This is a genomic window from Kitasatospora sp. NPDC057198, from assembly GCF_042670125.1.
GTDB lineage: Bacteria > Actinomycetota > Actinomycetes > Streptomycetales > Streptomycetaceae > Kitasatospora.
This window is the reverse complement of record NZ_JBHUWH010000013.1, coordinates 1-44,553: the sequence shown is the minus strand read 5'-3', so window position 1 is coordinate 44,553 and position 44,553 is coordinate 1. Positions and strand designations below refer to the sequence as shown.

The 44,553-nt window shown below is 75.7% G+C and carries 38 protein-coding genes; 17 read left to right on the top strand and 21 right to left on the bottom strand.

What is annotated here, in order from left to right; translation table 11 throughout:
• The first annotated feature begins 110 nt into the window (after positions 1-110).
• From ACFUEL_RS03225 to ACFUEL_RS03215, 3 genes are all read left to right on the top strand, one after another.
• Complete coding sequence (locus ACFUEL_RS03225) at positions 111-1,154, top strand: S66 peptidase family protein (RefSeq protein ID WP_380234208.1); 1,044 nt, start codon at positions 111-113, stop codon at positions 1,152-1,154.
• Between the two features lie 100 nt (positions 1,155-1,254).
• Entirely contained in the window at positions 1,255-1,851 is a 597-nt protein-coding gene (locus ACFUEL_RS03220) for a hypothetical protein (protein ID WP_380234207.1), read from the top strand.
• An 82-nt stretch (positions 1,852-1,933) separates the two neighbouring features.
• Positions 1,934-3,223 (top strand): amidohydrolase family protein, encoded by a 1,290-nt coding sequence (locus tag ACFUEL_RS03215; RefSeq protein WP_380234206.1) that lies wholly within the window; start codon positions 1,934-1,936, stop codon positions 3,221-3,223.
• Between the two features lie 9 nt (positions 3,224-3,232).
• Here the strand turns inward: ACFUEL_RS03215 and ACFUEL_RS03210 are convergent, their stop codons facing one another.
• A complete protein-coding gene (locus ACFUEL_RS03210) occupies positions 3,233-4,186 on the bottom strand; it encodes a GlxA family transcriptional regulator (RefSeq protein ID WP_380234205.1) in 954 nt (317 codons plus the stop codon).
• Positions 4,187-4,258: 72 nt separating this feature from the next.
• Between ACFUEL_RS03210 and ACFUEL_RS03205 the strand changes: the two genes are divergently transcribed.
• Positions 4,259-4,906 (top strand): HD domain-containing protein, encoded by a 648-nt coding sequence (locus ACFUEL_RS03205; protein ID WP_380234204.1) that lies wholly within the window; start codon positions 4,259-4,261, stop codon positions 4,904-4,906.
• Between the two features lie 176 nt (positions 4,907-5,082).
• Here ACFUEL_RS03205 and ACFUEL_RS03200 read toward each other — a convergent pair whose 3' ends face one another.
• Complete coding sequence (locus ACFUEL_RS03200; RefSeq protein ID WP_380234202.1) at positions 5,083-6,327, bottom strand: MFS transporter; 1,245 nt, start codon at positions 6,325-6,327, stop codon at positions 5,083-5,085.
• Between the two features lie 56 nt (positions 6,328-6,383).
• On the opposite strand from ACFUEL_RS03200, the gene ACFUEL_RS03195 reads away from it, so the two are divergent.
• The 3 genes from ACFUEL_RS03195 (at position 6,384) to ACFUEL_RS03185 (ending at position 11,121) form a co-directional block, all read left to right on the top strand.
• Complete coding sequence (locus tag ACFUEL_RS03195) at positions 6,384-7,397, top strand: MarR family transcriptional regulator (protein WP_380234201.1); 1,014 nt, start codon at positions 6,384-6,386, stop codon at positions 7,395-7,397.
• A 177-nt stretch (positions 7,398-7,574) separates the two neighbouring features.
• On the top strand, positions 7,575-9,701 hold the full coding sequence (locus ACFUEL_RS03190) for an Ig-like domain repeat protein (RefSeq protein ID WP_380234200.1): 2,127 nt from the start codon (positions 7,575-7,577) through the stop codon (positions 9,699-9,701).
• Between the two features lie 178 nt (positions 9,702-9,879).
• Complete coding sequence (locus ACFUEL_RS03185) at positions 9,880-11,121, top strand: MFS transporter (protein WP_380234199.1); 1,242 nt, start codon at positions 9,880-9,882, stop codon at positions 11,119-11,121.
• A gap of 68 nt (positions 11,122-11,189) precedes the next feature.
• Here ACFUEL_RS03185 and ACFUEL_RS03180 read toward each other — a convergent pair whose 3' ends face one another.
• The 3 genes from ACFUEL_RS03180 to ACFUEL_RS03170 form a co-directional block, all read right to left on the bottom strand.
• Positions 11,190-11,672 carry a DUF3592 domain-containing protein gene (locus ACFUEL_RS03180; protein WP_380234197.1) on the bottom strand — a complete coding sequence of 161 codons (483 nt, stop codon included), beginning with the start codon at positions 11,670-11,672 and terminating at the stop codon, positions 11,190-11,192.
• Between the two features lie 172 nt (positions 11,673-11,844).
• Positions 11,845-12,492: a response regulator gene (locus ACFUEL_RS03175; RefSeq protein WP_380234196.1), complete on the bottom strand. Its 648-nt coding sequence runs from the start codon at positions 12,490-12,492 to the stop codon at positions 11,845-11,847.
• Positions 12,480-13,661, bottom strand: a complete 1,182-nt coding sequence (locus ACFUEL_RS03170) for a histidine kinase (protein WP_380234195.1) — start codon at positions 13,659-13,661, stop codon at positions 12,480-12,482. The genes ACFUEL_RS03175 and ACFUEL_RS03170 overlap by 13 nt, the downstream gene beginning before the upstream one ends.
• A 273-nt stretch (positions 13,662-13,934) precedes the next feature.
• Here ACFUEL_RS03170 and ACFUEL_RS03165 point away from each other — a divergent pair, with 273 nt between their 5' ends.
• Complete coding sequence (locus ACFUEL_RS03165) at positions 13,935-16,268, top strand: hypothetical protein (protein ID WP_380234194.1); 2,334 nt, start codon at positions 13,935-13,937, stop codon at positions 16,266-16,268.
• A 31-nt stretch (positions 16,269-16,299) separates the two neighbouring features.
• Here ACFUEL_RS03165 and ACFUEL_RS03160 read toward each other — a convergent pair whose 3' ends face one another.
• On the bottom strand, positions 16,300-16,680 hold the full coding sequence (locus ACFUEL_RS03160) for an Imm1 family immunity protein (RefSeq protein WP_380234193.1): 381 nt from the start codon (positions 16,678-16,680) through the stop codon (positions 16,300-16,302).
• Between the two features lie 57 nt (positions 16,681-16,737).
• Here ACFUEL_RS03160 and ACFUEL_RS03155 point away from each other — a divergent pair, with 57 nt between their 5' ends.
• Positions 16,738-17,055 carry a hypothetical protein gene (locus tag ACFUEL_RS03155; protein WP_380234192.1) on the top strand — a complete coding sequence of 106 codons (318 nt, stop codon included), beginning with the start codon at positions 16,738-16,740 and terminating at the stop codon, positions 17,053-17,055.
• A gap of 216 nt (positions 17,056-17,271) precedes the next feature.
• Here ACFUEL_RS03155 and ACFUEL_RS03150 read toward each other — a convergent pair whose 3' ends face one another.
• The gene (locus tag ACFUEL_RS03150; protein WP_380234191.1) at positions 17,272-18,123 is read right to left on the bottom strand and encodes a helix-turn-helix domain-containing protein; all 852 of its coding nucleotides are present in this window, start codon (positions 18,121-18,123) and stop codon (positions 17,272-17,274) included.
• A gap of 190 nt (positions 18,124-18,313) precedes the next feature.
• Here ACFUEL_RS03150 and ACFUEL_RS03145 point away from each other — a divergent pair, with 190 nt between their 5' ends.
• A complete protein-coding gene (locus ACFUEL_RS03145; RefSeq protein WP_380234190.1) occupies positions 18,314-19,075 on the top strand; it encodes an SDR family oxidoreductase in 762 nt (253 codons plus the stop codon).
• Between the two features lie 52 nt (positions 19,076-19,127).
• Here the strand turns inward: ACFUEL_RS03145 and ACFUEL_RS03140 are convergent, their stop codons facing one another.
• From ACFUEL_RS03140 to ACFUEL_RS03125, 4 genes are all read right to left on the bottom strand, one after another.
• Entirely contained in the window at positions 19,128-19,772 is a 645-nt protein-coding gene (locus ACFUEL_RS03140; protein WP_380234189.1) for a dihydrofolate reductase family protein, read from the bottom strand.
• Between the two features lie 116 nt (positions 19,773-19,888).
• Entirely contained in the window at positions 19,889-20,647 is a 759-nt protein-coding gene (fabG, locus tag ACFUEL_RS03135; protein WP_380234188.1) for a 3-oxoacyl-ACP reductase FabG, read from the bottom strand.
• Positions 20,648-20,699: 52 nt separating this feature from the next.
• Positions 20,700-21,887, bottom strand: coding sequence for a thiolase family protein (locus ACFUEL_RS03130; protein WP_380234187.1), 1,188 nt, complete (start codon positions 21,885-21,887; stop codon positions 20,700-20,702).
• Positions 21,888-21,940: 53 nt separating this feature from the next.
• Complete coding sequence (locus ACFUEL_RS03125) at positions 21,941-23,125, bottom strand: acyl-CoA dehydrogenase family protein (protein ID WP_380234186.1); 1,185 nt, start codon at positions 23,123-23,125, stop codon at positions 21,941-21,943.
• 182 nt (positions 23,126-23,307) lie between these two features.
• Between ACFUEL_RS03125 and ACFUEL_RS03120 the strand changes: the two genes are divergently transcribed.
• Positions 23,308-23,943 carry a TetR/AcrR family transcriptional regulator gene (locus ACFUEL_RS03120; RefSeq protein ID WP_380234211.1) on the top strand — a complete coding sequence of 212 codons (636 nt, stop codon included), beginning with the start codon at positions 23,308-23,310 and terminating at the stop codon, positions 23,941-23,943.
• A 7-nt stretch (positions 23,944-23,950) separates the two neighbouring features.
• Here ACFUEL_RS03120 and ACFUEL_RS03115 read toward each other — a convergent pair whose 3' ends face one another.
• Together ACFUEL_RS03115 and ACFUEL_RS03110 are read right to left on the bottom strand one after the other, a co-directional pair.
• Positions 23,951-26,053, bottom strand: coding sequence for a phosphotransferase (locus ACFUEL_RS03115; protein WP_380234185.1), 2,103 nt, complete (start codon positions 26,051-26,053; stop codon positions 23,951-23,953).
• A 70-nt stretch (positions 26,054-26,123) separates the two neighbouring features.
• A complete protein-coding gene (locus ACFUEL_RS03110; RefSeq protein ID WP_380234209.1) occupies positions 26,124-26,474 on the bottom strand; it encodes a VOC family protein in 351 nt (116 codons plus the stop codon).
• 86 nt (positions 26,475-26,560) lie between these two features.
• On the opposite strand from ACFUEL_RS03110, the gene ACFUEL_RS03105 reads away from it, so the two are divergent.
• Positions 26,561-26,938 (top strand): ArsR/SmtB family transcription factor, encoded by a 378-nt coding sequence (locus tag ACFUEL_RS03105; protein WP_380234183.1) that lies wholly within the window; start codon positions 26,561-26,563, stop codon positions 26,936-26,938.
• A 29-nt stretch (positions 26,939-26,967) separates the two neighbouring features.
• Here the strand turns inward: ACFUEL_RS03105 and egtD are convergent, their stop codons facing one another.
• Genes egtD through ACFUEL_RS03080 form a run of 5 tightly spaced genes read right to left on the bottom strand, consistent with a single transcriptional unit; the run spans position 26,968 to position 32,641 of the window.
• Entirely contained in the window at positions 26,968-27,954 is a 987-nt protein-coding gene (egtD, locus tag ACFUEL_RS03100) for an L-histidine N(alpha)-methyltransferase (protein WP_380234182.1), read from the bottom strand.
• Positions 27,951-28,727, bottom strand: coding sequence for an ergothioneine biosynthesis protein EgtC (egtC, locus tag ACFUEL_RS03095; protein ID WP_380234181.1), 777 nt, complete (start codon positions 28,725-28,727; stop codon positions 27,951-27,953). The genes egtD and egtC overlap by 4 nt, the downstream gene beginning before the upstream one ends.
• A gap of 5 nt (positions 28,728-28,732) precedes the next feature.
• Positions 28,733-30,064, bottom strand: a complete 1,332-nt coding sequence (egtB, locus tag ACFUEL_RS03090) for an ergothioneine biosynthesis protein EgtB (RefSeq protein ID WP_380234180.1) — start codon at positions 30,062-30,064, stop codon at positions 28,733-28,735.
• A gap of 37 nt (positions 30,065-30,101) precedes the next feature.
• Positions 30,102-31,376: an ergothioneine biosynthesis glutamate--cysteine ligase EgtA gene (gene egtA / locus ACFUEL_RS03085; RefSeq protein WP_380234179.1), complete on the bottom strand. Its 1,275-nt coding sequence runs from the start codon at positions 31,374-31,376 to the stop codon at positions 30,102-30,104.
• Positions 31,377-31,426: 50 nt separating this feature from the next.
• Entirely contained in the window at positions 31,427-32,641 is a 1,215-nt protein-coding gene (locus ACFUEL_RS03080; RefSeq protein ID WP_380234178.1) for an aminotransferase class I/II-fold pyridoxal phosphate-dependent enzyme, read from the bottom strand.
• Positions 32,642-32,901: 260 nt separating this feature from the next.
• On the opposite strand from ACFUEL_RS03080, the gene ACFUEL_RS03075 reads away from it, so the two are divergent.
• On the top strand, positions 32,902-33,879 hold the full coding sequence (locus tag ACFUEL_RS03075; protein ID WP_380234177.1) for an alpha/beta hydrolase: 978 nt from the start codon (positions 32,902-32,904) through the stop codon (positions 33,877-33,879).
• A 38-nt stretch (positions 33,880-33,917) separates the two neighbouring features.
• Positions 33,918-34,664 (top strand): helix-turn-helix transcriptional regulator, encoded by a 747-nt coding sequence (locus tag ACFUEL_RS03070; protein ID WP_380234176.1) that lies wholly within the window; start codon positions 33,918-33,920, stop codon positions 34,662-34,664.
• 4 nt (positions 34,665-34,668) lie between these two features.
• On the opposite strand, the gene ACFUEL_RS03065 is transcribed toward ACFUEL_RS03070, so the two are convergent.
• Together ACFUEL_RS03065 and ACFUEL_RS03060 are read right to left on the bottom strand one after the other, a co-directional pair.
• Complete coding sequence (locus tag ACFUEL_RS03065) at positions 34,669-36,387, bottom strand: methyltransferase (RefSeq protein WP_380234175.1); 1,719 nt, start codon at positions 36,385-36,387, stop codon at positions 34,669-34,671.
• Between the two features lie 431 nt (positions 36,388-36,818).
• On the bottom strand, positions 36,819-37,472 hold the full coding sequence (locus ACFUEL_RS03060; RefSeq protein WP_380234174.1) for a TetR/AcrR family transcriptional regulator: 654 nt from the start codon (positions 37,470-37,472) through the stop codon (positions 36,819-36,821).
• 131 nt (positions 37,473-37,603) lie between these two features.
• Here ACFUEL_RS03060 and ACFUEL_RS03055 point away from each other — a divergent pair, with 131 nt between their 5' ends.
• Both ACFUEL_RS03055 and ACFUEL_RS03050 read left to right on the top strand, forming a co-directional pair.
• Positions 37,604-38,566 carry an alpha/beta hydrolase gene (locus tag ACFUEL_RS03055; protein WP_380234173.1) on the top strand — a complete coding sequence of 321 codons (963 nt, stop codon included), beginning with the start codon at positions 37,604-37,606 and terminating at the stop codon, positions 38,564-38,566.
• Between the two features lie 11 nt (positions 38,567-38,577).
• Complete coding sequence (locus tag ACFUEL_RS03050) at positions 38,578-39,555, top strand: aldo/keto reductase (RefSeq protein ID WP_380234171.1); 978 nt, start codon at positions 38,578-38,580, stop codon at positions 39,553-39,555.
• 572 nt (positions 39,556-40,127) lie between these two features.
• Here the strand turns inward: ACFUEL_RS03050 and ACFUEL_RS03045 are convergent.
• Entirely contained in the window at positions 40,128-41,321 is a 1,194-nt protein-coding gene (locus ACFUEL_RS03045; RefSeq protein WP_380234170.1) for a winged helix DNA-binding domain-containing protein, read from the bottom strand.
• A 930-nt stretch (positions 41,322-42,251) separates the two neighbouring features.
• On the opposite strand from ACFUEL_RS03045, the gene ACFUEL_RS03040 reads away from it, so the two are divergent.
• Positions 42,252-44,444, top strand: a complete 2,193-nt coding sequence (locus ACFUEL_RS03040) for a glycoside hydrolase family 6 protein (RefSeq protein ID WP_380234169.1) — start codon at positions 42,252-42,254, stop codon at positions 44,442-44,444.
• Positions 44,445-44,553 lie beyond the last annotated feature (109 nt).

Sequence of the window (44,553 nt, the reverse complement as noted above, 5' to 3'; positions counted from 1 at the left end):
GCCGGAAGCCCTCGTACTGGGTGTACTTGGGTTTTCGGCCGGTGCGGCGAGAGGGCGTGCCGGGCGTCGCGACGGGCGAAGGTTGCCTGACGCGGCGCTAGCATCCCGGCATGACGGCCCACCCCACGTACCCGCCCAAGCCCCGCCCCGGCGACCGGATCGCGATCGTCTCACCCGGCTTCGCCGGACCGGGCGCCTTCCCGCTCCCGCACGAGCTCGGGCTGCGCCGCCTGCGCGAGGAGTACGGCCTCGAACCGGTCGAGTACCCGACCACCCGCAAGCTCGACGCCACCCCCGCCGAGCGCGCCGCCGACCTGCACGCCGCCTTTGCCGACCCGACCGTCACCGCCGTGATGGCCACCCTCGGCGGCGACGACCAGATCACCGTGATCCCGCACCTCGACGCCGAGCTGATCCGGGCCAACCCCAAGCCCTTCTTCGGCTACAGCGACAACACCAACCTGCTCGACTTCCTGCACCGCCAGGGCATCGTCGCCTACCACGGCGCCGCCCTGATGACCCAGCTCGGCCGCCCGCACGCCGTCCACCCGCTCACCGACGCCTCGCTGCGCGCCGCGCTCTTCGACGGCGGCCCGTACGAACTCACCGAGGCCGCCGACAGCAGCACCGTCCTGGGCCGCTGGGAGGACCCGGCCACCTTCGAACGCGAACCCGCCGCCGAACCCGCCACCGGCTGGCACTGGCACCGCCCCGACCGGGTCGTCGAGGGCACCTGCTGGGGCGGCAACCTGGAGATCCTGCACTGGATGGCCGCCGCCGACCGGCTGCGCCCCGTCGAGGAGCACGCCGGGGACGTGCTGTTCCTCGAGACCTCCGAGGAACTGCCCAGCGCCACCGAGGTGTTCCGGATGCTCCGCAACCTCGGCGAACGCGGCCTGCTCCGGCAGTTCCCCGCCGTCCTGGTCGGCCGCGCCATGGCCTGGACCTTCGAGCAGCCGAACGACGCCGAGGGCCGTGCCCGCTACCGCGCCGAGCAGCGCGCCGCCGTCCTGCGCGCCCTGGACGCCTACGCCCCCGACGCGATGGCCGTCTTCGACGTCGACCTCGGCCACACCGAACCGCAACTGGTCATCCCCTACGGCGGCCGCGTCCGCGTCGACGGCCCGGCCCGCCGGATCACCGTCACCTACTGACCGCCCCCGGACGCCGCCGCCGGACGCCGGAGGCCCGCTGTCGGACGCCGCCGGTACCTTGTCGGTCGAACCACCCACCCGCACCCCGGAGCCGAGACGCATGTACGAGGAACAGCTCGCCGAGTTCTCCCGCGAGCGGCTGGACGGCCGTCCGGTGCCCGACGACCTGCGGACGCTGCTGATCGAGCAGTGGGAGGGGCGGGACGACCTCGCCCGGCTCCTGCACCTGGAACTCTTCGAGGCCGGGGCACCCCACCCGCTGCTGGACACCGACTACCTGAGCGCGGCCGAACTCGCCGACCCGGAGATGCAGTGCGTCAACGCCGCGGCCGCGGCGATGGCCGAGCACGTCAAACTGGTCGCGGAGGGCGGCAACGGCTGGTTCGGCTACTGGCTGCACCCCGACGAGCCCGCCGACCGCGGCTGGCGCCCGATCGAGCTGGACACCGAGTTCAGCTACTGGCGCCCCAGCGGCCGCACCCTGGCCGAAGCCGCCGCGGCCGATCGCGCGGCCCTCGAGGACGAGCCGGACCAGCCGATCGCGTTCGCCCGGCTGGCCGCCCGGCTCGCCGAACTCGGCCTGCCGTTGGAGACCCGGGAGTACGACGCGCTCGACGACACCGAGTACCGGGTGGACCCGGAGAAGCTCATGGAGGAACTGCTCGCCGCCGAACGCGAGCGCCGCGGACTGCACTGAACGCCCCGAACCCCCGTGCGGCGCGCCCACGTCCGGCCGAACGGGCGGGCGCGGGCTCGGCGGGCGGACGAGCACGGGGTCCATGGCTCCTGACGCGTCCACCGCCGCTCCGGGCGGGCTGCTGATCACCAACGTGCGGGTCTTCGACGGGATCGGGGACGAGGCGGTGCCCGGGTACGTCCGCACCGAGGGCGACCGGATCGCCGAGGTCGTGCTCGGGCACCCGGCGCCCGCGGCCGGGACCGCCGGGACGGTGATCGACGGCGGCGGCCGCACCCTGATGCCCGGCCTCACCGACGCCCACGTCCACCTGATGCTGATCGGCGGGACGGCGGCCGGGCTCCAACTCGCCCCCACCGGAGCGGTGTACTACCAGGCGCCGGCCTCCGCCAGGGCGATGCTGCTGCGCGGCTTCACCACCGTCCGCGACCTGGCGGGCGACACCGACCCGCTGCGCCGCGTCCTGGACGCCGGGCTGTTCCCCGGCCCGCGGATCCACCCCAGCCAGGCCGCGCTCTCGCAGACCTCCGGGCACGGCGACTTCGGCCCGGTCTACGACCCGCCCACCGCGCTCGGCGGCCCGCCGTCCCGGGCCGAGCAGCTCGGCCTGATGCGGATCGCCGACGGGCCCGAACGCGTCCTCGCCGCGGTGCGCGAGCAGCTCAAGCGCGGCGCCACCCAGATCAAGCTGATGGCGGGCGGCGGCGCCGCCTCCGGCTACGACCCGCTGGACGTCCTGCAGTTCACGCCCGCCGAACTGGAGGCCGCCGTCCGGGCCGCCGCCGACTGGGGCACCTACGTCACCGTGCACGTCTACACCGCCGAGGGCGTGCGGCGTGCCGTCGACGCGGGCGTGCGCTGCATCGAGCACGGCCACCTCGCCGACGAGGCCACGATCCGGCTGCTCGGCGAACGCGGCGTCCGGCTCAGCACCCAGCCCTTCGCCGAGGACGACCACCACTTCGACAGCGCCGACAGCCGGGCCAAGAACCGCCAGGTCTGCGGCGGCGTCGCCGACACCTTCCGCTGGGCGCTCAAGCACGGCGTCCGGCTCGCCTTCGGCACCGACCTGCTGCTCGAACCCTCCCTCGCCCACCGGCAGAACGAGATGCTGGTCCGCCTCGGCAGCTACCTCGACCCCGTCGCCGCGCTCAGACTCGCCACCTCCGGCAACGCCGAACTCTTCCGCCTCGCCGGCCGCCGCGACCCCTACCGCGACGCCCCGCTCGGCGTCCTCGTCCCCGGCGCCTGGGCCGACCTGCTGGTCGTCGACGGCGCCCCCACCACCGACCTCGCCGTCCTCGGCGACCCCGGCCGCAACCTGCGGCTCATCGTCAAGGGCGGGACGGTGCACAAGAACACGCTGGGGTGAGGGGGAAGTTCAGGACGGCGGGCGGAACGTCGCCCGGTAGGTGCTCGGCGCGACGCCCACGTGCTCGCGGAACAGCGCCCGGACGTTCCCCGGCGTGCCCAGCCCGCAGCGGCGCGCCACCGCCTCCACCGTCAGGTCCGTCGACTCCAGCAGCTCCCGGGCCCTGGCCAGCCGCGCCTCCAGCAGCCAGCGCATCGGCGGCAGCCCCGTCCCCGCGTGGAACCGGCGGATCAGGGTGCGCCGCGACACCCCCGCCCGGCGGGCCAACTCATCGACGGAGAGCGGGAGATGGAGGTGCTCGAGGACCCACTCGTGCAGCCGGGCCAGGCCCGCGCCGGGCGCGGCGGACGGCGGCAGGTCGATGTACTGGGCCTGCCCGCCCTCCCGCTGCGGGGCCGCCACCAGCGTCCGGGCCCGCTGGTTGGCCACCCGCGCCCCGTGGTCGCGGCGCACCAGGTGCAGGCACAGGTCCAGCCCCGCCGCGACGCCCGCCGAGGTCAGCACCGCGCCCTCGTCCACGTACAGCACCTTCGGATCCACCGCCACCCGCGGGTACGCCGCCGCCAACTCCGCCGCGTGCTGCCAGTGCGTGGTCGCCCGCAGCCCGTCCAGCAGACCGGCCGCCGCCAGCACGAACGCCCCCGTGCAGATCGACACCATCCGCGCACCCCGGCCGGCCGCCGCCCGCAGCGCCGCCACCACCTCCGGCGACGGCGGCGACAGCTCGGCGCACCCCGGCACCACCACCGTGTCCGCCGACCCCAGCACCTCCAGGCCGTCCGGCACGTACAGCTCCGGCCCGCCGTGCACCGGCACCCGGCCCGGCCGGGCCGCGCACACCGCCAGCGCGTACGGCGCCTCCGGCCAACTCCCGAACACCTGAAGGGGAATGCCCACGTCCAGCGGCAGTACGCCCGGCAGGACCAGTACCACCACCCGGTGCGGCCGCGACACGGACTCCATGGCACGATCCTATCGGCCGACGGCACCCGTGCCACTGCCGGGCCTGCGCCCGGCCGCCGTACGGTCGGGGCCATGAACACACCGACGCCCCTGGTCCCCGCCCTGCCCGCCGGCCCCGTCGCCACCGCCGCCCTCGACCTCCTGCGGGCCGCCGTCAGCCCGCCCGTCGCCCACCACAGCGTCCGCAGCTACCTGTTCGCCCGGCTCCTCGCCGACCACGAGCAGCTGACGCCCGGCACCGACTACGACGACGACCTGCTCTTCCACGCCTGCCTCCTGCACGACCTCGGCACCTCCCCGCAGGCCCCCGGACAGGCCCGCTTCGAACTCGAGGGCGCCGACCTCGCCGCCGAGTTCCTCACCCGGCACGGCTACCCCGCCGACGCCGTCGACCAGGTGTGGGAGGCCATCGCCCTGCACTCCTCCGCCCAGATCCCCGACCGCCGCGGCCCCCTCGCCCGCCTCACCCGCCGCGGCGTCACCGCCGACTTCGGCATCGACACCGCCCACCTCACCGACGCCCACGGCGAAGCCGTCCACCGCGACCACCCCCGCCTCGACATGACCACCGCCCTCGTCGACGCCATCACCACCCACGCCGCCCGTTCCCCACAGGCCGCCCCCCGCTACACCCTGGCGGGCGAACTGGCGCGTGAGCGTGGGGAGTCGGGGGTGACGGGGCTGGAGCTGGGGACGGCGGCGGGGCGTTGGGGGAGTTGATCGGGGCCGGCATTGGGTTCGGGGGTGAAGGGCGGGCGAACTGGCGCGTGAGCGTGGGGAGTCGGGGGTGACGGGGCTGGAGTCGGGGACGGCGGCGGGGCGTTGGGGGAGTTGATCGGGGCCGGAGTCGGGGGCGTCGGCGGGATGTTGAAGGACTCCGGTGGCGGTGCTTTCGCTCAACTCGCCCGGCTGGAAGCCGCGTTGCGGTGCGCAGCGCGGCGGGCCACCGGGGGGAGGGTGAGGGCCGCGCAGGCGAAGACGGCGGCGAGGGCGGTCCAGCCGGTGGTGCCGTGCGGGAGGACGAGGGCGGTGAGGGCGGCGGGGGCGAGGGCCTGGCCGAGGGCGACGCCGGTGTGCAGGACGCCCTGGTAGGCGCCGTGGGCGTGTTCGGGGGCCAGGCCGTACCCGAGGGCCCAACTGCCCGCCTGGGACAGCACCTCGCCGGCGGTCAGCAGCACCACCGCCCCCAGCAGGACCGCCACCGCCACCCCCGGCGTCCGTCCGGCGGCGCCCGGCGCGGTCAGGCAGGCCGCGCCCACCAGCAGGCCGCTGAGTCGGAACGACCTTGCCGCGCCCGCGAGTTCGGAAACCCGGCGGACCGCGAGCACCTGGAGCAGTGCGACCAGCACGGTGTTGGTGAGCAGCAGCCAGCCGGTCACCGCCGGACGGGCCGCGGTGTGGCCGAGCGTCCACAGCGGCAGGCCGACCTCCAGCACCACGTACAGCGTGTTCACCACCGCGTTCAGCACCGCCACCCCCACGAAGGGCAGGTCCCGCAGCGGGCGCGCCGCCACCGCCGGGGCCGCGCCCGGCGCGGGTGCGGCGCCCGCCGGCACGGCCCGCAGCGGCAGCAGTGCCAGCAGGTACGCGGCCGCGCTCGCGCAGACGGCCGTCCGCAGCGCGCCCCGTCCGCCGTGCGCCAGCACCAGGGAGCCGAGCGCCGCGCCCGCCCCGATGCCGACGTTGTTGAGCGCCCGCAGCACGGCCAGCGCCCCGGTCCGGGCCCCGGCGGGCAGCGCGTGCGCGTACAGGGTGGAGCGGGCCACCCCGTTGGCCCGGGAGGCCGCGCCGGTCACGCACACCAGCAGGACGAACGGCCACAGCGAGGAGGTGAACGCGAACACCGCCGTTGCCCCCGCCTGCACCACGTGCACCACCGCCAGCACCGGCTTCGCGCCCAGCCGGTCGCACAGCCGCCCCACCGGCAGCGCCGCCGGCACCCCGCACAGGCCCGCCGCCGTCAGCGCCGCGCCCACCACCCCCGCCGAGAAGCCCAAGCCGCGGGTGAACCAGAGCGTCCCCACGGTCAGGAACAGGCCGTTGCCGACGGCGTTGACCAGCAGCAGCGCCGCCAGGCGGCGCACCACGGGGGAGGCGGACGGCGGGCGGACCAGGGGCGGGGAGGCGGTGCTCACGTTCATGCCGCCCAGCACACCCGGCGCCGCCCGGCGCCGGAATGGATTTACCCTGGCGGTCAATGATCCGCTTCCGGCTCCGCCTCGCCGACCTCGCCGCCACCTCCTTCGCGTACTCGCCGCTCCAGGAGGCCGTGCTCAGCCTGCGGATGTGGACCCACCACGCCCGCCGCTTCCCCGCGCTGCGCCCCGCGTTCGAGGCGGTGCGCCCCGGGTTCGAGCAACTGCCGGCCCGCCCGCTGCTGCTCTCGCTGGTCGCCCGCCGCCGCTACTGGGTGCCCGACTTCCTCACCCCGCGCCCCGCCGTCCCCGCCCCCGCCCTGCGCGAGGAACTCGCCGCACTGCGCGCCACCGACCCGGCCCGGCTGCGCCCCGGCATCGAGCAGACCTTCCACCCGCTCGGCGAGCCCGTCCCGCCCGTCCTCGCCGACGGCCTGCGCCACCCCGAGCGGCTGCTCGCCGAACTCGCCGGCGCCCTGGAGGCGTACTGGCACGCCTGCCTGCTCCCGCACTGGTGGCCCCGGGCCCGCACCGTGCTGGCCGCCGACCTCGCGCACCGCGCCCGCACCCTCGCCGAGGGCGGCGCGGACGCCCTGTTCCGCGGCATCAGCGAACGGCTCTCCTGGGCCGACGACACCCTCACCATCCGCCGCGGCGGCCCCTGGCCGTCCACCCCCGACGAGATCCCGGTCGACGGCCGCCGCCTGCTGCTCACCCCCAGCTGCTTCGCCGACGGCGTCTCCACCATGCTCGACCGGGACGCCCCGCCGCACATCGTCTACGCCACCCGCGGCCTGGCCACCCTCGCCGAACGCCCGCCGCCGCCCGCCCCGCACGCCCTGGCCGCCCTGCTCGGCGCCTCCCGGGCCCGGCTGCTGGTGATGCTCGCCGACGACGGCCCCGCCACCACCACCGAACTCGCCCAGCGCCTCGCCGTCACCCCCGCCGCCGTCAGCCGCCACCTAGCCGCCCTGCACGCCGCCGCCCTGCTGGAGCGCACCCGCCACGGCCGGCACGTCCACTACCGCCCCACCCCGCTCGGCGCCGCCCTCCGCACGGGGAACGGCCACCCCTGACGGGGCGGTCTGACGCCGAGGCGAACGGGCACAGGGTGGTCGGGCGCTGGGGCGGTCGGACGCTGGGGCGGACCGGCCGGCAGGAGGGCCGGTGCGCGACGTGCCGGGGGTCGGGGTGACACGCCGTCGGCTCCGGCCGTCCATAAGCGGAGGGTCATCATCCGCCTACGCTGGGGCATGCGCAACTCCACCAGTCCGAGCAGGACCGCCCTGGTGGTGGCCGCCGCCGTCGCCGCCACCTGGAGCGTGCTCCCGCAGCCCGCGTCCGCGGCGGGGGTCGGCAGTTGGGCGGCGCTCAGCGGCGCGTTCGCGAACCCGGCGGGCGTCGGCGGGCACGCCGAACTGGACGCCGACCTGGCCCAGGGCGCCGCCGCCGGCCTGCGGCTCGCCGACGGGGCAGCGCTCACCCTCGACCTGAACGGCCACGACCTCGACACCGCCGGCATCGTGCTCGGCGCCGGCAGCACCCTCACCCTCACCGACACCACCGCCGCCCCCGGCATGCTCACCGCCGCCGCCCCGGACACCGAGGGCGCGGGCATCGCCGTGGGCGGCGCCACGCTGCTCGTCCAAGGCCGGGCGAACGTCCACGCCTCCGCCGAGCGCAACGCCGCGGCCGGCATCGGCGGCGACGCGGGCCACCCCGAGGGCGGCACCGTCACCATCACCGGTGACGCCCACGTCACCGCCGTCGCGGGCCAGTTCGGGGCCGCCATCGGCGGTGGAGACCGGGGCAGCGGCGGCAGCACCACCATCTCCGGCAACGCCGTCGTCACCGCCGAGGCCACCGACGGCGCGGGCATCGGCGGCGGCGACTACAGCCCCGGCGGCACCATCCGGATCACCGACCGCGCCACCGTCACCGCCACCAGCGACGGCGGCGCGGGCATCGGCGGCGGCTACTACGGCGGCGACGGCGGCCAGGTCACCATCGACGGCGCGGCCACCGTCACCGCCACCAGCACCGGGCGCGGCGCGGGCATCGGCGGCGGCCAGGCCAAACGCACCACCCCGCCGGTCGGCGGCAACGGCGGCACCGTCCTGATCGCCGGCACCGCGCGCGTCTCCGCCACCGGCGCCACCAACGCCGCGGGCATCGGCGGCGGCTCCGGCGGCGCGGGCGGCTCGCTCACCGTCCGGGACGCCCCCGTGGTCACCGCGACCGCGGTCGGCACCGGCGCGGGCATCGGCGGCGGCAACCAGGGCACCGGCGGCACGGTCGTCCTGGACGGCGGCACCGTCACCGCCGTCAACCGGGCCGCGTACACCTCCTCCGCCGTCGGCCAGGGCAACTCCGCCACCGGGTTCGGCTCACTGGCCGTCCACGCCCCCGCCAAGCTGATCGTTCCGGGCGGCGCCGCGCTGCGCGTCCCCGCGGGCGTGACCGTCACCGGCGACGGCTCGCTGCTCAGCGGCGGCGCGAGCAACGGGCTGGTCGTCAACAACGGGGCGATCCAACTGCCCACCGCGGGCGTCCAGTGGCAGCAACTGGGCGTGAAGCCGAACAACTTCCTGATCACCTTCGACGCCAACGGCGGCACGCCCACCGAGGCCGTCCGGGTGTTCGCCACCTCCTTCGCCGCCGGGGCCCGCACCGTCCCGGCCCCGCCGACCCGGGCGGGCTTCGCGTTCCAGGGCTGGAACACCGCCGCCGACGGCAGCGGCCAGGCCGTCGAGATCGGCCCCGACACCCCGCTGAGCGCCGACCGCACCGTCTACGCCCAGTGGGTCGCCGAGACCGCCACCGCCCTCGCCCCGCGCGACACCCCCGAGGAGGGCGTCGACCTGCCCGTCGACATCCACGTCACCGCCGAGGACCCGGCCGCGGGCACCCCGCCCGGCACCGTCACCCTGTACGTGGACGGCACTGCCGTCGGCACCGCGACCCTGGACGCGGACGGGCGCGCCGTCCTGACGTACCCGCACCCGACGGCGGGCACCCACGTGCTGCGCGCCGAGTACGCCCCGGCCGGACGCGAGTGGCGGGCCTCGCGCAGCCCGGACGTCCCGATCGAGGTGGTCACCCCGTCGCCGAGCCCGAGCCCGAGCCCGTCGCCGTCGCCGTCGCCGTCGCCGAGCCCGTTGCCGGAGCCCACGCCGAGCCCCGCGCCCACGCCGACACCCAGCCCCACGCCGCACCCCGTGCCGACCGACCGGCCCCGGCCGCACCACCACGGCGGGCGGCTGCCGTCGACCGGGGCGGGCGGCGTCGGTACGGTCGCCGCGGGGACGGCGCTGAGCGTGCTGGCTGGTGTCGGGGTGCTGGTGTTCGCCCGCAACCGCCGTCGGCGGGAGGGGCGTTGACGGCCCGAGGGGTCGGCGGACTGACGGACTGACGGACTGACGGAGTGACGGACTGACGGGTTGACGGGTCTGCGGGCCGTGGGGTGGGACGTTGAGGTCCGATTCGCGCCAGCCCGCCCCCCGTCCGGCTGGTGGACTGGCCAGGAACACCCCACCGCCCACGGACAGGACCTCCGGCATGGCCGCCACCACCCACCGCCCACCCGCCGCCCCCTACGGCCGTCCCGGCCGACGGCTGGGGCAAGGAGGCTGGCCCGCCGTGCTGGCCGTCACCACGGGCGTGTTCTCCCTCGTCACCACCGAGATCCTGCCGATCGGCCTGCTCACCCCGATCGGCGCCACCTTCCGGATCTCCGACGGCACCGCGGGGCTGATGATGACCCTCCCGGGCCTGGTTGCCGCGGTCGCCGCACCGGCGGTGACGGTCGCGACCAGGAGCGCCGACCGGCGGACCGTGCTGTGCGCCCTGCTGCTGCTCCTGACCCTGGCGGACCTTCTCAACGCCCTCGCCCCCGCCTACTGGGCGGTGCTGGCCGCGCGGGTCGCCCTCGGCCTGGTCATCGGGGCGTTCTGGTCGGTCGGCTCGGGGCTCGCCGCCCGGCTCGTCCCGGCACACCGGCAGGGCCGGGCCACCACCGTGTTCTTCACCGCCGTTCCGCTCGGCTCGGTCCTCGGCGTACCGGCGGGCGTGTTCCTCGCTTCGCTCGCGGGCTGGCGGGCCGCCTTCCTGGTGGCGGCCGCGCTGACCGTGCTGACCCTGGCCGCCGTGCTGCTCTCGCTCCCGCCGCTGCCCCCGCTGGCCGTCACCGACCTCGGCGTGCTGCGCGGCCTGCTCGCCGGGCGGGGCACCCGCAGCGGCCTCGCCGCGACCTTCCTGGTCGTGCTGGCCCACTTCGGCAGCTACACCTACGTCACCCCGTTCCTGGAGACCAGCGCGCACGCCGGGCCCGGCCTGGTCACCGGCCTGCTGCTGGGGTACGGCGCCGCCGGGCTGCTCGGCAACGCGCTCGCCGGAGGCCGCGCGGCGGGCGCCCTGCGGCCGGTCTTCGGCACGGCCGTGCTGCTGCTCGCCGCCGCGACCCTGCTGATGCCGCTGCTCGGCACCGGTGGCCCGGGCGCCGCCGTCCTGCTGGTGCTGTGGGGCGCGGCGTACGGTGCCGTGCCGGTGTGCTCCCTGAACTGGTTCCTGGCCGCGGCCCCGCACGCCCCGGAGGCGGCGGGCGTGCTGTTCACCTCCTCCTTCCAGGCGACCCTGTCGATCGGCGCCCTGACCGGCGGCCTCGTGGTGGACCGCTCCTCGCCCGCCACCGTGCTGGTGCTCGGGGGCGCCGTCGCCCTCCTGGCCGCCGCCGTCGTGCGCGGGTACGGCCACCGGGTCGGGCCGCCCGATCCGGCGGCCGGAGAGCGGGGACGGCGCTGAGCGTGCCGGCTGGTGTCGGGGTGCTGCTGTTCGCGCGCAACCGCCGCCGGCGGGAAGGGCGTTGGGCGTCAGCCCGAGAAGTGGTAGCCGCCGGGCTGCCCCCACGGGTCCGCGTCCACCGGGTCGGGCCGCAGGCCGATGTTCAGGGTGATGGCGGCCGCCGTGAGCAGGGCGATCCCGAAGACCACGCAGACCACCACCAGGGCGGCCGTCCCCACGGACTCGTCCTCGCGCACCGTCTTCTTCGGGTTCCGGGGCCGGTGGCGGATCGTCAGTTCGTCGCCCACGACCAGGTCGCGGGCCATGACGTGGGAGCGGTGCGCGACGCCGTCGGGCGTGCGGTACTCGAGGATCGCCCAGCGGGACGAGGACGAGTGGTCCTCGTGCCGGTGGTTCTTCACGTACGTCTCCAGGCAGCGCGCCTTCGCGGTGCGCCCCTCGGAGGCCCAGCGCCGGCCGCGGAGCAGCGCGCCGGGGATCCCGGCGCCCAGGACGGCGAGCCCCGCCGGGCCGGTGATCAGTCCTGCCACCAGCATCGCCGTGTCGGCCATGGGGCGTCTTCCCTCGTTCCGTTCGGTTCCCGGGCGGTCGGATGAGCACCGGAGTCGCACAAGTGTGCCCGCGGCGCCCGTCGGGGCCAAGGGAGTTCCGGCAGCCGGGACGACCCCGTGACGCGGCGGCGACCCGGTCGGGACGAACGCCGCCGCCGGGACGCCCCGCCGGTCACTCCCCGATGCCCAGGAAGCGCAGCACCGCCAGCACGCGGCGGTGGTCGGCCTCGGCCTCGGGCAGGTCGAGCTTGGCGAGGATGTTGTTGATGTGCTTGGCGACCGTGCTCTCGGTCACCGCCAACCGCTCGGCGATGCCGGCGTTCGACCGGCCGCCGGCCATCAGCTCCAGCACCTCGCGCTCGCGGGCGGTCAGCCGGTCGAGCGGCACGCTCCGGCGGCGGACCAGCAGTTGGGACACCACCTGCGGGTCGAGCACGGTGCCGCCGGCCGCCACTCGGTGCAGCGCCTCGACGAACTCCTCGACGTCGGCGACCCGGTGCTTGAGCAGGTACCCGACCCCGGCCGTGTCGCCGGAGAGCAGGTCGGCCGCGTACCGCTCCTCGACGTACTGGGACAGCAGCAGGACGGCCGTCCCGGGCCACCGGTGCCGGATCAGCAGCGCGGCCTGGACCCCCTCGGCGGCGAAGTGCGGCGGCATCCGGACGTCCACCAGCGCGATGTCCGGACGGTGCCGCTCGACCGCCGCCAGCAGCCCGTCGGCGTCGCCCGCCTCGGCCACCACCTCGTACCCGGCCATCTCGAGCACCCTGACCAGCCCGACCCGGAGGAGGACCGAGTCCTCGGCGATCACCGCGCGCACGGCAACTCCGCGGTGACGCTGGTGGGCCCGCCCACCGGGCTGCTGAGGGAGAACCTCCCGTCCACCGACGCCACGCGTCTGACCAGCCCGGCCAGCCCGGTGCCGCCCGACTCGTCCGCCCCGCCCACGCCGTCGTCGGTGACGACCAGGAGCAGTGTGCCGCCGCTCTGCCCGACCGAGACGTCGACCCGGGTGGCCCGCGCGTGCTTGACCACATTGGCCAACGCCTCCGACACCACGAAGTACGCCACCGCCTCCACCGCCGGGGAGGGCCGGCGCGGCAGGTCCACCGAGAGCCGCACCGGCACCGGCACCCGGGCGGCGATGCCGGACAGCGCCGCGTCCAGGCCGCGGTCCTCCAGCACGGCCGGATGCAGGCCGCGCACCAGGTCGTTCAGCTCCGCGATGGCCTCCTTCGCGTCCCGGTGCGCCGCGTCGATCACCTCGCGCGCCTCGGCCGACAGGCCGTCACCGAGGGTGGCCCTGGCGAGGCCCAGGTTCACCGCCATGGACACCAGGCGCTGCTGGGCGCCGTCGTGCAGGTCCCGCTCGATCCGGCGGCGCTCCAGGTCGGCCGCGTCCACGACACCGGCCCGGCTCTCGGAGAGGTCCTCGATCCGCTGCGCCATCTCCTCGGCGCGGCTGGGGCCCAGCAGCCGGATGGCCGCGCCGGTGTCGGCCCGGGTGAGGGCGTCGGCGAGCCGGGCCGAGAGCCACAGCACGGCCAGGCCGGCGGCGGTGAGGTACCCGGCCTGCGTGCTGTACCCGGGATGGCCGACCCGCCACTGCCACGGCAGCAGCATCATCCACAGCAGCACCGTGGACGCTGCCAGGGCGAGCAGGAGCATTGCCAGCACGACCGCGGCGCCCACCGCCACCAGCGGGCCGACCAGGACGTGGTAGGCCGCCTGGCGCCACGTCGACCGGGCCGCGAGCCGCGCCCACCCCTGCTCCTTCTTCTTCTTCTCCTCCTCCTCCGCGCGGCGCGGGACCTCGACCCCGAGCAGGGCCCGGAAGCGGCGGCGCTGCACGGCGGTCAGCAGCGGAACCGGCAGGACGAGCAGCGCGGCGAACAGCCCGGCCGACTGCACCGGGATGCCCGCGGCCAGGAACGCGGTGTGCCGCCGGACTCTGCCGAGCCGCCGGCGCACCTTGACGGGGAGTCGCATGCCCTCACGATAACTACCCGTGCACCAACGGTCATTCACGCCAATGCCCGTACCGGTGGTGAAGCCAGCACCACCACCGGACGGGTGCCGGCGGTGCGGAACGCGCCCGGCCCCGGCCCCGACCGGGCGTCAACCCCTCGGGACCCGGCCTGGCCGGTCCGACCGCCGACCACGTATCGTGGCCGGGATCGGAGCGTGGTGGGGGACACCACGGTGTACAGGCACGGCGTCGCACGGGCGACGGACGGGGGCGGTGACCGAACGGTGGCTGACGTGGCATCGACGACCGGGAGCGGGCCGGAAACCGATCCGGAGGAGGCGTTCGGACTGCCCCCGAACCCGACGGCTCCGAACCCGACGGCTCCGAACCCGACAGACCTGGCCCCGACGAACCCGGCCCCGCCGGTCCCGAAGCTTCCGGCCCCGGAGCAGGCGTCCGAAAGCCCGGCCGCCGCCGACCCGTTCGCGACCTCCATCAACCTGGTCGTCCCGGACGCCGCGCTCGCCGCCCCGCCCACCCCCACCCCGGCCGGCGGCACCGTTCTCCCGCCGCCGCCGCCCGCCGCTCCGCCCGGCGGCACCGGCTGGACCGGCACCTTCCCGCTCCCCGCCGTCATCGACGCCCCGCCCCCCGCCGCCGCCGGGGCCGCCCCGCCCCCCGCCGCCCACGGCATCGGCGGCGGCCTGCGCGGACGGATCCTGGTCATCGAGGGCGGCTACGGCGGCGGCCGCCGCTGGGGCCGCGGCAGCGCCCACGCCTCCGTGCTCTCCGCCGCGCTGGCCGGAGTCGCCCCGCAGGTCCTGCTCTCCGCCGACCAGGTCGACGCCGTCCACCTGCCCGGCGCCAGCGACCCGCAGACCGTGCTGGCCCACCTGCGGGCCGCCGCCCGCCACCCCGGGCCGCTGCTCGTCCACCTCGGCGGCCACCTGATCACCGACCGGCGCGGCGAACAGCTCTACCTCACGCTGCGCGAGCACAAGAGCTCCGAAAGCCTGCCCTGGTCCGCCATCGCCAACGAACTGCGGCACCGCGGAAGCGAGTTGGACACCCTGGTGATCGGCGACCTGAGCGCCGACCAGGTCGTCTGGCCGACCCTCGCCGCCACCGCCGGGCAGCAACTCTCCGAGGGCGTCCCGCTCTGGGCCGTGGTCAACCACGACCCCGACCAGCTCGGCACCTTCACCCGCGGCCTGATCGAGACCCTGCACCGGGGCCGCCCCGGCGCCGACCAGTTCCTCACCCCCGAACTCGTCCACCAGCAGGTCAACTCGGTGCTGCGGGCCGACACCGTGGTGATCGCCTCGCACCCCGCCGACCGGCCCTACTTCCGCAACACCGCGCGGCAGATCGGCGGCGGCGAACCCGCCGCCACCGCCCCGGCCCGCCCCGCCGCCGGGGCCCTGCCCGGCGCGGCCGCCGTGCCCGGCACACCCCTGTCCGGTGCCGCTGCGCCCGGTGCCGCCCTGCCCGGGGTCGCCGCGCCGGGGGCCACCGTGCCCGGGGTGGAGCCCGTCCGGCCCAAGCTCGCGCTCAACTGGGCGCCGCGCGGTCTGGTTTCGCTGCGCAAGGCGGGCGTCCCGGCGACCCCGCCGCGTCGCAAGATGATCGTCTCGCTGGTCAAGGGCGAGCCGATGGTCCCCGCGGACGCCCCGTCCTCCGGCGCGGCGCCGTCCGTCGCGGCGCCGTCCACTGCCGCGACCACGCCGCTGGTGCCGCTCGAGAAGCCCGCGCCGACCCCGCCGCGGGTCGAACTTGGCAAGGGCGCCACCGCGTTGCCGGTGTCCGGGCCCGAGGCCGAGCCCGAGAGCGAGGCCGAGACCGAGGTCGTGCCCGCCGTGTCCGCCGTGTCCGCCGCACCCACGGTGACCTTCGCCAAGGCCGCCGGGGCCGCCGAGGCTGCCGAGCCGGCCGAGGACGCGCAACTCCCGGGCGCGGCCGACCCGTTGGCCGCGACCGTTCCGCTGGACAAGCCGGCCCCCGTACCGCTCGTCGAACGCGCCCCCGAGCCGGAACCGGTTCCCCGGCACGACCCGCTCGCCGCCACCGCCCTGATGCCCAGGCTGGCCGCCGCCCCGACCGTGGAACTCGCCAAGAACCCCGAAGCGGAGCAGGCGGAGAAGGCCGTGGCCGAGCGGGCCGAGCGGGCCGAGCCGGAAGCCGGGCAGGCGCCGCCCAGCGAGTACCTGGAGGCGATCGGCGACATCGTCCGCAGCGCCGAGGCCGGGGACCACGACACCGCCTCCGCGCTCGCCCTCGCCCTGGAGGAGAAGGCCGTCGGCGCGTACGGCTCCCGGGCCTCCGTGGTGCTCCAGGTCCGCCAGGTCCGGGCGCACGTCTGCCGGGTCGGCGGCCGGCCCTCGGTCGCCGCCGAGCTCTACCGGCAGGTCGCCGCGACCCTGTTGCAGACCGACGGCCCCGAGCACCCCGAGACCCAGCGCGCCGTCACCAACGCCGAGGCGTGCTGGCGGGCGGTCAAGGACCCGGCCGAGGCGATCCGGATCGCCCCCGACATCATCGAACTGCGCGCCCACCTCCCCGGCCCCGACAACCGCAAGCTCCGCGCCGCGGAACGCTACCTGCGCCAGCTCGCCGACAGCCGGGGCTGACCCTCCCGCCGACCGGGCCCGCCCCGGCCGCTCAGCGGTCGACGGACCAGGGGGCGTCCGGGGGAGGGGCGCCGTGGGCGAGGAGGTGGGCGGCGACGGCCACGGCCCGTTCCAGCGGGACGGTGTCCTGGTCCGGGTAGGAGTCGGCCTGGCCGTTGGCGAGGACGAACCCGTCGCTCCACTCCTCGGCGTCCGCGTCCGGATCGGTGGCGTGCTCGCCCGGGTCGCCGGGGCCGTCGAGCAGCACGACCATGGCCCGTTCGCCGTTCGAGACGACGGCCAGTCGCCGCCCCAGGGAGCTGTGCAGCCAGTGCTCGGCGGGGCCGCCGGCGAGCCGTCCGCGCAGGGCGGAGGCGGTCGCCGCCGTGCCGTCGTCCGCGAACTCCCAGTCCTCCGTGCCCCGTTCGCCCATCTGCCGCTGTTCCTCTCCGGGTCGGGCCGCGCCACCGGCGGCGCTACGCTTCGCCGCATGCCATTCTCGCGTTTCCACGCCGTGGTGTTCGACTTCTTCGGCACGCTCACCCCCGCCGTCCCGTCCCGGGTCCGGGACGAGCACGCCGCGCGCAGCGCCGCCCCGCTGGGGATCGAGCCGCAGCGGTGGCGCCGGGCCTGGGACGAGTCGTGGCCGGAGCGGTCGGTCGGCGGGCTCGGCGGGCTGCGGGAGACGGTCGCCGAACTCGCGGCGCGCTGCGGGGTGGAGTCGCCGGACCGGACCGCCCTGCTGCAGGCGTGCGAGGCCCGACTCGCCGCCCAGCGCGAGCTGTTCGCGCCGCGGCGGCCGGGATGACCGCCGTCCAACTGCGCGCCGAGGACTGGGCCGAGCACGAGACCTACGACCGCGAGACCGACTGGACGGGCCGGCGGGCCACCGCGCTGGTGCAGATCGCCACCGGGCTCGACTACCCCGTCGTCCTCCAGCCGGAGCAGGAACGCCCCGGGGCCGACCGGCCCGGCCCGGCCGCCGCCCCGTCCCCCGCCCCGTCCGCTGTGCTGTCCGCCGCGCTCAGGGCGCCTTCGGGAGGGGGCGGTCCACCACCGGTCCGTCGGTCGAGAGCGCGGCGAGGAGCTGCAGCTTCTCGTCGCTCGCGCTGTCCTTGTCGGGGTAGTAGACGACGAGGATCACGTCCTCGACGGGGAGCTTGTCCCGGTGCAGGCGCAGTTCGCCGACGACGGGGTGGTGCACCGTGACGGTGCCCCCGTCGAGGGCGCGGACGTCGTGGCGGGCCCACAGGGTGCGGAAGCGCCCGCTGGCGAGGGCGAGTTCGCCGACGAGTTCGACGAACCGGGGGTCATCCGTGTCGTCCCCGACGGTGGTGCGCAGGGCGGCGGCGAAATCGGCGGTGGCCCCGTCCCAGTCCTGGTGGAAGGCCCGCTCCTCGGGGTCGAGGAACAGCGAGCGGAGCCGGTTCAGCCCGGGGCGCAGCCGGGGGGAGAACGCGAGGGCGATCGGGTTGGCGGCCAGCACGTCGAACGCCCGCCCCTCGACGAACGCGGGGACGGTGAGGTGGGCGAGCAGCTGGTGCACCCGGGCCGGGACGTGTTCGGGCCGCTCGCGGCGCGGCGCCCGGGGGCGGGCCGCCGCCAGGCCGAGCAGGTACGTCCGCTCGACCTCGTCGAGGTGCAGGACGCGCGCGAGGGACTCCAGTACCTGCGCCGACGGGTTCCTGTCGCGGCCCCGCTCCAGGCGCAGGTAGTAGTCGGGGCTGATCCCGGCGAGCAGGGCGACCTCCTCGCGGCGCAGGCCGGGCACCCGGCGGGTGCCGCCGGGCGGGAGCCCCGCCCGCTCCGGGGTGACCAGCTCGCGCCGGGCCCGCAGGTAGTCGCCGAGCCGGTTGCCGGATCCGTCGTCCTTCATGCCGTCCACCGTAACGCGGTGCGCGGCACCGAACGGGGGCCCTGTCAGGACCAGGGAGGACGGGGGCCCTCCCGCCCCCGGCGGCCCCGGCCGAGACTGCTGGAGGGCCGTTCCGGAGGGGACGGCAGCCATCACCCGACCGCGCCGCCGCACCGCACCCCGGCGGCGCCCGAACGAGAGGGAGGACCCCGTGGACCTCTCCGACCGCACCGTCCTCGTCGTCGGCGGCACCTCCGGCATCGGGAGGGAGCTCGCCCGGCGGTTCGCCGCGGCGGGCAGCACCGTCGCCGTCGGCGGCCGCGACCCGCAGGCGCTCGCCGAACTGGAGCGGGAGGGCTTCGCCGCCGTCGCCGTCGACGTCACCGACAGCGCCTCCGTCGCCTCCGCCCGGGACGCCGTGCTCGCCCGCCACCCCGGGCTGGACACCGTGGTGACCGCGGCGGGCGTCATGCTCACGGAGGACCTGCGCGACCCCGCGCACTTCGCGGCGACGGCGACGGCGATCGACACCAACCTGCTCGGCACCGTCCGGGTCGTCGACGCCTTCACCCCGCACCTGATCGGGCGCGGCGCCGGCACTTTCGTCACCGTCACCTCCGGCATCGCCTTCCTGCCGTTCCCGCCGATGCCCGGCTACGCCGCGTCGAAGGCCGCCGTGCACGCGTACTCCGAGGCGCTGCGGGCACAGCTCGCCGGCACCGGCGTCGGGGTCGTCGAACTCGTCCCCCCGGCCGTCGCCACGGCGGGCCAGGAACGGGTGAACCCGCACGCACTGCCGCTCGACGCCTTCGCCACCGAGGTCATGGACCTGCTCGCCCAGGACCCCACCCCGCACGAGATCCTGGTGCGGGGCGTCCTCGGGCACCGCTGGGCCGAGCGCGACGGCACCTACGACGCGCTCGTCGCCCAGCGCTCCCGGGCCCTGGACACGCTTCCCGGCCGCCGGCGCTGACACCCCCCCGCCCCCACCGGAGCCGCCGTCCGACCACGGCCGGCTGCGCGTTCTAGCGCGCGCCGGTCCGGTTCCAGAACTGGTGGACGAGGCCGCTCGCCGAGGTCGCCGACTCGACGGTGAAGCGGTCCTGGACCTCGGCGAGCCCGTCCCACATCGACACCCCGGTGCCCAGGACGACGGGCACGGTGACCAGGTGCATGAAGTCGACGAGGTCGGCCGCCAGGAACTGCCGGACGGTGGAGGGGCCGCCGCCGATGCGGACGTCCCGGCCGCCGGCGAGCTCCCGGGCGTGTGCGAGTGCCTCCTCCGGCGTGGCGTCGAGGAAGTGGAAGCTCGTGCCGTTGGCGAAGGAGACCGGGTCGCGGCGGTGGTGGGTGAGCACCACCACGGGCGTGCGGAAGGGGGGCTCGTCGCCCCACCAGCCCCGCCAGTCGTCGTCGGTCCACTCGCCGGTCTGCGGACCGAACTTGCCCCGGCCCATGATCTCGGCCCCGACCCCCTGGCCCCAGGTGCTCGTGAGCGCGCGGTCGAGGGTGATCGGCGCGTCCACGGCGTCCACCCCGTGGATGAACCGCCCGTCGAAGTACCCGAACAGCCTTCCGGCGTCCCCGATGGGCTTGTCGAGAGTGATCGTCTCGCCGGCGCTGTAGCCGTCCAGGGAGATGTTGAAGTTGTGCACGCGGACTTTGGCCATGCGGTCCACCTTCGGCAAGTGCTCGCGGTCTTTGAGCGGGTCGCCGCGAGCCTACGGCCCGGTGCTGACAACCGCGGGCACGGCCGCTCCGACACGTGTCGGCGTTCCGCCCCGGCCTAGCGGGCGCCGCCGTTGACGTACAGGGTCTGGCCGCTGACGTACGAGGCGTCCTCGCTGGCCAGGAACGCCACCACGGCGGCGACCTCCTCCGGGCGGCCGACCCGCCGCAGCGGGGTGCGGCCGGCGACCTCGGCCTGGTGCTCCTCGGGGGTGGCGCCGACGCGCTCGGCGGTCGCGGCGGTCATCGAGGTGGCGATGTAGCCGGGGGCGACGGCGTTGACGTTGACGTTGAAGGGGCCCAGTTCGATGGCGAGGGTCGCGGTGAGGCCCTGGATCCCGGCCTTGGCCGCCGCGTAGTTGGCCTGGCCGCGGTTGCCCAGCGCGGAGCGCGAGCTGAGCGAGACGATCTTGCCGTACTTCTGCGCCACGAAGTACTTCTGCGCGACGTGCGCGCAGTTGTAGGCGCTGGTCAGGTTGACCGCCAGGACGGTGTCCCAGTCCTGCTTGGGCATCTTGAAGAACAGGTTGTCGCGGGTGATCCCGGCGTTGTTGACCAGGACGTGCACCCCGCCCAACTCCTCGACCACGGCGGCGAACACGGCCTCCACCGCGTCGTAGTCGGCGACGTCGCACCCGTAGGCCCGGGCGGTGCCGCCCGCCGCCAGGATCTCCTCGACGGTGCCCTTCGCCCGCTCCGCCGTGAGGTCGACCACGGCGACCGCCGCGCCCTCCGCGGCCAGCAGCCGCGCCGTCGCCGCACCGATGCCCTGCGCGGCGCCGGTCACCACCGCCACCTTGCCGTCGAACCTGCCCACCGTGGTACTCCGTTCCTGATGATCCGTCATGTTGCTTGGGAAGAAGGGGAGTTCAGTCGCGCTCGACCAGGACGGCCGAGCCCTGGCCGACGCCCACGCACATGGTGGCCAGGCCGCGCCGGGTGCCGGTGCGGCGCATCCGGTGCAGCAGGGTGGTGAGGATCCGGGCGCCCGAGCAGCCCAGCGGGTGGCCCAGCGCGATCGCCCCGCCGGAGGGGTTGACCAGCTCCGGGTCGATGCCCAACTCGCCGACGGAGGCCAGGGCCTGGGCGGCGAAAGCCTCGTTGAACTCGGCGGTGCCCAGGTCGCCGGTCTTCCAGCCGGAGCGCTCCAGCACCCGCCGGGTGGCCGGCACCGGCCCGATGCCCATCACGTCGGGGTGCACGCCCGCCGAGGCGCCCGCCACGTACCGGCCCAGCGGCTCCAACTCCAGCTCGGCGAGGGCTCGTTCGCTCACCAGCAGCAGCGCGGCCGCACCGTCGTTCATCGGCGAGGCGTTGCCCGCCGTCACCGTCCCGCCGGGGCGGAACACCGGCTTCAGGGCGGCCAGCTTCTCGGCGGTGGTGTCCGGCCGGATCGACTCGTCGCGCTCCACCAGCGCGCCGTCCGGGCGGGTGACGGGCAGCAGTTCGGCGTCGAAGTGCCCCGACTCCCGTGCGGCGGCGGCCAGTCGGTGGCTGCGCAGCGCGAACGCGTCCTGCGCCTCGCGGCCGATGCGGTAGCGGGCGGCGACCTCCTCGGCGGTCTCGCCCATCGACAGCACGCCGTGCAGTTCGCGCATCCGCGGGTTGGTCAGGCGCCAGCCGAGCCGGGTGTCGAAGGTCTCCATCCGGTGCGGCAGCGCCTCGTCCGGGCGGGGCAGCACGAACGGGGCGCGGCTCATCGACTCGCAGCCGCCCGCCACCACCACGTCCGCCTCGCCGGAGCCGATCGTCCGGGCGGCCGTGGTGACGGCCTCCATCCCGGACGCGCACAGCCGGTTGACGGTCGCGCCCGGCACGCTGTCCGGCAGCCCGGCCAGCAGGACGGCCATCCGGGCCAGGTTGCGGTTGTCCTCGCCCGCCTGGTTGGCGGCGCCCCAGTACACCTCGTCGATCCGCGCCGGGTCGAGGGCGGGCACGTCGGCGAGCAGCCCGCGCAGCACGGCCGCCGACAGGTCGTCGGGCCGGACGGCGGACAGCGCGCCGCGCAGCCGTCCGATCGGGGTGCGGCGGGCGGCGGCGATGAAGACCGGAAGCACTTCGTCGGGCTCCTTGTCGGTGGGTGGGGGTCGATGGGGGCGGGGAAACGGGGTCAGAACGCGTTGACGCCGGTCAGCGAGCGTCCGATGAGCAGCTTGTGGATCTGGCTGGTGCCCTCGTACAGGGTCATCACCCGGGCGTCGCGCAGGTACTTGCCGACCGGGTACTCGTCGATGAAGCCGTAGCCGCCGAACACCTGCAGCGCGTTGTTGGCGCAGCGCACTGCCGCCTCGGAGGCGTACAGCTTGGCGACGGAGGACTCGGTGGCGAACGGCAGCCCGCGGTCGATCAGGTCGGCGACCCGCCAGGTCAGCAGCCGGGCCGCGTCCACGTCGACGGCGGTGTCGGCGAGCAGTTCCTGCACCAACTGGTGGGCGGCGATGGGCTTTCCGAACTGCTCGCGCTCCCCGGCGTAGCGCACCGCCGCCTCCAGCGACGCCCGTGCGATGCCCACGCAGCCCGCCGCGACCGACATCCGGCCCTTGGCCAGCGCCGCCATCGCCACCTTGAAGCCCTCGCCGACCCCGCCCAGGCGCGCGCTGTCCGGGACGCGCACCCGGTCGAAGGACAGCTCGGCGGTCGCCTGCCCGCGCAGGCCCAACTTGCCGTGCACCAGCCGCCGTTCGAAGCCGGGCGCGTCGGTGGGCACCAGGAAGGCGGTGACGCCCCGGTGGCCTGCCCCGCCGGTGCGGGCGAAGACCAGGGCGACGTCCGCCCACGTCCCGTTGGTGATGAACATCTTTGCGCCGGAGATCAGCCAGTCGCCGCCGCCGCCGCCGCCGTCGTCGCCGCTGTCGCCGCCGCCGTCCCGTTCGGCCCGGGTGGTCAGGTTGGCGGCGTCCGAGCCGGTGCCGGGCTCGGTCAGCGCGAAGCAGCCCAGCGCCTCGCCCGAGCACAGCCGGGGCAGCCACTCGCGCTTCTGCTCCCCGGTGCCGAACGCGTTCACCGACTTGGCGACCAGCCCCAGCGAGACCGACACCACGCCGCGCACCGAGGAGTCGCCGCGCCCCAGCTCCTCCAGCACCAGGCAGTACGCCAGGTGGTCGCCGCCGCTGCCGCCGTACTCGACCGGCAGGGTCAGGCCGAGGAAGCCCAGCTCGCCCAGCTTCCGGACGATCCCCAGGTCGATCGACTCCGCCCGGTCCCAGTCGGCGGCGAACGGCACGATCTCCCGGTCGGTGAAGGTGGCCGCCAACTCCCGTACGGCGGCCTGCTCCTCGGTCAGTTCCAGGTCCACGCGGCGACACCCCGAACGCTCGGCACACAGGCGGTGATCTTGCGGCGCCGATAAACTAGCACTGCAAGTTTTACGGTGACTGTAGCCCGCCCCGGCCCGACACGGAAGAGCACCCGCCGGGCCGCCCCCGACCGCCTGCGACAATGACCCGGACCCAGCAGCCCGCGCCCCAGGAGGCGGAGATCGCCCGACCCCGCACCCCCCTGCTCAGCCGGGAGCGCATCATCGCCGCCGCCCTCGCCCTGGTCGACGCCGAGGGCCTGGCCGCGCTCTCCACCCGCCGCCTGGCCGCCGAACTCTCGGTCAGCGGCCCCTCGCTCTACAACCACTTCGCCACCAAGGACGAACTGCTCGACGCCGTCGTCGACAGTGTGATGGGCGAGGTCGACCTCACCGTCTTCGACGCGCCGGACGACTGGCGCACCGCCCTGCACGCCTGGGCCCGCTCCTACCGCGCCGCCCTCGCCGCCCACCCCCACCTCGTCCCCGTCCTCGCCCAGGGCCCCGGCCGCCGCCCCCACGCGCTGCGCCTCGCCGACGCCGTCTTCGGCTGCCTGGTCGAAGCCGGCTGGCCGCGCGGCCAGGCCACCCGGATCGGCGCCCTGATGCGCTACTTCGTCACCGGCTCCGCCCTCGGCTCCTTCGCCGCCGGCTTCCCCGACGACGCCGCCCTCTACGACACCGCCGACTACCCCCACCTCGGCGACGCCCACCGCCTCGCCGAACACCGCCGCACCATCGACGAGGGCGCCTTCGAGACCGGCCTCGACGCCCTCCTCGACGGCCTCGAACTGCGCTACCGCCGCCTGCCGGCCTGAGCCGTGCTCACGCCTCCTCGTGCTCGTAGCAGCCCGGCGCGCACTCCGCGGGCTCCGGCAGCGTCCAGTGGAACGGCCAGAAATCCGCCGCCTCCTGCGAGTCCACGGCCGGCTCCGGCAGCCCGACCGGGCGGCGCAGCAGGCAGCGGTGGCGCAGCAACTCCTCGGCCTCCGCCCGGGACAGCCCTTCTCGCCGACGGTGGTCCGACAGCCGCTCGGGGGTGCGCACCACGTTCAGCCGGTCGCCGTCCGCGGTCCGGAAGTCCATCCGGTGGCTGGTGCTCCACTGCGAGTTGGAACCCCAGCCGTGCGACAGGTCGACCGGCCGCCGCCCGCGCCGCCGGAACGCCCAGTACATCGGCGAGGCGTCCGCCCAGCCCGGCTCGGCCACCCGGGCGCCTGCCCGGACCCGCACACCGGCGCGGGTGAACAGCAGTTCGCCGAACACGAACCCCGGCCAGAGCACGTCCAGCAGCTCGATCGGCGCGTCCGGGTCCTCGGCGGGCACCAGTTCGGCGACCTCGTGCAGGAACGGGTCGAAGCCGCCCGCCGCACCGACCTCCGTCATGCCGAGCCGGGCGAAGAACGCCGTGAACTCCTCCCGGCCGACGCCCACCCGCACCCCGTCCCGGACCGGCCCGTCGCCGAACGGCGGCTGGAACTCCAGGGCGAGCACGTCCGCGGTCCGGCTCAGCGCGTAGAGCTCGCACTCCAGCCGGTCCTGCTCCTCCGCCGACTGTGCGGTGAAGGCGTCGTACGAGGCCGCCGCCGCCAGCCGCTCCGGGTACCCGGGCAGGGCTTCCGCCGCCCAGGCGTCCAGCAGCAGCTGCGTCGAACTCCCGGTCCTCGACATCAGTGCGTGGTACAGCTCGCGCCCCTCGCCCAGCGGCTGCGTCCCGGCCGTCGGGAACAGCGCCTTCCCCAGTGCGCGCAGCGCCTGCCGCACCTCGCCGACCGGGTCGCCCGCGTGGTACGGGTGCTCGCTCGGTTCGATGCCGTCCAGGAACTCCTGGTAGCGCAGCGCGAAGTGGACGTGCACCAGCGGTGCGGCCAGCTCCAGGGACCGTTCCGGGGCGCAGTCCGGCATCAGCTCGCGCCAGGCGTCGACCCAGCGCGAGCGGACGTCCGCCCAGCGCTCGGGAGAGAGGAACGGCTGCGGCCGCAGGCCGTCCAGGGCCGGGTGGCCCCAGGCCGCGTCCGAGAAGTCCAGGACGGTGGTCCGCTCGCCGTCGAAGCGCCAGTTGCCCGGGTGGAAGTCGCCGTGCACCAGCGTCAACGGCAGCCCGCAGGAATCGAGTTCGCGGGCGATCGCGGGCAACTGCCCGGCCAGCTCCCGGGCCTGCGCGTACTCCGCCTCCGACAGCTCCGGGCGCAGCCGCTCCAGCAGCGCCGGGAAGCGCTCGGCCAGCGCGGTCGGCGAGCAGTCCGCCAGCTCGCCCGGCCCGTCCGCCGCGACCGCCGCCTGCACGGCCGCCCATCGGTCGACGGCCGCCAGCATGCCGTCCTCCGGCGCGCCCCAGCAGTCCACGCCCGGCACGTCCGCCAGCAGCACCCGCCGCCCGTCCGCCGCCAGCACCCTCGGCGTCAGCCCCGGCAGGGCCGCCTCGACCCGGGCGATCACCGCCGCCTCCGGCACCGCGAACGGCGGCGTGCTCTTCAGCCAGACCGGGCCGTCCGCCGTCGGGAACCGCGACAGCGCCGACAGGTTCCAGCTGCGGACCTGCTCCACCGGCCCGGTTCTCGGGCGGCCGAGGTTCGTCAACTCGCCGTCCGCCCAGGCCCATTCGGTGGCCAGGCCGTCCGCCGAGGCCCAGCGCAGCCGCAGCGGGTGCCCGGCGTCCTCGGTGCCCGCCGGGGCCAGCGTGCCGGTCGGACGCTCGGCCGCCACCGCCAGGTACACCGTCTCGCCGCCCCGGCCGCCCTCGCCGCCCGCCACCGACAGCAGGCGCAGCACCGCGAGCGGCACCCCCGCCGCCCGCGAGGCGGCCTCCGCCACCTCGCCCACCTGCGCCCAGTACGGCGACTCCGTCACGAACGGGCCCACCGCCCCCACGCGTTCGCCCTGCCACTCGACCACGACGGTCGCCGTCCGCTGCTCGTTCGTCTGCACCCGGGCATTCTCCGGACGGCGGCGGCCCCGGACCACCGAATAACCCGGGCCGCCGGGCGGGCGGCCGGGCCTACGCGCTGTGCTCGACGTACTCGAGGACGACTCCGCCGGGGTGCCGCACGACGGCGTTGCGGCCGGTCGGCACCAGGTTCGGGCCGGAGAGGAGCTCGCCGCCGTGCGCGGCCAGCAGGGCGTGCAGCCCGTCCAGGTCGTCGACGAGCACGGTGCTCTGGACGTCCCGGAACGGGGCGAGGGCCTCCTCGGTGCCCGCGACCAGCAGGAAGCCACCGATGCTCGCGATCTCGACGTCGCCGTAGGGGAAGCGCTTCCCGTCCTCCCGGCCGGTCAGCTTCCGCAAGGCGGGCAGCGCGCGGTCCAGGTCGTCCACGTACACCCGGGCCAGCGTGGCCAGCACCTTCATGTCCACCCCTCAAAGATCAATTCGACTTTCCCGAACTGTTGAACCGGTGGCCATACTAGACACCCACCCCGAGGAGGAGGAAACGGATGCGCGCCCTGCTCCAGCCCCAGGCCGAGGACTTCGACCTGGCGGCCGTGCTGCACGCCCTCGGCGACCCGGTGCGCCTGGAGCTGCTGCGGCGCCTGGCGGCGGACGGCGAGACCACCTGTAGCCCCGAGGGGATGGCGGTCCCGCGCTCGACGCTGTCCAACCACTGGCGGATCCTGCGCGAGGCGGGCGTCACGGCCACCCGCGTCCACGGAAAGACCCGGCTGGTGACCCTGCGCCGGGACGAGCTCGACGCCCGCTTCCCCCACCTGCTCGGCGCCGTGCTCGGCGAGTTCGCCCACCCCGCCCCGGCCGCCCCGGCCCCGGGCCCGGCCGCGTCCGCCCCGGCCGCGTCCGCCCCGGCCGGGCCCGCCTGAGCACGGCGCCCGGACGACCTCGCGGAAGGTCAGTCGGAGCCGTCCTCGAAGGGGCGGGAGAGCGAGAGCCCGAAGCGGCCCTCGTCGTCCGTCCACCAGGCGGCCAGGCGCAGGTCGGCGGCGAAGAGTTCGCGTTCGACGCGTTCGCGGCGGAACTTCGCGGAGACCTCGGTGTACAGCTCCTCGCCGGCCTCGAAGTGTACGGGCAGGCCGAGTTCGGCGATCTTGGCGGTCTGGGCGCGCAGGGAGCGCAGCCGCATCTCGATCCACTCGTTCTCGGCGTCCCAGAGCGCGACGTGCTCGAACTGCTCCGGGTCGAAGTCCGCGTTCAGCTCCCGGTTCAGCACCGACAGCAGGTTGCGGTTGAAGGCCGCGGTGACGCCCGCGGCGTCGTCGTAGGCGGCGACCAGCACCGAGGGGTCCTTGACCAGGTCGGTTCCGAGCAGCAGCCAGTCCCCGGGCAGGAGTTGGGCGCGCAGGCCGGTCAGGAAGGCGGCGCGTTCGGCGGGCAGCAGGTTGCCGAGGGTGCCGCCGAGGAAGACCACCAGGCGGGGGCCGCCGCCGTCGGGCAGGCCGAGGCTCTTGGTGAAGTCGGAGAGCACGGCGGAGACTTCGAGGCCCGGGTACTCCTCGATCAGGGCCTTCGCGGCGGATTCGAGCGCGCTCTCGCTGACGTCCACCGGGACGTAGCGCTCCAGGGTGCCGGCGGCGCGCAGCGCGTCCAGCAGCAGGCGGGTCTTCTCCGAGGAGCCGGAGCCGAGTTCGACCAGGGTGCGGGCCCGGGTGGCGGCGGCGATCTCGGCGGCGCGCGCGGTGAGGATCTCGCGTTCGGCCCGGGTGGGGTAGTACTCGGGCAGCCGGGTGATCTCCTCGAACAGTTCGGAGCCGCGGGCGTCGTAGAACCACTTGGGCGGCAGGCGTTTGGGTTCGCCGCCGAGCCCTTCGAGGACGTCGGCGCGCAGCGCGTGGTGCAGGTGGTCGGGGGGCAGCAGGCGGGTGAGCTGGTATCCGGTCATCGCGGTGCGTCCTCTCGGGTGCGCGGGCCGACGGGGGCCAGCGGGGTGAGCGCGCTGCCGGCCGCGTCGGCCACCAGCAGGGTGCGGTCCGGGACTTCGGACCAGCCGGGCCCGTCGTCGAAGGGCTCGGAGGCGATCAGCAGCGAGCCGTCCGCGTCCCGGTGCTGGAAGAGGGTGTCGCCCCAGGCGGTGGCGGCGATCGAACTGCCGTCGGTGGCCAGCAGGTTGATCCGGGCGTCGGTGATCTCCGCGGCGAGCAGGCAGACTTCGGCGAGCGCCTCGCCGAGCTTGCCGCCCGCGCGCAGCCGGTTCAGCACCAGGGCCCACAGCAGCGCCGAGTCGGTGCGCGCCTCCAGCTCCAACAGCTCGGTGGCGGGCAGCAGTTCGGCCAGCGGGGCGAAGGCGTCCGGCCAGCCGGGCAGCGCGCCGTTGTGGCTGAACAGCCAGCGCCCGGCGGCGAACGGGGCGGCGGCCTGCGCCCCGGCCGCGCAGCCCTGGGTGGCGGAGCGGACGGCGCCGAGCACCGCGTGCGAGTCGACCACCCGGGCCAGGTCGACCAGGTCGCAGTCGGCCCAGATCGGCCCCTCCCGCCGGTAGCGGGCCGGGCGTTCGTCCCCGGCCGCGTACCAGCCGACGCCGTAGCCGTCCGCGTTGACGGTGCCGTAGCGCTGCAGCCGGGGCGCCCAGGACTGCCGCAGCAGCCCGTACGGCGGGTCGAGCAGGACGGCGCGGATCGGCACCGGCCGCCCCAGGTAGGCGAAGTGGCGGCACACCGGGCTCAGCCCTCCGTCCGGGGCTCGGCGTCGCGCGCGGTGCGGAAGCCGGAGAAGATCTGCCGCCGCACCGGGTAGTCCCAGTTGCGGAAGGTGCCCCGGCAGGCGACCGGCGCGACCGCGAACGAGCCGCCGCGCAGCACCTTGTACTCGGGGCCGAAGAACACCTCCGAGTACTCCCGGTACGGCCAGGCCGCGAAGCCCGGGTAGCCGGTGAAGTCGCTGGACGTCCACTCCCACACGTCACCGATCAACTGCCGTACGCCGTACGGGGATTCGCCCTCCGGGTAGGCGCCGACGGGAGCCGGGCGCAGGTGCCGCTGGCCCAGGTTGGCGTGCTCCGGGCCGGGGGCGGCGTCGCCCCAGGGGAAGCGCCGGGAGCGGCCGGAGACCGGGTCGTGCCGGGCGGCCTTCTCCCACTCGGCCTCGGTCGGCAGCCGCCGCCCCGCCCACCGGGCGTACGCGTCGGCCTCGTACCAGCTCACGTGCAGCACCGGCTCCTCGTCCGGCACCGGCTCCAGGTGGCCGAAGCGGCGGCGCAGCCACTGGCCGCCGTCGTGCTGCCAGAACAGCGGCGCCTCCAGGCCGGCCGACATCCGGTGCGCCCAGCCCTCGGGCGTCCACCAGCGCGGCTCGTCGTAGCCGCCGTCGGCGACGAAGCGCCGGTAGGCGCCGTTGGAGACCGGCGCGGTGTCCAGCCAGAAGGCGGGCAGGTCGACCCGGTGGGCGGGGCGCTCGTTGTCCAGCGCCCACGGCTCGGTGTCGGTGCCCATGGTGAACGGCCCGGCGGGGACCAGCACTTCGGGGGCGAGCGGGGCCCCGGTGGCGGCGGGCGGCGGCGGGGCGTCCAGCACGGCCGGGCCGCTGCGCAGCTGGTGGGTGATCAGCATGGTCTCGTCGTGCTGCTGCTCGTGCTGGGCGATCATCCCGAACGCGAACCCGGCGTCCAGCAGCGGCGCGCCCTCCAGCGGGGAGGCGGCCAGCAGGTCCAGCACCCGGCCGCGCACCTCGTGCGCGTAGGCGCGGGCCTCGGCGGGCGGCAGCAGCGGCAGCCGGGGGCGCTCGGCCCGCGGGTGCTCGAACGCGTCGTACAGCGGGTCGATCTCCGGGTGCATCGGGTCGCGGCCGCCGACGTTGCGCAGCAGCCACAGCTCCTCCTGGTTGCCGATGTGCGCCAGGTCCCACACCAGCGGCGACATCAACGGGGAGTGCTGGGCGACGAGTTCGGCGTCGTCCACGGCCCCGGTGAGCTGCGCGGTGCGCTCCCGGGCGGCCAGCAGTTCGCCGGCGATCAGCTCGCGCAGCAGGGCGGGGTCGGTGCGGTCGGCGTTCAGCACGCGGCCTCCTCCGGCCGGGGGAAGGGGAGTTCGGCGGTCAGCACGGGGCGTCCTCCAGCAGGGCGGCGGCGGTGCCGCCGCGCAGGGCGGCCAGTTGGTCGTCGGCCGGGCAGCGGCCGCGGGCCGGGTAGCGTTCGGCGAACCCGACCAGCGCGGTGCGCAGTTCGCTGCCCTGCCGGGACAGCGCCCGTTCGGCGGCGGCGAAGCACAGCAGCGCGGCGCGGCGCAGGTCCGGGTCGGCCATGCCGAGCGCGGCGGCGCGCCGCCACAGGCCCGAGCGCGGAGCGCGGCTGCCCGCGTGGCCGAGCCGCTCCAGGGCGGCGCGGGCCTCGTCGGCGGCCCGCGGGTCGTCCATCAGCGCGCCGACCAGGGCCAGCGGCACCCGCCAGCCCTCGCCGGGCTGGGCGTCGATCATCCGCAGCTCCAGGTGGCCGCGCGGGCGCACCGGCGGGAACAGCGTGGTGCGGTGGTAGTCCAGGTCGGCCAGCGCGGCGGGCCGCTCGCCCGCGCCGCGCAGCCACTCGCGGAAGGTCAGCCCGGCCGGGGCGTCCCAGGGCAGCCCGTCCGGGCGGCGCACGCACAGCAGCGCGGCGTCCAGCACGTACCGCGTCCAGGCGGTGCGCGGGTCCGCGGACGGCGGCGGGGCCAGCGTGCGGGAGGGGTCCATCCGGGACCAGACCAGCTGCCGGGTCGACTTCCAGCCGGTCGGACGGCCCTCCAGCAGCGGCGAGTTGGCGAACGCGCCGACCAGCACCGGCCCCAGGTCGTGGGCGAGGCGCCAGCGCGCGGCGTGCTCGGCCTCGGTGCCGGCGTCCACGCAGACCTGCACGGAGGCGGTGCCGGTCATCATGATCCGGCCCCACGGGCCGCCGCGGTCGAAGTAGCGCCCCATCGCCCGGTAGCGCGGGTGCGTCGCCTGCATCCGCCGCTCGCGGTCCATCGGATCGGTGCCGCTGCCGGTCAGCCGCAGGCCCTCGGCGGCCAGCGCCGCCCGCAGCACCGCCTGGTCGGCGCTCAGTCCGGCCGCGCAGTCGGCCGGGTCGGCGGCGGGCGGGGAGCTGAGTTCGACCTGCCCGCCCGGTTCGCGCGTCAGCCGCGAGCCCGCCGGGAGCACCGGGCCGTCGGCCGAGTCGGGGAGCGCCGCCAGCGCGGCCGCCACCCGGTCGGGAGCCACCGGGACGCCGGGACACCGGGCGTCGTGGACGAACCACTCCGCCTCCACCCCGACCAGGGCGGGCGGACCGATCTTGAAGCAGATGGCGCCCAGGTGCCGTTCGGCCGTCGCCTCGGTCAACTCCGCCCGAAGTGTCACGCTGTGTATCGGATCGGCTGCCGGGGCCGCCTGTTGCGGACGTACAGATGTCACCGGGTTTCACCATCCCTCGGTTCGCGACTTGAGCCCGGTTGTTCCTGCTCAGTCTGCTCCGGGGCAAACCTCGGTGCCGCTCGGATCGACATTTCGCAGGTCAGGCGGGTGAGAGCGGTGCGCAGACGGTCCAGCGGCAGGGCGAAATTCAGTCGCAGGCACCCGGAACCGGCCGCTCCGAAATCGGACCCGTCCGCCAGCTCGACATCACAGCGGGTGAGCAGCTCCGCCCGGGTGCCGAGCCCCGCGCCGTCCAGCCACAGCAGGTACGAAGCCTGCGGACGGGCCAGCACCGCACCGCCCGACGCGGCCGGGCCCAGCGCGGCCATCGCCAGCTCCCGGGCCCGCACCAGGTGCGCGAGCAGGCCGTCCAGCCACGGGCCGCCCTCCGCCAGCGCCGCCCGCTGCGCGACCGCACCCAGCAGGCCCCCCTCCCACAGCCCGAACCCCGCCATCACCGCCGTCAGCCGCTCGCGCAGCCCCGCGTCCGGCACCAGGGCGAAGCAGCTCGGCAGACCGGAGAGGTTGAAGGTCTTGCCGACCGAACCCAGCGTCACCACGTTCGCCGCCCCGCCGGTCACCGCCACCGCGACCGGCTGCGGCACCGGCGCGTCCGGGTGCCGCAGGTCGCCGTGCACCTCGTCCGAGAGCAGCAGCCCCGGCGCCGCCGCCGCGGCCAGCGCCCGCACGTCGGCGGCCGGCCAGATCCGCCCGCTCGGGTTGTGCGGGCTGCTCAGCATGACCAGGCCCGGACGGGAAGCGGCGACGTCGGCCAGCGGCAGCCGGTACGGGTCGTCCGGATCGCCGGTCGCGAGCAGCGGCAGCTCCCGGACCTCCGCCCCCGCCGCCCGGCAGACCCGGGCGAAGCCGCCCCACTCCGGCGTCACGCACACCGCCGGACCCGGCAGCGGGCGCACCGCCTCCAGCAGCAGCCGCACCGCCGTGCCCGGGGCGAACGGCAGCAGCATCACCCAGCGCGGATCCACCTCCACCCCGTGCCGCCGCCGGTACCAGTCGGCCACCAGCACCCGGTCCGCGTCCTCCGCCACCGGATACCCGAACGCCGGGTGCCCGGCCCGCACCCGCAGCGCCGCCCCCACCGCCGCGGGCCCCGGCAGGTCCATGTCCGCCACCCCCATCGCGATCCGCCCCGCCCCGGCCCGCGCCCACTTCGCGCTGCCCGTCCCCGCCCGCGAGAACCGCTCGAACACCGTGTGCTCCCTCCGACGCCGTTCCCACTCACGCTAGGCGGGCACGGGCCCGGATGTGCGGAGCTCGGGCGGGGGCGGGGATTCGGACGGGCGAGGTGTTCGGGCGGGGACGGGGATCCGGACGGGGGAGGTGTTCGGGCGGGGACGGGGCGGGGCTCGGCGGTGCGACCCGCGGACGGTGTGACCCGCGGACGGTGTGACCCGGGACACGGGAAAAGGGTGACACGGGGTTGTCGCCACGCCCTGGCACCGTCTGCGCCATGACCTCCACCAGTGCCGCCACTTACGACGCGCACCCGCTGCGCGCCCACCTGGTCGACCTCGACCTCCTCGAGGAGACCCTCGCCTTCAACCGGGCCTTCGAACAGGCCGCCGGCAGCCGCCCCGCCCGCCGGGGCCCGCTCGACGCAGCCACCCTCGCCCTGCTGCGCCGCAACCGCCTCGGCGGCGACACCCCGCCCCGCCGCCTCCCGCAGGCCCGCGACCGCCGGCTCCCGTCCGGCGTCGGGGTCCGCGTCCTCGACCCCGGCGCGCCCGAAGGCGTCCTGCTGCACCTGCACGGCGGCGGCTGGGCGTTCGGCTCCGCCGACGGACAGGACGAACGGCTCTGGGAGCTCGCCCGCCGGACCCGGCTCGCCGTGGTCAGCGTCGACTACCGCCTCGCCCCCGAACACCCCCACCCCGCCGGGCCCGACGACTGCGAGGCCGCCGCCCGCTGGCTCGCCGACCACGCCGAGGCCGAGTTCGGCACCCGCCGCCTGCTGATCGCCGGCGAATCCGCCGGAGCCCACCTCGCCGTCCTCACCCTGCTGCGCCTGCGCGACGACCTCCCCGGCGCCTACCGCGCCGCCCACCTCGCCTTCGGCCCCTACGACCTCGCCATGACCCCCAGCCAGCGCGACTTCGGAGACCGCCCCCTGCTCAGCAACACCCGCAGCCTGCAAGGCAGTTACGAGATGTACAGCCCCGGCACCAGCCCCGAGCGGCGCCGCGGCCCCGGGCTCTCCCCGCTGTACGCCGACCTCACCGGCCTGCCGCCCGCCCGCCTCGTCGTCGGCACCGAGGACCCGCTGCTGGACGACTCCGCGCTGCTCGCCCGGCGCTGGCAGGACGCCGGGGGCACCGCCCGCCTCGACGTCGTCGCGGGCGCCATGCACGGCTTCACCCTCTACCCGCTCACCGTCACCGCCCGCGAACGCCGGCGCGAACGGGAGTTCCTCGGCGCCGCGGGCCGGTGAGAGGGCGGGGCCGGGGGCGGGCCGGTAAGGTCCTCCGGGTGAACCGAACGGCCCGACTGTACGCCCTGGTCGAGGAGTTGCGGGCCGCCGCGCCCCGGCCGCTGACCGTCGCCCGGCTCGCCGCCAGGTTCGAGGTCGCCGTCCGCACCGTCCAGCGCGACCTCCAGGCGCTGATGGCCGCCGGCCTCCCCGTCCGCAGCACCACCGGACGGGGCGGCGGCTGGTCCATCGACCCCCGCGCCACCCTGCCGCCCGTCCGCTTCACCGAGCAGGAGGCCGCCGCCCTCACCGTCGCCCTCGCCGCCACCGACCCCGACGCGCCCTACGCCGCCGCGGCCCGCACCGCCGCGCAGAAGCTCACCGCCGTCCTGTCCCCGCCCGCCGCCGCCACCGCCCGCGAACTCGCCCGCCGGATCGTCACCCTGCCGGCCGCCCGGGAGCCCGCCGCCGTCCGTGCCGAGACCCGTGCCGCATCCCGTGCCGCCGTCCGTGCCGCCGTCGAACGCGCCCTCGCCGACGGCACCGTGCTGCGCCTGCGCTACACCGACGCCGCCGGGCGGGAGAGCGAACGGCCGGTCGAACCCGCCGGGCTGCTCACCGCGGGCGGCCACTGGTACCTGATCGCCTGGTGCCGCACCCGCCGGGCCGGACGCGGCTTCCGGCTCGACCGGATCACCGCCGCCGACCCGACCGGCGAACCCGCCCGCCCGCACGACCTGGCCGCCCTGCTGCGCGGGTCCACCGCCGCCGAGGCCCGGCCGCCCGCCGCGCTCGACGCGCTGTGAGGGGTCAATCCGCCCGCTCGGGGGGAGACTTGCGCACGTGCAGCACCCGGGCGTCCAGCGGCAGCGGATCGTGCCGCACCAGCTCCAGCCCGGCGGCCGCGAACAGCCGCGCGTAGTGCCCGGCGGTGCGCTCGCGGCCGCCCACGTTGCAGCGCATGTGCAGGTCCCAGGCGGCGGCCAGGGACGGGGAGCCGTCCTCCGGCAGCAGGCGCTCGACCACCAGCAGGTCCGCGTGCGCGGGCATCGCGGCGGCGAGGTGGCGCAGGATCTCCCGGCAGCGCGCGTCGTCCCAGTCGTGCAGCACCCGCGACAGCAGGTACACGTCCCCGCCCGGCGGCACGTCCGCGAAGGTGCCCGCCCGGCACTCCGCCCGGCCGCCGCAGCCCGCCGCGTCCAGGAACTCCCGCGCCGCGTCCGCGACCTGCGGGCGCTCCAGCAGGACGCCGCGCAGCGCCGGGTGCGCGGACAGCAGCCGGGACAGCAACTCGCCGGTGCCGCCCGCCAGATCGACCACCGTGCGCGGCGCACCCGCGGCGGACGCGGCGGCCGCCGCCCGGACCACCGGGTGCCCCGGCAGCGGGTCGAACATCCGGGTGCTCGCCGCCATCGAACGGTCGAACAGCTCGGCCAGGTGGGGATCGCGGGCGAAGTGGTCGAAGTGGTTCTCGCCGAACAGCCGGTCGAAGGCCGCCTCCCCGGTCCGCACCGTCCCCGCCAAGCCGCCGAACGAGCGGTAGAACGGCCCCGCGTACAGCAGCGACAGCGGACGCAGCGAACCCGCCGCGTCCGCCCGCAGCAACTCCCCGGCCGGGGCCAGCCGGAAGCCCTCGCCGTCCGGCACCACCGTGCCCAGCACCGCCAGGTAGCGCAGCAGCGACCGCAGCGTCTCCGGGTCCGCGCCCACCGCCGCCGCCAACTGCCCGGCGCTGCGCGGCACCCGGGCGTCCATCGCCTCCGGAACGCCCAACTCGGCGAAGGCGCCCAGCGCCTGGGTCGTCCACGCCCCGGTCAACTGCCGCAGCAGCACCTCGGCGGGCTGCCCGGCGCGGTACCGGGCCAGGTGCTCGGACAGCAACTCCCGGTGCTCGCCCGGCGCGTACAGCTCGATCCGCGGACAGCCCGCCTTCGCACCCTCGGGCGCCGTGAAGTACAGCACCGTCCCGTCCTCGTGCGGGTTGTAGCCGCCGCCGTCCGGCCGGGCGCCGTGCCGGTCCAGCAACGCGCACAGGCCGCGCAGCAGCAGCGGATCGGGCCGCTCCACCTCGAAGCCGAGGTGCGCCTCCTGCTGCGACTCCCGTTCCCACGCGGCGAGTTCGGCCAGCTCCGAGCCCGGCGGGACGGTCAGCGCGAACACCTCCACCACCCGCCGCTCCCCGGCCGGGCCGGTCACCTCCGGACGCAGGATGCCGACCTCCAGCCCCGCCGCGTCCCGGCCGTGCCGGACGGCCAGCCGCTCCCGCACCACCGTGCTCGGCCGCGCCGCCTCCGCCGCCGCCAGCCCGGCCCCGGCGAGCATCGCGCGCAGCGCGTCGGCGTCCGGCGGGAAGACCAGCAGCGCGGTGTGCGCGAAGCGGCAGCGGTCGGTCAGCGCACGCAGCTCGACGCCGTCCAGGCCCGGCAGCAGGGCACCTAACAGGGCGGCGGTGTCGTGGCGGCGGGCCCGGTCGGCCGCGGCCCGCAGCAGCTCCGCGTCGGTGGCGGCCGCGAGGGTGGTCGTGCTCATGGTGCGGAAGTCCTTGGGGTAGAGGGGTGATGCGTAGACGAAACGTTTCTGGAGGGGGATGCGCCCGCATGGGGGAAGGGCGCAGCCCGGTGGCGGGGCGGCGGGACGCGGCGGGAGAATCTGACGGACCGTCAGACTCGGTGATCCTAGCCGCCACCGGAGCGCCCGCCCGTCCCGCTTCACCCGATTGGCCCGACCACCGGCATCAGAGGCTCGGCCACGAACGGCGGGAGGGCACCATCAGAGGCTCGGGGAAGGGCGAGTCCGTGCTGCTGACGGTCGGAGCCCATCAGAGGTCCGTGCTGCTGCGTGCCGTAAACGGAACCGAAAGCCGATGCGCGCTCCGGCAGTGAACCGTCAGCAGACTGGGCCTCGCCGTTCCCCGAGCCCCTGGTGGTGCCCTCCCGCCGTCCTCTCCGAGTCCCTGGTTCTCAGGGGATCCGGGCTTCGATGCGGGCGAGTTGGGCGGCGAGGATCTCTTCGAACGCGGCGCGGCGGTCCGCTGCGAGGGGGCGCATGTCGCGGGCGAAGTGGGCCAGGGCCGGGAAGCGTTCGGGGTCGGCGCCGAGCACCGCGACGCGGAACTGCTCCATGGCCTGTTCGTGCTCCTCGGGGGCGATGGTGCTGATGCCGGCCTCGGAGGCGATCAGCGAGGCGAGGAGGACCACGATCCGGTGGTACTGCGCCGGGACCTCCTCGTCGGGCAGGCCGGATGCGCGCAGGGCCTGCAGCAGTTCCTCCATGACCAGTCGGGATCCGGTGCTGCTGGACCCGTAGCGTCCCCACACGGTGGCGAGTTGCGGTTGCTCGCCGAACGCCTCGCGCAGGCGCAGGGCCAGGGCGGTGACGCGCTGCTTCCAGTCGCCCTCGGGGCGGTGGCCGTCCATGGCGGCCAGCAGTATCCGGTCGGCGACCGCGCGCAGCAGTTCGGTCTTGTTGCGGAAGTGCCGGTAGAGGCTGGAGGAGTCGGTTCCGAGCGCCGCGGCGAGTCTGCGCACGCTGAACGACTCGGCGTCGCCCGTGCGCAGCAGTTCCGCCGCCGTGTCGAGGATCTCCTCGGTCGTCCACCGCTTTCGGCCGGTCATCTCGCCCCTCTCGTCCGGCTCAGCCTAACCTATGCACTTCCTGATGCACGCACCGCGTGCATAATGAGGGCAACGCACTGTCCGGGCACCACGACGCACCCGGCACCCGGCCGGGAGGGGAGAAGGAACACATGGGCGGGACCACTGCCGCGACACGGCCGCCGGAGCCGGACTTCTCGACGGTCACGGCCGAGGAACTGCGCGCCCACAGCGACGCGGAGAACCGCTGGCGGGCGTCCGGCGCGGCTCGGGCGCTGCTCGGGGAGCCGGATCCCGGCGCCGCGATCGGCTGGCGGCGGGTGCCACTGCCCGGCCGCGAACTCCCGGTCCGGGTGTACCGGCCGGTGCCGGCGGGAGGCGGCGGAGCCGGCACCCGGACCGGCCTGCCGCTCGTGGTCCACGTCCACGGAGGCGGCTTCGTGGGCACGGCGGTGCAGTGCGACTGGAGCAACAGCCACCTCGCCGCCCGCCTGCCCGCCCTCGTCGTCTCGGTCGAGCACCGCCTCCTCGCCCCCGGCAGCCCGTTCGCGAACGCCGCCGACGACGGCTGGGACGTGCTCCGGCACGTGGTGCGGCACGCCGCGCGGTGGGGCGTCGACCCGGCCCGCGCGGCCGTCCTCGGCGAGAGCTGCGGGGCGCTGATCAGCGCGCTGACGGCCGTCCGGGCCAGGGAGGCCGGCCTGGGGCTCGAGGCGCAGGTGCTGGTCAACCCCGTGGTCGACGTGACCGGGACGATGCTCGACCACCCCTCGATCGCCGAGCACGCGTACGACCCGACCCCGGTCCTGCCGCAACTGCGGCTCATCCAGCGGCTCGCCGTCCTGCCGGGAGCCGACGCCCGCGCGGTCTCGCCGTTGTACCAGGACGACCTGGGCGGGCTCGCCCCGGCGCTCGTGGTGACACCCACCCGGGACGCGCTCGCCGACCACGGCCGTCGCTACGCCGAGCGGCTGCGCGCGGCAGGGACACCCGTGCGGCTCTCCGAGTACCCGGGGGCGAGGCACGCGTTCCTCACCCTGCCCGGCGTCGAACCGCAGGCCGAGGCCGCCCGTGCGGAGATCCTCGAGTTCCTCCGCGCGGCCCTGACGAAATGACGGAGGAGACGATGCACACCACCCTCGGACCCGGCGGCCCGGCGGTCTCCCGACTCGGCCTCGGCTGCATGAGCATGACCGGCAGCTACGGCCGCACCGACCCGGACGAGGCCGCGGCCACCGTGCTGGAGGCCCTCGAATCGGGCGTCACCATGTTCGACACCGGCGACTTCTACGGCGACGGGGCGAACGAGGAACTCCTGGGCCGGACCCTCGCCCCGCACCGCGGCCGCGCCCTGCTGGCCACCAAGACCGGAGTCCGCCGCACCGCCGAGGGCCTGGTCCCCGCCGGCTCCCCGGACGACCTGCGGCGCGCCTGCGAAGCGTCACTGCGCCGACTGCGCACCGATCACATCGACCTGTACTACCTCGCCCGCATCGACCCCGCCGTCCCCGTCGAGGAGTCCGTCGGCGCCCTGGTCGACCTGGTCGACCAGGGCAAGGTGGGCCGCATCGGCCTGTCCGAAGTCTCGGCCGCCACCCTCGCCCGCGCCCACGCCGTCCACCCGATCAGCGCGGTCCAGACCGAGTACTCGCTGTGGGAACGCCACGTCGAGAACGACGTCCTGCCCGCGATCCGCAGCATCGGCGCCACCCTGGTCGCCTACAGCCCGCTCGGCCGCGGCCTGCTCACCGGGGCCGTCCGCGCCACCACCCGTTACGAACCCGGTGACTTCCGCGCCACCGCCCCCCGCTACAACGGCGACGACCTCGCGTCCAACCTGGCCGTCGTCGACGCCATCACCCGCGTCGCCGCCGCCAAGGGCGCCACCCCGGCCCGGATCGCCCTCGCCTGGCTCCTCACCCGCGGCAGTGACGTCGTCCCCATCCCCGGCAGTTCCCGCCGCCCGCACCTGCGCGACAACCTGGCCGCCCTCGACCTGCGCCTGAGCGCCACCGACCTCGGCGACATCGACGACGCCGTCCCCGCCACCGGGGCCCGGGGGGCCCGGTACGGCGACCACGGCACCGCCCTGATCGACCGGTGAAGGGAGTGTCACCCACCCGCCGGCCGACCGCGTCCCGTCGCGCGAACGCTGATCGCACCCACCCCCATCGGCCCACCGAGGAAATGGACTTCCCGCCGGCCCCCGCCGTGCGGGAGGCCCTCGCGCGGTGCGTGCAGGAGGGCCTCGGATACCCCTCGTGGGACGGGCGCCCCGATTCGGCGTGGCCGCGCCCTCGACCTCCCCACCGACCCGCACGCGTTCTTCCTGGAGGAAGCCCGTGTCCTGCTGAACGACGGCCGGACCTTCGGGCCCGGCGGCGAGGGCTTCGTCAGGCTCGACTTCGGTACGTCACCGGACCTCCTGCGGGACATCCTGGGACGCATGCGCGAGGCCGTGGGCTGACCGCGCCCGCCGGGAGGGCACCACCAGGGGCTCGGGGAACGGCGAGTCCGTGCTGCTGACGGTCGGAGCCCATCGAAGGTTCGTGCTGCTGCGTGTCTTCGAACAGAACCGGAAGCCGATGCGCTGGGCGGCAGTGAACCTCTCGCAGACTGGGCCTCGCCGTTCCCCGAGCCCCTGATGGTGCTTGTCCGTCTGCCGAGTCCCTGGTGTCAGGCGCTGAGGCGGCGTTCCAGCGGGGTGCGGAAGCGGGGGGTGACGCGGGTTCCGGCGAGGGTGGTGCGGAGGGCTTCGGCCTTGGCGGTGACGGCTCGGCGGGCTTCGGGGCCGGGGTCGGTGAGGAGGTCGAGGACGACTTCGCCGTCGGGGCGCTGGGCCCAGCCGCCGATGACGCGGCCGTTCCACCAGACGGTGGGGCCGAGGTTGCCGGAGCGGTCGACCAGTTCGGTGCGGTGTTCGGGGGCGAGGTACCAGTTCCGGTGCTTCCAGCCCATCGGGGTGGGGTCGAGGGCCGGGAGCAGGGCCGCCCAGGGCTCGGGGGCGGGGAGCGGGTCGAGGTCGTCGGGGAGGACGAACCCGGTGGCGCCGTCGGCGAGTTCGACCTCGGCCGCCGCGCACGCGGCCAGCGCGGCGCGCACCTCGCGGATGCCCCAGCCGGTCCACCACACCAGGTCGTCCTCGGTGGCCGGCCCGTAGGAGGCGAGCCAGCGGGAGGCGAGCTCGGCCTGTGCGGCGGCCCGTTCGGCGGTGGTGGGGGCGGCGGGGACGGGCGGTCCGGGCACCCAGCGGTGCCGGCTGCTGGTCCAGCCGCCCAGCGGGCGGCGGCGGACCATGGCGCCCTCCATGCCGAGCAGGCGCAGCAGTCGCATGCCGACGGGTTGGGCGGCCTGGTAGGAGGTGCCGACGCCGTAGTCGATGGTTTCGCGCAACTGGGGTACTACTTCGCCGAGTTGACTGCCCGTCAGGCCGTCCGGGGAGTCGGCGAGGGCGGCGCGGAGGGCGTCGAGTACAGCGGCTTCCGCGGCGGCGGTCCAGGCGGCGTCGCGGTCGGAGGCGGCGAAGTCCTTGAGCAGGCGGGCGCGTTCGGCGGCGGCGGCCTTCGCGGTGGTGGAGGCGTACAGGGCGGGGGCGAGGTCGGCGGGGACGGTGAAGAGGGTCTTGCGCATGCCGTGCCGGCGCAGCACCGTCCCGTCGGTGTACAGGGCGCGTTCGGTGTCGGCGGTGCCCGGGGCGGTGAGCCGGGCGGCGACCGCGAGGAACACCGTGGCGGGGTCGGTGGCGTGCACGGCGACCAGGTCGTCCACCACCTGCTCGGCGCGGTCGGCGGCGGTTCCGGGGGCGAGCCGGTGCCGCCGGGCCAGCCGGGCGCGGCGCTGGTCGTCGTCGAACGTGGGGCGGGCGGGCAAGGGTTACCTCCTGCGGGTCGGTGACAGCCTGGCACGGGGGCCGTCCGCGTCCCGGAGGCGGCGCGCGGACGTTCCTCCGGGGCGGGATCCCGGCCCCGGGGCGGGGTGGGTCGTGAAAGTTTCGCAGCGGGAGGGTCCGGGCGGGGGCGATTCGCGGAACGGGGCCGGGCGGCGGCCGGTGGGCGACCGGACCGGTGCGGGCGGCTGCCCGGGGGAGCACCCGGGGCGACGGCGAAACCGCAGGTCGGAGCGGTGCGTCCGACCGTCCGGGCCGGGGCCGGGGACGGCGTGCGGCCGGGGCGGAAGCGCTCCGGGAGGCGGTCCGGAGGCGGCGCGGGGACGGTCCGGGCGCAGGCGGGGCAAGGGCGTCACCGCAGCGCGGCGGGCCCGCTCGGCGTCGCGCCGCGCGCCGCGTCCGGCGCGGGCGGAAGCCGGGTGGTGGACGGCTGGCAGGCGGGCGGAAGGCGGGCGGCGGGCCCGGCCGGGGGCGGCGGGGTGCGGGCCGGACGCGGCCGGGGCGGGGCGTCCCCGGCGCGGGGGTGAACGGTGGTGCTCAGCGGGCCTGTTGGGGTTCCGGCGGTGCGGGGCCGGCGGCCGGGCCGGGCTGGGGAAGGCCCGTGCCGGGGTGCGGACGGGCGCGGATGGGCGGGGGGTGGCGGGGGGCGGTCGGGGCCCCCCGCTCCCGGGGGCGGCGGCCAATCGGGTCAGCGGGGGCGCGCCCCCCGGGTATGTCGAAAATATTTACGGGAGTGGGAGGTGAAGGCGTGATATAGGGTGTCCCCGAGCTGAGTTCGCCTCAGTGCGGGCCAAGTATGGGAGCGCTCCCATTAGTTAGGAGCGTTTTCATCGAGTCCGTCCCCCACCCGAAAGGACTCCCTTACCGTGTCGGCTAATCTGACGCGTCGTCTCCGGACGGCCGCAGCGGCTGCGGTGCTCAGCGCCGCGACCGTTGTCCCCCTTGCTCTGACGACCACCGCCGCCCACGCGGCGACCCGTGTCGACAACCCCTTCGTCGGCGCCGGGGTCTACGTGAACCCCGAGTGGTCCGCGAAGGCCGCCGCCGAGCCGGGCGGTTCGGCCGTTGCCAACCAGCCCACCGCCGTCTGGATGGACCGCATCGCGGCCATCAACGGCGTCAACGGCGGCATGGGTCTGCGTGACCACCTGAACGCCGCGGTGCAGCAGGCCGCGGGCAAGCCGTACGTGTTCCAGGTCGTCATCTACGACCTGCCGGGCCGCGACTGCGCCGCCCTGGCCTCGAACGGCGAGCTCGGCCCCGACGACCTGCCGCGCTACGAGAGCGAGTTCATCGACCCGATCGCCGCGATCCTGGCCGACCCGGCCTACGCGAACCTGCGGATCGTCACCACGGTCGAGATCGACTCGCTGCCGAACCTGACGACCAACGCGGGCGGCACCGCCACCGCCACCGCGAACTGCGACGTCATGAAGGCCAACGGCAACTACGTCAAGGGCGTGGGCTACGCGCTGGCCAAGCTCGGCGCGATCCCGAACGTCTACAACTACGTGGACGCCGGCCACCACGGCTGGCTCGGCTGGGACTCCAACCTGCAGCCGGCCATCGACACCATCAAGCAGGCCGCCCAGGCGTCCGGCTCGACCCTCAACAACGTCCAGGGCTTCATCGTCAACACCGCCAACTACGGCGCGCTGCACGAGCCCAACTTCACCATCACCGACTCGGTCAACGGCACCTCCGTGCGCCAGTCGAAGTGGGTGGACTGGAACCAGTACGTCGACGAGGCGTCCTTCGCCAAGGCGTGGCGCGCCAAGGCGGTCGCGTCCGGGTTCAACTCGAACATCGGCATGCTGATCGACACCTCCCGCAACGGCTGGGGCGGCGCGAACCGTCCGGCCGGTCCGGGCCCGAAGACCTCGGTCGACGCGTACGTCGACGGCGGCCGCATCGACCGCCGCTTCCAGACCGGCAACTGGTGCAACCAGTCCGGTGCGGGCCTCGGCGAGCGCCCGAAGGCCGCCCCCGAGGACGGCATCGCCGCGTACGTGTGGGTGAAGCCTCCGGGTGAGTCGGACGGCGCGAGCCAGGCCATCGCCAACGACGAGGGCAAGGGCTTCGACCGGATGTGCGACCCGACGTACACCGGCAACCCGCGCAACAACAACAACATGTCGGGTGCCCTGCCCAACGCCCCGCTCGCGGGTGCCTGGTTCTCGGCCCAGTTCCAGGAGCTGCTGAAGAACGCCTACCCGGCGATCGGCTCCAGCACCACCGACACCACCGCCCCGACCGCCCCGACGGGCCTGGCGGCGACCACCACCTCCAGCAGCGTCTCGCTGTCCTGGACCGCCTCCACCGACAACGTCGGCGTGACCGGTTACAACGTGTACCGCGGCGGCACCCTGGTCGGGTCCACCAACAACACCTCGTACACCGACACCGGCCTGACCGCCTCCACCGCGTACTCGTACACGGTCAAGGCGAAGGACGCGGCCGGCAACCTCTCCGCGGCCTCCGCGGCGCTCAGCGCCACCACCACCGCCGGCGGCACCACCGACACCACCGCCCCGACCGCCCCGACCAACCTGGCGGCCACCACCACCTCCAGCAGCGCTTCGCTGACCTGGGGCGCCTCCACCGACAACGTCGGCGTGACCGGCTACAACGTGTACCGCGGCGGCACCCTGATCGGTTCCACCACCAGCACCTCGTACACCGACTCGGGCCTGAGCGCCTCCACCGCGTACTCGTACACCGTGAAGGCCAAGGACGCGGCCGGCAACCTCTCCGCCGCCGCCGCCGTCACCGCCACCACCCAGGCCGGCACCGGCACCGGCGGCGCCGGCTGCACCGCCACCTACAAGGTCAGCAGCGACTGGGGCGCCGGCTTCAACGCCGACGTCACCGTGACCGCGGGCAGCACCGCGATCAAGTCCTGGAAGGTCACCTGGACCTACGCGGGCAACCAGCAGGTCACCAACCTGTGGAACGGCACCGTCAGCCAGTCCGGCCAGTCCGTGACGGTCAACAACGCCGGCTACAACGGTGCGGTGGCCGCCAACGGCTCCACCAGCTTCGGCTTCGGTGGCAGCTACTCGGGCAGCAACGCCGTCCCGACCCTGACCTGCACCGCCACCAGCTGACACCAGGCAGCCGGTAGCACGCAGCACCCGGCGGCCGAGCCCGACTGACGCGGGCGAGACCGCGGAACGCAACACCCCAGAGGCGCCGCCCACTTGCAGAGTCTGCAAG

Bases quoted from the DNA above. Each gene is read 5' to 3' on its own strand.
- ACFUEL_RS03150 (WP_380234191.1), bottom strand. From the start codon at position 18,123: ATGAAGGACGACGGATCCGGCAACCGGCTCGGCGACTACCTGCGGGCC.
- ACFUEL_RS03180 (WP_380234197.1), bottom strand. From the start codon at position 11,672: ATGGCCGACACGGCGATGCTGGTGGCAGGACTGATCACCGGCCCGGCG.
- ACFUEL_RS03170 (WP_380234195.1), bottom strand. From the start codon at position 13,661: ATGCGACTCCCCGTCAAGGTGCGCCGGCGGCTCGGCAGAGTCCGGCGG.
- ACFUEL_RS03055 (WP_380234173.1), top strand. From the start codon at position 37,604: ATGGGCGGGACCACTGCCGCGACACGGCCGCCGGAGCCGGACTTCTCG.
- ACFUEL_RS03200 (WP_380234202.1), bottom strand. From the start codon at position 6,327: ATGAACGTGAGCACCGCCTCCCCGCCCCTGGTCCGCCCGCCGTCCGCC.
- ACFUEL_RS03140 (WP_380234189.1), bottom strand. From the start codon at position 19,772: ATGGCCAAAGTCCGCGTGCACAACTTCAACATCTCCCTGGACGGCTAC.
- ACFUEL_RS03060 (WP_380234174.1), bottom strand. From the start codon at position 37,472: ATGACCGGCCGAAAGCGGTGGACGACCGAGGAGATCCTCGACACGGCG.
- ACFUEL_RS03225 (WP_380234208.1), top strand. From the start codon at position 111: ATGACGGCCCACCCCACGTACCCGCCCAAGCCCCGCCCCGGCGACCGG.
- ACFUEL_RS03050 (WP_380234171.1), top strand. From the start codon at position 38,578: ATGCACACCACCCTCGGACCCGGCGGCCCGGCGGTCTCCCGACTCGGC.
- ACFUEL_RS03215 (WP_380234206.1), top strand. From the start codon at position 1,934: ATGGCTCCTGACGCGTCCACCGCCGCTCCGGGCGGGCTGCTGATCACC.
- ACFUEL_RS03075 (WP_380234177.1), top strand. From the start codon at position 32,902: ATGACCTCCACCAGTGCCGCCACTTACGACGCGCACCCGCTGCGCGCC.
- ACFUEL_RS03185 (WP_380234199.1), top strand. From the start codon at position 9,880: ATGGCCGCCACCACCCACCGCCCACCCGCCGCCCCCTACGGCCGTCCC.
- ACFUEL_RS03065 (WP_380234175.1), bottom strand. From the start codon at position 36,387: ATGAGCACGACCACCCTCGCGGCCGCCACCGACGCGGAGCTGCTGCGG.
- ACFUEL_RS03210 (WP_380234205.1), bottom strand. From the start codon at position 4,186: ATGGAGTCCGTGTCGCGGCCGCACCGGGTGGTGGTACTGGTCCTGCCG.
- ACFUEL_RS03110 (WP_380234209.1), bottom strand. From the start codon at position 26,474: ATGAAGGTGCTGGCCACGCTGGCCCGGGTGTACGTGGACGACCTGGAC.
- ACFUEL_RS03205 (WP_380234204.1), top strand. From the start codon at position 4,259: ATGAACACACCGACGCCCCTGGTCCCCGCCCTGCCCGCCGGCCCCGTC.
- egtD (WP_380234182.1), bottom strand. From the start codon at position 27,954: ATGACCGGATACCAGCTCACCCGCCTGCTGCCCCCCGACCACCTGCAC.
- ACFUEL_RS03105 (WP_380234183.1), top strand. From the start codon at position 26,561: ATGCGCGCCCTGCTCCAGCCCCAGGCCGAGGACTTCGACCTGGCGGCC.
- ACFUEL_RS03195 (WP_380234201.1), top strand. From the start codon at position 6,384: ATGATCCGCTTCCGGCTCCGCCTCGCCGACCTCGCCGCCACCTCCTTC.
- ACFUEL_RS03160 (WP_380234193.1), bottom strand. From the start codon at position 16,680: ATGGGCGAACGGGGCACGGAGGACTGGGAGTTCGCGGACGACGGCACG.
- ACFUEL_RS03220 (WP_380234207.1), top strand. From the start codon at position 1,255: ATGTACGAGGAACAGCTCGCCGAGTTCTCCCGCGAGCGGCTGGACGGC.
- ACFUEL_RS03190 (WP_380234200.1), top strand. From the start codon at position 7,575: ATGCGCAACTCCACCAGTCCGAGCAGGACCGCCCTGGTGGTGGCCGCC.
- ACFUEL_RS03155 (WP_380234192.1), top strand. From the start codon at position 16,738: ATGCCATTCTCGCGTTTCCACGCCGTGGTGTTCGACTTCTTCGGCACG.